Source organism: Streptomyces sp. NPDC051051 (genome assembly GCF_040682975.1).
Classification (GTDB): domain Bacteria; phylum Actinomycetota; class Actinomycetes; order Streptomycetales; family Streptomycetaceae; genus Streptomyces.
The window spans coordinates 57,444-105,307 of sequence record NZ_JBFBCB010000028.1 but is presented as its reverse complement, the minus strand read 5'-3'; the positions used below and the strand labels follow the sequence as shown (position 1 = coordinate 105,307).

Below are 47,864 nucleotides of genomic sequence, written 5' to 3'. Positions count from 1 at the left end.
CCGGCCGGTGCCGCCACCCAGTCGACCGTCGACGAGCTGGGCGAACTGCTGGAGCCGGGTGACGTCGTCGTGGACGGCGGCAACTCCCGCTGGACCGACGACGAGAAGCACGCCGCGGAACTGGGTGCCAAGGGCATCGGGTTCGTCGACGCCGGCGTCTCGGGCGGTGTGTGGGGCCTGGAGAACGGCTACGCCCTGATGGTCGGCGGCGAGAAGGAGCACGTCGACCGGCTCCGGCCGATCTTCGACGCGCTCAAGCCGGAGGGCCCGTACGGCTATGTCCACGCGGGCAAGGTCGGCGCCGGTCACTTCTCGAAGATGGTCCACAACGGCATCGAGTACGCCATGATGCAGGCCTACGCCGAGGGCTGGGAGCTGCTGGAGAAGGTCGACTCGGTCACCGACGTCCGCGAGGTGTTCCGCTCCTGGCAGGAGGGCACGGTCATCCGGTCCTGGCTGCTCGACCTGGCGGTCGACGCCCTCGACGAGGACGAGCACCTGGACAAGCTGCGCGGCTACGCCCAGGACTCCGGCGAGGGCCGCTGGACCGTGGAGGCCGCCATCGACAACGCGGTGCCCCTGCCGGCCATCACGGCCTCGCTGTTCGCGCGGTTCACCTCCCGCCAGGAGGACTCGCCGCAGATGAAGATGATCGCCGCCCTGCGCAACCAGTTCGGCGGCCACGCCGTCGAGTCGGCGAAGCAGTAGGCTCGGCCGGACGGCACTCACGGGAGAAGGCGGGGCGGGCCCGGCCGGTGTCGCCGGCCGGGCCCGCCCCGCCGCTCACCGCGGTGGGCCGAGGGTGTTGACGGTCCGTCGGATCCTGGTTGACACCGTACGGAGGGCCCGCCAGAGTCGCGGCTGATGGAGATCGACGATCTGACACCGGCCGAGCGGCGCGTCTGGCGGGCCTTCGCCACGGCGCGGACCGTGGACTTCCGGACCGCGGGCACCGGGGGCGCCCAGCACGGACCCGAACGGACCCTGCGGGCGGCCGTGTTGCGGGCGCTGCTCCTCAACGGCCCACGGGAGCCGGGGGAAGTGGCGGCCCTCATGGTGGTCGGAGCCCGCGTCACCGGTGTGCTCGACCTGCGGTACGCGACCGTCGACAGTGTCGTCCGCCTCCACCACTGCCGCTTCGACGAGGCACCCCGCCTCTCCGGCGCCCAGCTCGGCTACGTCACCCTGCGCGGCTCCGTGCTGCCCGGCCTGTCGGCGGACCACTGCCGGATCGACGGCGGACTGCGCCTGACCCACTGCCGCATCGACGGTGCGGTGATCCTCAGCAGGGCCCAGATCTCGGGGGCCCTGTACCTCGACGGCGCGGAGGTCGGCGCGGACGGCCCGGCGCGGACCGTGCTCCAGCTCAAGCGGATCTCCGTCGACGACGACCTCTGCGCCCGAGGGTTGCGCACCCGCGGCCTGATCCGGCTGGACGGCGCGAGCGTGGCCGGCTCGATCGACCTGGAGGAAGCCGAACTGAGCAACCCGGGGGCGCACGTCCTGGACGGGGAGTCCCTCGAGGTCGGCGCCCACCTCATCGGTCGCCGCCTGCGCGCCCACGGCCGGATCGACCTGCGCGGCGCGCGCATACCCGGCCGGATCGACCTGCTGCACGCGACGCTCTCCTGCCCCGGCGACACCGCCCTGCGGGCCAGCAGCTGTGCCGTCGGCGAGATGTGGCTGCGCGGCGGCCCGCCGATCCAGGGCGGGCTCAACCTGCGGCGTGCCGAGATCAACCAGCTCCACGTCGAGCCGGAGATGCTGCCCGAGCAGGTGCGTCTGCTCGACCTCACCTACACCTTCCTCACCCCCCACGAGCCCGCCGAGCGCCGGCTGCCCATGCTGGAGCGCGACGACGGCGCGTTCGACCCGCACGCCTACGAGCAGCTCACCGCCGCCTACCGCCACGCCGGTGACGACCGGGCCGCCCGGCTGGTGCAGCTCGCCAAGCTGCGCCGGCACCGGGGCACCCTTCCCTGGTACGGCCGGCTGTGGGGACACCTGCAGGACGCGGCCGTCGGCTACGGCTTCCGCCCACTGCGGGCCGCCGTATGGCTGCTGTCGCTGCTGGCGGCCGGGTCGGTGGCGTTCGCGCTGGAGCACCCGCGGGCGCTCAAGGCGTCCGAGGCCCCCGACTTCGACCCGGTCTTCTACACGCTCGACCTGCTCCTGCCGGTCGTCTCCTTCGGTCAGGAGTCCGCGTTCGCCCCGTCCGGCTGGCACCGGATCCTGTCGTACGTCCTGATCCTGACCGGCTGGCTCCTGGCCTCGACCGTCGTCGCCGGTGTGACGAGGACGGTCAGCCGGCAGTAGACCGGGCCGGTGCCCGCCGGTCAGCGCGCGGAAGTCCTGCGCCCGAGGGGACGGACCGGGACCCGCTACCCGTCGTCGCCCGTCCTGGGGATGCCGTAGGCCCGTTCCACCCGTACGCGCACCACGAGGCGGCGGTCGCGGACCATGGCGGCGCGGTAGTCCTCCCAGTCGGGGTGTTCGCCCAGGACGTCGCGGTAGAGCCGGACGAGTTCCTCGACCGTGTCGTCGTAGGGGTGCTCGGCCACCGGCGAGAGCTCGGCGGTGCCCTCGACGACCGTGTAGGCGCGGTGGTCGGGCGCGGAGACGTGGTAGGAGGCGCGCGGGTCGCGGCGCAGGTTGCGGGTCTTCGCCCGGTCGTCGGTGACGGAGATCCGGATGACGCCCTCCTCCGGGTGGTAGTGGTGGCTGACGTTGGACAACTGCGGGCGCCCGTCCCGCTTGAGGGTGACCAGCACCCCGCCGCGGCTGTCGGAGAGCAGGGCGAGCAGGGCGTGCTGCGGCGAGTCCTGAGTCATGTCGGCACAACCCGTGCGGGACGCGTCCGCATTCCCGGGCGAACGCCCGCACGTCCGAGTAGACAGCGTCTACTGCCACCTGGTAGACACTGTCTATGATCGATGAGGGGAAGCCGGGGGCGGACCTGCGGGTCCGGCTGGTCGACGTCGGGGTGGAACTGCTGGCCCGGGAGGGCGTCGGGGCGCTGACCCTGCGGGAGATCGCCCGCCGGGCGGGCGTCTCGCACGGGGCCCCGCGCCGCTACTTCCCCACCCACCTGGAACTGCTGTCGTCGATCGCCCGCAGGGGCTTCACCGACCTGGCCGGCCGGGTGGCGGCGGCCCGCGGCGACGGCACCGCGCCCGCCCGCGACCAGATCACCGAACTGGGCCGCACCTACCTGGAGTTCGCCCTCGACAACCCCGGCATGTACGAGCTGATGTTCCGTCACGACCTGCTGGAGAGCGGCCACCTGGGGCTCCGCGACACCAGCCTCCCGCTGTTCGGCGTGCTGGTGGACCTGGTCGGCCGGGCGCGGCCCGGCGCCGACGCCCGTGCGGTCACGGCGGCGCTGTGGGCGAACCTGCACGGCATCGCCCAGCTGTGGAGCTGGGGAAGCCTGCAACTCGCCACGGAAACCCAAGAGTTCGAGCCGCTGCTGCGGACGGCGCTCGACGCGCACCTGGGGCCGGAGGCCGGTCGGTGAAACGGCCGCCGATCCTGGTGAGCAGTGTGGCCGGTGCCGTGGTCGTGGCCCTGGACGGCACCGTCCTCACCGTCGCCCAGCCCACCCTGCGACGCGACCTGGACGCCACCTTCGCCCAGGCCCAGTGGACCAGCACCGGGTATCTCGTGGCCGTGGCGAGCCTGTTGGTGTTCGCCGGGCGGCTCGGCGACCGGTACGGCCACCGGCGTACGTTCGCGGTGGGCATGCTCGGCTTCGGGGCGGCCTCCGTCGGTGTCGCGGTGGCGCCGGGCGTGGGCTGGGTGATCGCCCTGCGGGTGGTGCAGGGGGTGTTCGGGGCGTTGTTGCAGCCGGCCACGCTCGGCATGCTGCGCTCGGCGTACCCGGCGGAGCGGCTGCGACGGCCGATCGCCGTGCGGACGGCCGCGATCGGGCTGGCGGCTGCCGCCGGTCCGGTGCTGGGCGGGGCACTGACGACGGGCTTCGGATGGCGGGCCGTGTTCCTGCTGAACGTGGTGCCGGCACTGGCCTTCGGCGCCCTCGCCCTCACCGCCGGTGGACGGGAGCGTGCGGCGCGGACGGCGGCTCCGGCCTCGGCTCCAGCCTCTTCTTCGGTATCCGCGTCCGTACGGGCTCTCGACGTGGCCGGTGCCCTCTGGCTGGCGGTGGCGCTGGCCTGCCTGGTGCACACCCTCGTCGCGCCCGGGGGGCCGGTCGGCGCGACGGGCGCGGTGGCGGCCGTGGTCGCCGGTGCCGTATTCGTCCGCCACGAGCGCCGCGCACCGGCGCCACTGGTGCCCGCGGCCGTCATCGGTTCCCCGCCGGTCCGGGCGGCCCTGACCCTGCTGGTCATCGTGTCGGCGGCCCTCAACGGCGGCCTGTTCGCCTGCGTGTACGTCCTCCAGGACGACCTGGGGCTCACCCCGCTGGGCACGGCCCTCGTCAGCCTCCCGCTGGCCGCGTTCCTGGTGGCCGCGGCGCCGGCGTCGGCCGTCCTGCTGCGCCGGGCCGGCGCCGTTCGAACCGTCGCGGGGGCCGTCGCCGTACTCGCCGCCGGTCTCCTCGTGCTGGCCGCCGCCCCGGGCACGGCCGCCTTCTGCGCCGGGTTCGCGCTGGTGGGCGCCGGGTTCGGGACGGTGATGGTCGCGGCCACCCACGTCGTCGTACGGCAGGCGCCCGCGGAGTCGGCCGGGGTGGCGGGCGGCCTGCAGCAGACGGCCGTGAACATCGGGCCGGTGCTCGGGGTGGCGTCGGCGACCGTGCTCATGGACACGGGCGGGACCAGGTCGCCCCTCGTCGCGCTCGCCGTGGCGGCCGCGGCGGTGCTGCCCCTGTGCCGGGCGCTTCCGGGACGGTCCCGCCCGGCCGCCACCGGGGCTCCCGCCGGCCCCGCGCCGTGCCCCGCCCCCGGCCGTCCACCCGGCCCTCCCCGCTCCGCCGATGTCCTCCCGGTGCCCCCCGCCGCCGGTCCGGGAAACGCGGAGCACCCCGTTCACGCTGTCGAAAGGGGTCCTTTCCCGCCGTCCCTGGGCGACGATGAGGTCTGAGGCCGTTCCGACGGGGTATGCCGGACCGCGCCTTGATCGAACGCACCGGAGGAGAGCGATGGCACAGCTGCGGCAACAGGTCGACCCGAGCGAGGTGGGGCTGGACGGGAAGGCGCTGGACCGCCTCGACCAGTACCTCGACCACCACGTCGACGAGGGGCGGCTGCCCGGTTTCCTCGTGGCCGTCGCCCGCGGCGGCCGGGTCGCGCACCTCACCACCCGCGGCCGGCGCGACATCGCCGCCGGACTCCCCGTCGAGTCCGACACGCTGTGGCGGATCTACTCGATGACCAAGCCGGTCACCTCGGTCGCCGCGCTGATGCTGGTGGAGGAGGGCCGGCTCTCGCTCGACGACCCGGTCGCCGCGCACCTGCCGGCCTTCGCCGACCAGCGCGTGTACGTCCGGGGCTCCGGCGCGGACCTCGAGACCCGCCCGGTCGGGCAGCCGGTGCTCGTACGGCACCTGATGACCCACACCGCGGGCCTGACCTTCGCCTTCTACCACTGCCACCCGGTCGACGCCCTGTACCGCGAGGCCGGGCTGGAGTCGGCGGTGCTGCCGGGCTCGGACCTGGCCGGGACCGTCGAGGCGTACGCGCGTCTGCCGCTCCAGTTCGAGCCCGGCACGCAGTGGAACTACTCGGTGGCCACCAACGTCCTGGGCCGGATCATCGAGGTCGTCTCCGGCCGGCCCCTCGACGTGTTCCTCGCCGAACGGGTCTTCCGTCCCCTCGGCATGCCCGACGCCGGTTTCCAGGTAACCGGCGAACAGGCGGGCCGGCTGGCGGAGTTGTACGGCGACACCGAGGACGGCGGGATCGAGCCGATCCCCGGACTGCCCCTGTCCGGGCGGCCCCGGTTCCTGTCCGGGAGCGGCGGCATGGTGGCGACCGCGTACGACATCCACCGCTTCACGGAGTTGCTGCGCCGCCGCGGCGAACTCGACGGCACACGCCTGCTGAAGCCCGCGACGGTGGACCTGATGACCCGCAACCATCTGCCCGGCGGCGCCGACCTGCGCACGGTCGGCAGCCGCCCCGCCCACGACGAGCCCGGCAACGACGGCGTCGGCTTCGGCCTCGGCGTCTCCGTGGTGATCGACCCGGAGCGCACCCGGGCCCCCTCCGGACTCGGCACCTACGGCTGGAGCGGGGTGGCCACGACGACGTTCTGGGTCGACCCGAGCCGCGACCTCACCGTCCAGTTCCTCACGCAGGTACGGCCGAGGAAGTCGCTGAAGCTCTACCCCGACCTCAAGCGGCTGGTCCACGAAGCGGTCACGGACTGACCGCCGGGCGGTCGTGACCCCGGTCCCTCACACGCCCCGGCCGGCCCGTCGTGTGCCAGGCCCCCGTCATGCGCACTGGCCGCCGCGACCCCTGTGCGTCGCGGCGGCCCGCAGCGCGTGCTCGCTCGGGAGCGGTGATGTGCCCACGACCCGTGCGTCCACGATCCGTACGCTCAGCACCCGTGCGCTCAGGACCAGTGCGCTCAGGACCAGTGCGCGACCGCGTCCAGGTGGGGCAGGCGGTGGTCCAGCCGCTCCCGCTTGGTGCGCAGGTACGTGATGTTGTTCTCGCACGGCTCGATCAGCAGCGGCACCTCCTCGGCGACCTGGACGCCGTTGTCCACCAGCGCCTCCCGCTTGCGCGGGTTGTTCGACATCAGGCGGACGGAGCGCACGCCCAGGTCGCGCAGGATGTCGGCGGCCACCTTGTAGTCCCGTGCGTCCACCGGGAAGCCCAGCGCCACGTTCGCCTCGACGGTGTCCAGACCCTCCGCCTGGAGCGCCATCGCCCGCAGCTTGCCCAGCAGTCCGATGCCCCGGCCCTCGTGCCCGCGCAGGTAGACGACGATGCCCCGGCCCTCGGCGACGACGGCCCGCAGCGCCGACTCGAGCTGGTCGCCGCACTCGCAGTGCTGGGAGCCGAACGCGTCACCGGTGAGGCATTCCGAGTGCAGCCGGGTCAGCACGTTCTCGGTGCCGGGATCGCCGTACACCAGGGCCACCTGCTCGTCGCCGCGGTCGTGGTCGAGGTAACCGATCGCCTGGAATTTGCCGTACACGGTGGGCAGCGGTGCATTCACCACGCGTTCCACACCGGTGCGCTGGGAGGACTTCTTGCCGAGCACGCCGAATTTGTCTGTCATGATCTGGTTCCTAAGCAGAGACGAAAGGCCGGGAAAAGATGAGTGATTCGGGAATGCGGACGGCGCAGGCGTACGGACTCGTGCCGGCGGACACCACCGAGGACGTGCGGTCGCGGGGCGCGGACGTCCCGGTCCAGGTGGCGGTGCTGCCCGTCGGAAGCTTCGAACAGCACGGACCGTACCTGCCGTTGGCCACCGACACGCTCGTCGCGTGCGCGATAGCCGGGGAGGTGGCCGCCGCGTATCCGGTGCACCTCCTCCCTCCGGTGACCATCGCCTGCTCGCACGAGCACGCGGACTGGCCGGGAACCGTCAGCATCTCCGCCGTCACCCTTCACGCGGTGGTACAGGACATCGCGGCCTCACTGCGCCGCTCGGGCGTCGAGGCCCTGGTGCTCGTCAACGGACACGGCGGGAACTACGTCCTGGGCAACGCCGTCCAGGAGTCCTCCGCCCGCGGCGAGCGGATGGCGCTCTTCCCGGCCCCGGAGGACTGGGAGGCGGCCCGGACGGCGGCCGGGGTGTCGACCTCGCTGCTCACCGACATGCACGCCGGGGAGATCGAGACCTCGATCCTGCTGCACACCCGTCCCGAACTCGTCCGGCCCGGTTACGAGTCCGCCGATTTCACCGCGGACGACCGTCGCCATCTGCTCACGCTGGGAATGTCCGCCTATACCGATTCGGGCGTCATCGGCCGTCCCTCCCTGGGGTCCGCGGAAAAGGGGAAGGAACTCCTGGCGAGCCTGACGGATTCCTTCGGAGCGTATTTCTCGATACTGACGTCCGGGACCACGGCGGAGGATTCCGAGGGCGGTCCCGCGTAACGCGCGGCGCCGGACGCCGTCGTACCGGAGGCGGGGCCCCCGTCCCGCAGCTCCGCGTTCCCCGGCCTCCCGCACCAGCGGGCGACGAGGACTGCGAGGCCCGGCAGCGCGGCCGCGAAGCTGAGCACCCCGTACACGACGGCGACGGCGAGCCCGGTGCCCGCGCCGAGGCCGGCGGCGCCGAACGCCCAGGCGGTGACGCCCTCCCGGGGCCCCCAGCCACCGACGTTGAGCGGCACGCCCATCGCGAGCAGCGCGAGGACCGCCAGCGGCAGCAGCGTGAGCACCGGGGCGGCGGAGCCGGCCGCGCGGGCGGCCACGACGAAGGTGGCCAGGTGGCCGGCCAGGACGACCGCCGACGACAGGGCGACGCCCGGTCCGTTGCGCCGGGACAGCAGTCCTTCGCGCGCCTCGGCGAGCGCCCTGCCCGGCCGTCCGCCCCGGCGGGCCGCCGGGGAGTTCATCCGCACGGCGAGGACGACGGCGAGCGCGCCGGCCGCGCCGAGGCCGACGGCCGGCGCGAAGTGCCGTACGTCCGCCATGACGGGGGACGGCAGGGTCAGCAGGATCGTCACTCCGGCGAGGGCCAGCACGAGTTGGCCCGCCGTGCGCTCCAGGACGACGGCCCGCACGCCGCGCCCGACGTCGCCGGTGCTCTGCCCGTGGCGCACGGCGCGGTGCACGTCGCCGAGGATGCCGCCGGGCAGGGCCGCGTTGAGGAACAGCGAGCGGTAGTAGTCGGCGACGGCGGGCCCGAGCGGAAGCCGGATTCGCAGTCCGCGGGCCACCAGCGCCCAACGCCACGCGCTGAACACGGTGGTGACGGCGCCGATCCCGAGCCCGAGGAGCAGGGTGGCGGCGTCGATGCGCCGCAGCCCGTCCACGACGGGGCCGGTGCCCGTCCGCCACAGCAGAACGCCGAGGATCAGGACCCCGGCGAGGGTGCCGCCATGGGTGCGCAGCGCCGCGAACCGGGAACGCGCGCCCGGCCGCGGGGCCGGCTCGGTCACGATCGCCCCGGTACGGTCCTCGGAGACGGCGGGGCCGGCAGGCGCCGGGAACGTCACCGCCGCAGTACCGGCCGGGGGCACGTCCACGGTGGCCGTACGGGACGCGGGCGGGTGCGCGGCCGCCCGCGCGGCGGCGGCGTCGCGCCGGGGCCGTCGTACGGTCGTCCGCTCGCACCGCGTCGGCGGCGCCGGCGCCGGGACGCCCGCGCCCGCCGTCTCCGCGCCCATCAGCGGCCGCCCGTGGGCCGGGCCAGGGCGAGGAGGTCGCTGTGGTGGACGGTGACGTGGAGTTCGCCGGCCGCGCAGGCCGCCAGCCGGGCCGCGAGGTAGGTCTCGGCGCGGGCGGCGAGGTCGGGGCGCTCCTCGACGGCGGCGCCGACCCAGCCGCGCAGCCACTGGGCGGTGAGCGCCGCCTCGTCGGGGCCGAGCCGCCAGGCGCTGGGATGCACCTTCACGGTCGCGCCGTGGTCGGCGAACGCCTCGCAGGCCGCGGTGACCGCGTCGGGGCCGAGGAGGCCGCCGCGCCGCTGGTGGTCGTTGAACGCGGCGGCGATCTCCTCGTCCATCGGGTCGGGGGCGGTCAGTTCGACGCGTCCGGCCACGGAGAGGGTCAGCAGGGCGGGGCAGCCGGCGCCCGCGCAGGCCGCGGCGAGGGTGTCGATCTCCTCGCGGGTGAGGACGTCCAGCAGCGCCGACGCGGTCACCAGCGAGGCGCCGACCAGGGCGTCCGGGGTCAGCCGGGCGACGTCGCCGCGCCGGGTCTCGACGGTGACGCGGCTGCCGTCGGCGGCGGCCCGCGGGGAGCCCACGGCCGCGAAGTGCAGCAGGTAGGGGTCGCGGTCGTGCAGGATCCAGTGCTGGGGGCCGTCCAGGCGGGGGGCGAGCCAGCGGCCCATCGAGCCGGTGCCGCAGCCCAGGTCGTGCACGACGAGTCCGCCGGGGCGGCCGGGCGGGTCGGCCAGCCGGATCCGCAGCGGGTCCAGCAGGTCGGCCGCCCGCGCGGCGGCGTCGGCGGGCTCGCGCAGTCGCAGCCACTCGGGGGCGTAGCGGGGCGGCTCCTGCACCGTGCCGTCCCCGTCCCCGTCCCCCTCCCGCAGCCGTACGGTCGGCCGTTCGCCGGGGCGGGTCACCGGGCCGGCGCCCGCGATGACGCCGGATGTCTGCGTCTCCATGTCCGAGGACACCTCCCGAGGTCCGGGCCGGGCCGGAATCCGCCCGGCCTGCCGTGCCAGGTCGGCCGGGGTCGCCGTGGTCTTCCTCATGCCGCCCTCCGGGGTTCGCCGGGCAGCCGGCCGAGGACGCCGGCGAGGCGCTGGGCGGTGCTCGCCCAGCCGTTGAGGGCCGCCCGCCGGCCCCGTGCGGCCGCCTTCAGCCGGCGCCGCACGTCCGCCTCGCCGAACCAGCCACGCAGCTCGGCGGCGAGGGCGGCCGGGTCCTCCGGCGGCACGAGGATGCCGGGGACGCCGCCGTCGGGGGCGCGGCCGACCGCCTCGGGCACGCCGCCCACGTCGGTGGCGAGGACGGGAATGCCGCGGGCCAGGGCCTCGGTGACCGCCATGCCGTAGGTCTCGGCGTAGGAGGTGAGGACCATCAGGTCGGCGGCGGCGTACGCGGCGTCGAGCTGGGCGCCCGCCTTGGGGCCCGCCAGCTCCAGCCGGTCCTGGAGGCCGTGCCTGCGGATGAGGCCGCGCAGGTGGGCGACGTACTCCGGGTCCTGGCCGAGGCCGCCCACGCAGGAGCAGGTCCACGGCAGGTCGGTCACCGAGGCGAGCGCCTCGATCAGCCGGTGCTGGCCCTTGCGGGGGGTGACCGCGGCCACGCACAGCAGGCGGGAGACGCCGTCGGTGCCGGAGGCGAGGGGGGCGATGTCGGCGCCCGGTGCGGCGTCGTGGACCTTGTCCGGGGCGAGGCCGTGGTGCGAGACGAGGCGGCGGACCGCCCAGTCGCTGGTGGCGATCACCGCGGGGACGGCGCGCAGCACCGCCCTTTCCCTGGTGTCGAGTTCGGCGGCGAGCACCGGGTCGAGACCGGTCTCGTCACCGAGCGGCAGGTGCACCAGGACGGCGAGCCGCAGCCGTTGCACCTCCGGTACGACGATCTCCGGGACGCCGCAGGCCACCAGCCCGTCCAGCAGGACGACCGTGCCGTCGGGCAACTCCCTCAGGGTGCGGGCCAGTTCGGTGCGGGCGGCGGTCCCCGGGCGGGGCCACTCACCGTCGACCCGGTGCTGGTGGACCTGCCAGCCGAAGCCGGGGAGGTCCAGGCAGACGCGGCGGTCGTAGGCGTTGCCGCCGCTGGGGTTCGTCGGGTCGTCGACACCCCCCGGCATGACGAAGTGCACGGAACGCAGGGACATGGGGATGATCCCCCCGGTCTTCGGGGCCGCGGGGACCCCGGTCTTCGGGGCCGCCGGCTGCGCGGGCAGATAGGCGAGCGGGGCCTTTTCCATCGTCACGTCGGTCACAGCGCACGCTCGTAACTCGCCCAGGCGACGTGCGACTCGTGCAGGGTGACGGAGAGGGCGGCGATGCCGCGGGCGCCCTCGCCGAGCGCGCCCTTGTGGATCCGCTCGGCGAGCCGGTCGGCGATCACCTTGGCGAGGAACTCGGTGGAGGTGTTGACACCGGCGAAGTCGGGCTCGTTGTCGAGGTTCCTGTAGTTCAGGTCGCTGACGACGGCGCCCAGTTCCTGGGTCGCCAGGCCGATGTCGACGACGATGTTGTCGTCGTCCAGCTGCTCGCGACGGAAAGTGGCGTCCACGAGGAACGTCGCTCCGTGCAGGCGCTGAGCGGGTCCGAAGACCTCGCCGCGGAAGCTGTGGGCGATCATGATGTGATCGCGGACCGTGACACTGAACAACGGACGACCCTCCAGGTGCGGCGCGTCTGGTCCCCCGGCCATCGGCCGCCGGAGGATGCCGTGTAGTACGGCTCTCGGCCTCCCCCCGTTCAGCCGACTTCCACTCTTTTCTCAGGTCAGGCGCTCTTGTCGTAGCGAACGCGGTGACACAGGGCCGGAATCGCCCCGCTCGTGAGCCGGGGCATCACCTGCGGCAACTCGTCGAAGGCGCTCTCCCCGGTGACGAGGGCGTCGAGCGCGGGGTCGGCGAGGAGTTCCAGGGCGAGGGCGAGCCGGTCGGCGTAGCTGCGGTTCGCGCGGCGCGGGGAGACGGTGCCGACCTGGCTGCTGCGGATCACCAGCCGCCGGGAGTGGAAGGCCTCGCCGAGCGGCAGGGAGACCTTGCGGTCGCCGTACCAGCTCAGTTCGAGGACGGTGCCCTCGGCCCTCAGCAGTTCCAGGGACCGGGCGAGGCCCTGCTCGGTGGCGCTGGCGTGGACGACGAGGTCGCAGCCGCCCAGCGCCTCCTCCGGTGAGGCGAAGCCGACGCCCAGCGCCTCGGCGGTCTGCGCCCGCGCCGGATCGGCGTCCACCAACTGCACGCGCACGCCCGGGAAGCGGCTGAGCAACGCGGCCACCGAGCAGCCGACCATGCCCCCGCCGACCACCGCGATCCGGTCGCCGACCAGCGGCGCCGCGTCCCACAGCGCGTTCACGGCCGTCTCGACGGTGCCGGCCAGGACGGCCCGTCCGGCGGGCACCGGGTCCGGTACGACGGTGACGGCGCCCGCCGGGACGACGAAGCGGGTCTGGTGCGGGAAGAGGGAGAAGACGGTGCGCCCGACGAGCTCCCGGGGCCCCTCCTCCACCACCCCGACATTGAGGTAGCCGTACTTCACGGGCGCCGGGAAGTCGCCCTCCTGGAACGGCGCCCGCATCACCGTGTGCTGGCTCTCCGGGACCCCGCCGCGGAAGACGAGGGTCTCCGTGCCGCGGCTGACCCCGGAGTACAGCGAACGGACGACGACCTCGCCCTCCGCCGGGTCCGGCAGGGTCACGTCACGGATCTCCCCCTGACCCGGCGAACCGATCCAGAACGCACGTGCGGTGCGGTTCATCGGCGTCCTCCTGAACGTTCGGGAACTTGTTCACGTACCGAGGTGTGCACAGGTCGCGCACAGTACGCGGCCTTGATCGACTCTGTCACCTGGCCGGAGGATGTGCGGTGGCCCTGAACAACACTTACGACGCGAGGCCGGTCCAGCAGGAGACCGCTGTGGGAGCGGGCGTGCAGATCCTGGTATTGGCCCTGCTCGGCACGGCGATCGGCATGGGCCCGGCGGGCTGGGTGACCGGCCTCGTCTTCGCCGTGGCCACCTGGGCGGTGCTCTCACGGGCACTGCACCGCTCGGGTCTGCGCACGTTCGGCCCGGCGAACCGGGTCACCCTCGGCCGGGCCACCCTGGTCGGCGGGGTGACGGCCCTGGTGGCGGACTCCTTCGTGAGCGCACCGCCGGTGTCCCTGCTGGTCGGCCTGACGGCCGTGGCCCTGCTGCTGGACGGCGTGGACGGCAAGGTGGCCCGGCGCACGGGCACCTCGACGGCCCTGGGCGCCCGCTTCGACATGGAGGTCGACGCGTTCCTGATCCTGGTGCTCAGCGTGTACGTCTCCATGGAGCTGGGCCCCTGGGTCCTCCTGATCGGCGGCATGCGCTACGCCTTCGTCGCCGCGGCCCGCGTGGCCCCCTGGCTCAACGCCCCGCTGCCCCCGTCCTTCGCCCGCAAGACGGTCGCCGCGCTGCAGGGCGTCTGCCTGCTGGTCGCGGGCGCGGACCTGCTCCCGTACGCCGGCAACTTCGCGGTGGCGCTGCTGGCCCTGGTCCTGCTGCTGTGGTCCTTCGGCCGGGACGTGCTGTGGCTGTGGCGGGAGTCGCGTTCGGTCGTCGCCGAGAAGCCGTTCGCCGAGCCGCTGGTGCTGGAGCTGGCGACGCGCTGAGGGCGTCCGGGACGCCTCCGGCACATCGCATGGCCGACGACCTCGCGGGTGGCCGGGTCCGGTCGGCAGGCTGGATACAGCCACCACTTCTCTGCGAGCGGGCAGGTGATGTCGCCGGCGAGCCGGGTGCCGGGCCGGTCGGCAGTGGAGTCGCGGCCGGTCAGATCCGGGGCCGGCCTCGCCTGCTTGTCGGGGCGGGTCGGCGCCACGGTCACAAGAAGCGGGCCGGAGCTCTCGGCACATGCACACTCCGGACGTCACCGCAACGAATGCGCCACGAGAAGGCGAAAGTGGCGGAATCGACCCGTTGCCACGTCGGAGCCGGAGGCGCAGCCTGTCCAATGGGAGCGCTCCCATGCCATGTGGGCGCCACGGCACCCCGAAGGCAACCCCCACACCAGGAAGGCAACCCCCACACCCGAAAGAAGGACCCCATGATCTGTCGTGATCATGCCACGCAGGTGCGCTTACGTCCGACGCTCATTCTGAGCGTCCTCGCCGCCATGCTCCTCAGCCTGATCCCCTGGAGCGGCACCGCTGTAGCCCACGGTTCGGTCGTCGACCCGGCGTCCCGCAACTACGGCTGCTGGCTTCGCTGGGGCAGCGACTTCCAGAATCCGGCCATGGCACAGGAAGACCCCACGTGCTGGCAGGCCTGGCAGGACAACCCCAACGCCATGTGGAACTGGAACGGCCTGTACCGCAACGGCTCCGCCGGCAACTTCCAGGCTGTCATCCCGGACGGACAACTGTGCAGCGGCGGCCACACCGAGAGCGGCCGTTACAACTCCCTGGATGCCGTGGGTCCGTGGAAGACGACGGACATCTCCAGCGACTTCACCGTGCAGCTGTACGACCAGGCCAGCCACGGCGCGGACTACTTCCTGGTCTACGTCACGCGGCAGGGTTACGACCCCACCACCCAGCCGCTGAAGTGGAGCGACCTCCAATTGGTCGCCCGCACCGGCAAGTACGCGCCCAGCCAGAACTACTCGATCCCCGTGAGCACTTCGGGGTTCAGCGGTCGCCACGTCGTCTACACGATCTGGCAGGCCTCGCACATGGACCAGACCTACTTCCTGTGCAGTGACGTGAACTTCCGCTGACGCGCACGGCCGTGCCCTCCCTGGGCCCGTCGAGTCCGGGGAGGGCACAGGAACGGCCTTTCCTCAGGAGGGACGTCACGTGCCGCATATCAGCTCCGCGTTGACGGCGTCGACACGTGCGTACAAGGGCTCTCCGGTGACGATCCCCTCCCCCGTGCCTCGACGCCACGGATCCACGTCGATCACGGTGACGAGCGCGAGCGTCGCATCCGTACGTGACGGCGTACGCGACCTTGCCCACCCACGCGCACCGGTTCAGCCGCCGTGTTGGAAACGTACGGATTCTTCGAGCACCGCGCGGGCGCCCTCGAAGTCGGCGAGCCGGGCCGCGACCGTGGCGACGGCGAGGCATTCCGGGAGGGCGGCGGAGAACTTCAAGCCGCGTACGGCGCGGTGGTCCACGTCGGGTAGGACCAGGCTCTCGCCGACGCTCTCGCGGGCCGCGCACCAGTCGGCCGGGGTGAGGTCTTCGCGCAGGCGCAGCCAGCAGTCGGTGGGGCGTTGCAAGGGGTCCGTGACCGACTGAAGGGTGGCCCCGAGGGTGGCGTTGGCGCGGTAGCCGGCCCAGGTCCACCAGCGCACGTCGTTGCCGACGCGCGTGATGAGTGCGCCGCCCGGGTGCACCGTGTCGGGGGCGTCGCTCTCGCGCTGTTCCGCGAGGCACGCCTCGGCGCGCCGGGTGAGCGACACGGGCGGGTCAACACCGAGCAGTACCTCGCGCATGGCACGGGTGAGGGCGTAGGACAGCCCGGCGATGCCGCCGTTCATCCACTTGGCGATGCCGCCGCCGTCTGCGGGTTCGACGAAGACCCGTTTGCGCAGCCAGTCGATGTAGGTGACCTGCCAGCTGCGTCCGCCGAGCAGCAGGCGCCGGGGCCCGGGACGTTCCTCGGTGAGCACGCTCGGGTCGGTGCGGCCGATCTCCGTGCGTCCGGACAGCACGGTGAACTGGGGCGGGGCGGTGAAGGACGCGGTGAGTTCGATGAAGTGCCTCCTGCCGAAGCGGCGTTCCGCCTCGGGTCCGACGAACAGCATGCCGCCGTCGTCGTCGAGGAAGCCCTCCTCGGTGAGGTGGCGCAGAATGGGCGCGGCGGACCGGTCGAAGGGGGCGAGTCCGTTCCACTGCCGGTCCCACAGCTGGTCGCCGAGCTTGTGCTGTTGCAGGGTGACGGCGAGGAGTTGCTGGGCGACGAGGTGGCGCGGCTCGGGCGGCGGGAGGACCGGTTCGACCCAGCCGCGCGACCACAGCAGCAGCAGTCCGGCCGCCTGCAGCAGCGTGTCCTTGCGGGTGGTGAGGAACAGGCAGTTGCGTACGGTGCCGGAGCGCCGGCCGGTGCGGCCGATGCGTTGCAGGAACGAGGCGACGGAGGCCGGTGAGTCGATCTGGACGACCCGGTCCAGGTCACCGACGTCGATGCCGAGTTCGAGGGTGGAGGTGGAGACGATGACGCAGTCGCGGGCCTCGGCGAAGGCCTGCTCGGAGCGGGTGCGTTCGTCGACGGAGAGGGAGGCGTGGGACAGGAAGACGGTCACCTCGCGCGCCCGGAGCGCGGCGCCCAGTTGTTCGACCTGGGCGCGCGAGTCGCAGAAGACGAGCCGTTTCTCTCCCCGGTGCAGGGCCGCGATGAGTTTGGCGGCGTTGTCCAGGGAGCCCACGTAGTCCAGCTCCACCCCGCCCGCAGGTCTGGGGAGTTGGCCGGACTGTGCTTTGCCGTCGTGTCCTGCTGTGCCGGGAGCGGGCGGCAGTTGCACGCCGGGGGCGACGACCTGCCCGGTACGGTTTCCGGCGCCCGCACCCTGCAACCAGTGCAGCAACTGCTCCGGGTTGCCGACGGTCGCCGAGAGTCCGATCCGCTGGATGGGGCGGCCGGTGACCCGCTCCAGTCGTTCGAGCACGGCCAGCAGGTGCCAGCCCCGGTCGTCGCCCGCGAAGGCGTGCACCTCGTCGACGACGACGGCCCGTACGCCGCCCAGCAGCCGGGCGTGGTCGGTCTTGACGCCGATCAGCATCGCCTCGAGCGACTCGGGCGTGGTGAGCAGGACGTCCGGCGCCTCGGTACGGATGCGCTGCCGCTGGGACTCCTTGGTGTCGCCGTGCCAGAGCGCAGCACGGCGGCCCAGCCACTGGGCGTACGTGTCGACGCGGCCGACGAGGTTGTTGAGGAGCGCCTTGAGCGGGCACAGGTACAGCACCGAGGTGCCGGTCCACTTCTGCTCGGTCATGGCCGACAGCAGAGGAAAGCAGGCCGCTTCGGTCTTGCCGCCCGCCGTGGGCGCGAGCAGTACGGCGTCCTCGCCGCCCATGAGCGGCGTGATCGCCGCCCGTTGGAGGGGACGCAGGTCGGGCCAGCCGAGGGTGTTGACGATGTGGTGCAGGACGACGGGGTCGAGCCGGTCCAGCACGTCGGCCGGGCCGTCGCCGTTCGCGGTGTCGCCGACCGGGTTGCCGTCCTGCGCCATCACAGCTCCAGGTCGAAGTCGTCGGCCGAGGCGGGACCGCCGGAGACGGAGGCGGCCAGGTTCCTCTCGACGTCGGTGAGTTCGCTGCTCGCGACGGTCAGCCGGTAGTGCCGCCGGGGATCGAAGTCGTCGAACTGGTCCACCCGGTCCAGGACGTCACCGACGAGCTTCTTCAAGAACAGCCGGGGTGCCACCCCGACCTTCCCGCCCAGCGCCCCGCCGACGGCCCGCGCGAGGTCGGCGACGTAGGCGTCGTCGACGACCGTCTTCACGCGCTCGGGTGCTTCGGCGGCATCCGCGTACAGGTCGCGGATGGTGACGCCGAGGCCGACCAGGGAGTCCTGGCTGAAGCCGGGCAGCCGGATCTGCACGGCGCGGGGGTTGTCGAAGCGCGGGTCGGTGGTGAAGTCGGTGGCGAGCCGCTGGGCGAGCGGGGCGAGGCGCTGCACGCCCTGCTGACCGTCGTAGAAGGCCGGCGTGCCGGTGATCACCAGGTACAGGCCAGGGAAGCGCCCCGAGTGGACCTCGTCGATGAGCTGCCGCAGCGCGTTGAGCGCCTTGTCGCGGGCGTCCGACCGGACCCGCTGCAGGGTCTCCACCTCGTCGAGGACGACGACGAGACCGGTGTGCCCGGAGTCGCGGAGCACGGTGAGCAGGCCTTGAAGGAAGCCGAGCGCGCCGAAGTGGTCGAGGTCGCCGCGCACGCCCGCCGACCGGCGTGCGGCGGCGGCCACGTGCGGCTGGCCGCCGAGCCAGGCGAGCACGGCTGCGGCGGTGGCCTCGTCTCCTGCGGCGAGCGCCGTCCGGTAGCCGCGCAACGCGGTGGCGAAGGACGGCGCGTGCCGGGACACCTCGGCGAGCCGGGCGAGGAGGAGCTTCTCCACCTCTCCTGGCAGTTCCTCCTCAGTCGCGCCGGCGGCGAGGGCGTCCTCCTCCAGCGCGTAGAACCAGGCGTCCACGACCGGCCGCAGCGCGCTGGGCGGGAAGCTGGGCGTGGTGAGCCGTTCGGTGAGCCGCCGGTAGACGGTCTCCAGCTTGTGCAGCGGGGTCTCGTTCTCCGAGATCTGGATCTCGGCCACGGCGAAGTTGCGCCGCTTGGCCCGCTCCCCCAGCCACCGGGTGAAGAAGGTCTTGCCGGACCCGTACTCACCGCGCACCGCCTTGAACACGGACCCGCCGGACGCGACGGCGTCCAGTTCCGCGTCCAGAGCCGTCTCGAACCGGTCGAGTCCGGTGGCGAGCAGATCCAACCCGCTCTCGGGCACGGCGCCACGGCGCAGGGCGTCGACGACGGTACGGCGGCGGGCGGCGCTGACCTGAGCGGGGCGCTTCGATCCGGGGGTGCTCACAAGGACCAGTGTTCCATCTCTCCGTGCAGCAGGGCCTCCGCGAGGGGTCACGATGACTGGTGTGGGGGCATGTAAGTTCGAGCTGCAGTGAGCCCACTGTCGCTCTCCTCGAAGCCGTGGGTCCGCGACCTCAGCCGGACGGTGCTCGCGCTGATCTCGTTCTTCTGTGAACAAGTTGACGGTCACCGCAGAGCGCTGCTGGAATCACTCTCCGTACGCGTGGCAGGGTGAGAAGAGAGATACATGGCGGCACTGGACAATCTGAAGCTCAGGGACGTACTCGCGGATGTCGCCTCCGGGGCGTTACAACTGCCCGACTTCCAGAGGAACTGGAAGTGGGACGACGACCGGATCAGGGCGATCATCGCGACGGTGACGCTGGACTACCCGCTCGGTGTGGTGATGACGCTGCAGACCGGCGGTGCCACCCGCTTCCGCTCCCGCACGCTCACCGGGGCCCGCCCCGAGGGCGACCCGAAGGCGGAACTCCTGCTGCTGGACGGACAGCAGCGTCTCACCTCCCTCTTCCAGGCGCTGTGGCTGGACGCCCCGGTGGAGACGTCGGACTCCCGCGGCAAGCCCATCGAGCGCTGGTACTACGTCGACATCGAGAAGGCCGTCGGACCGTCCGCCGACCGCGACGAGGCGATCCTGTCCGTCCCGGCGGACAAGGTGCTCCGCACCGACTTCAACCGCACGGTGGTCCTGGACCTGAGGACCGAGGAGGCCGAGTGCGCGGCGGGCCTCTTCCCGCTGCACCTCGTTTTCGACGCCCAGCGCGTCAACCAGTGGAAGAAGGGCTACATCAAGGCGGACGAGGAGCGGAACTGGGACCGCTGGGGCGAGTTCGACGACCTGGTCCTCCAGCAGGTCCGCGCCTTCCAGGTCCCGATGATCCGGCTGGCCGCCTCCACCTCCATGGACGCCGTCTGCGCGGTGTTCGAGCGCGTCAACACCGGCGGCGTGCCCCTGAACGTCTTCGAACTGCTCACCGCCACCTACGCCGGCGACCCCGAATACGTGGAACGCACCGGCGACTACTACCAGCTTCCCGAGGTGTGGCGGGAGACCAAGCAGGCGCTGGCTTCGAAGTACCCGGTCTTCGGCCGGCTGGAGAGCGGCCTCGAGAACGGCCTGAGCAGCATCGACTTCCTGCAGGCCATCGCCCTGGTACGCACCTGGGAGCGCAAGGAGGCGGGCGTCGGGGCCGCGGTGTCCTGTAAACGGCGCGACCTGCTGGACCTCCCGCTGGCCGACTTCGTCCGCCTCGCGCCCCAACTCGCCGAAGCCTTCGCCTGGGTGGGCGACTTCCTGGAGCGGCAGTGCATCGTCCGTTCCAACGATCTTCCGTACAAGACGCAGCTCGTCCCGCTCGCGGCCGTCCGCGCCATTCTCGGCGACGAGACGGAGGGACTGGGCCCGGAGGAGAAGATCGAGCAGTGGTACTGGTGCGGGGTACTGGGTGAGATGTACGGCGGCTCGACCGAGACGCGCTTCACCCGGGACGTCGAGCAGCTCGTCGGCTGGATCCGGCAGGAGGACCACGCACCCGACACGGTCGCGGACGCCTTCTTCTTCACCGAGCGGCTCGACACCCTCACCACCCGCAACAGCGCCGCCTACAAGGGGATCTACGCCCTGTTGATCAAGCAGGGCGCGGTCGACTGGCACTACACGGACGCCCCGCTCAGCCCGGGCCGGCTCGACGAGTACAGCGTGGACGTCCGGCAGATCTTCCCCAAGGCGTGGTTCCGCCGGGGCAACAGCCAAGGTCTGCCGACGAACTCGATCGTGAACAAGACCCCGCTGTCCTACCGCGCCACGATGGACATGATGGGGGCGCCGTCGTCCTACCTCTCCACCCTGATCGCCGCCTCCGACATGCGCCCCGAGTGGTTCGACGACGTGGTGGCCACCCACCTGATCGATCCGGAGACGCTGCGCGAGAGCGACTACAAGCGCTTCTACACCGACCGCTCCCGGCAGTTGCAGGACCTGGTGCAGTCCGCCATGGGCAAGCGCACCATGCTCCGTGACCTGTCGGAGGGCGACGCCCGATGACCACCAGGCCGAGCGAGAAGGACCTCGCCGCGCTCAAGGGCAGCACCGTGCCCGTGCAGGAGATCCTCGACCTGTTCCAGGTACGGGTCCGCGACCACCGCACGGTGCACCTGATCTCGCAGGCGCTGGCGGACTCGGGACTGACGACGCTGCCGGACTTCGCGGTCTGCGGACTGCGCAGCAGTGTCGACGTGGTCCCCATCGCCTCCATCCCCGCACAGGCGGGCCCCGTCGAGAGCGACGCCGGGGAGGAGGCGGACGAGGCCCTCCCCTCGCTTCCCCAGCGGCTGCTGCTCGGTGACATCCCGTCGGCCAAGCGGGGCGTGCGCGGCGTCACCCTCGGCAACTCCCTGGCACACGCCACCTTCCTGATGCGTACCGAGAGTTTCTCCCAGGTGCCGGTGACCACCGGCATGGCGCAGATCCACGGCGTGGTCACCTGGGGTTCGGTGGCCAGGATGTACGAGGCGGGCAAGGCCGCCACACTGGAGAACGCCATGGAGAAGGACTCCCTGCCGGTCGCGGACGCGCGCCAGGAGCTCTTCGCGGCCCTCCCGGTGGTCAAGGAGCACGGCTACCTGCTCGTGCGCGGCGACGACGGCTGCCTGTCGGGCATCGTCACCGCCGCGGACGTCACGGAGCGTTTCGAGGGGTCGGCGAGGCCCTTCTTCATCGTCGGGGAGATCGAGTCCTTGCTGCGCCGCTGTCTGGGCGCGGCCCTGGACGAGGAGTCCGTGAAAGCGGTCCAGACGAACAAGAAGCCCGAACACCGCACCGGCCAGGTGTCGGACCTGATGTTCGGCGACTACCTGAGGCTCCTGGACGGCGACCAGACGAAGCAGTCGCTCGCCGACCGCGCCGATCTCAACTGGGAGGCCCTGAAGTGGCCGAACATGCCCCGCGAGCAGTTCATCGGCCGCCTGAAGCGGGTGAAGGACATCCGTAACCGGATCGCCCACTTCGACGAGAAGCCGCTCCCGGCCAAGACGGTCGAGGAGTTGACCGCGTTCGCCGCGTTGCTGCGGGCGTTCGTCTCCTGATCGCGCGGTGCCCGCCGGACCGTCCGGCTCACTATGGATGCGTGATCTCCGCCCACACGGTCTTCGTGTGGGCGTCTCGCATGTGGCAGCCCCATGTGTCGGCGTACGCGGCGACGAGGAGCAGGCCCCGGCCCGTCTCCGCCTCCAGCGCGTCGGGGCCGGTGGGCCTGGCCGCCGTCTTCGGGAAGCGTTCCGGGCGGGTGTCCGCGACCTCGATGCGGACTCCGTCCGGGTGCCGTGCCAGCGACAGCAGGAAGTCCCGGCCGGGCAGCCGGCCGTGCGTGATCGCGTTCGCCGCCAGTTCCGCCGTGACGGCCACGGCGGCGTGCGAGGCCTCCGAGTCGTAGGGGATCCCCCAGGCGGCGAGCCGCTCGGCGGTGAGGCGGCGGGCGAGTCGGGCACCACGTCTGGTGCTGCTGAGGCGGACGGTGAACTGCTCGGTGCAGACGGAGGGTTCGGGGGCGGTGTCGGCCGGTCTCATGAGGTGACCGTCTCGTCACAGCCCGCGTCCTTGCCAGGTCGGAGGGTGGTAGCCGGTTACGGGTACGGCTCCGGTACGGGTTTGTACGGCCGTTGTACGGGTCCGCACCGCGCATCGGACGAACCGGGGCGTCGTTGAGCAGGTCGCACCAGGACTGTGGCAGATCAGGGGGCGACATGGGCAGGGCAGCGGAGCGCACGTGCCGGACCACGGGCGGACGCAAGCCGGAGAAGGAACGGCCGGCCGTGTGGAGTGTCTACGGCAAGCTGCTGCGCCTGTTCCGCGAACGGGCGGGGCTGACGCAGCAGGGACTCGCGGACGCGATCGGGTACTCGGTGGAGCAGGTGGCTTCGGTGGAGCAGGGGCGGCGCGCAGCGAAGCTCGTCCTCACCGAGGCCGCAGAACAGGTGCTGGGTGCAGGCGGTGCTCTACGGGTTCTTCAGGATGATGTGGACCAGGCGAAACTGCCCGCGTTCTTCCAGGACTTCGCCTCCATCGAGGTCGAGGCGGTCAGCCGTCTCTCTTACGACCCACTGCTCGTTCCTGGACTCCTGCAGACGGAGGCCTATGCCCGAGCCCTCTTTACTGCTCACTGCCCGGCTCTGGAAGAGGAGGTGATCGACCTGCACACCGAGGCCCGTCTCCATCGCCAGCAGTTGCTCACTCGGACGCCCATCGTCGAGTTGTCGTTCATCATCGGCGAGGTGGCACTCACCAACCCCATCGGTGGTGATGAGGTGATGGCCAAGCAACTTGTGCACCTGGTGGACAGTGCAAAGCTCCGCAACGTGACCATCCAGGTCATGCCTGCCGCATACGGCTTCCACCCCGGCCTCAACGGCGGCTTCGTCGTGTTGGAGACAGCAGAGCACCGTCAGGTCGGCTACGTAGAGTCCCAGGAAGTGGGGACCGTGGTCACCGATCCCATCCAAGTCAGCGCCTTCAGTTCCAGGTATGGCAAGCTGCGCTCGCAGGCGTTGAACCCCGAGGAATCCGTACGCTTCCTCGGGGGACTGGCAGGGGAGACCACAGCATGAACGTTGATACTCACGCCGGGTCCGGCGAAGTCCGACTCAACTGGCGCAAGAGCAGTTACAGCGGCTCGGGCGGCGGCGACTGTGTGGAGGTCGCCACCACCCCCGCCGCCGTTCACGTCCGGGACTCCAAGAAGCCCCAGGCTGCCTCACTCACCTTCTCCGTGGAGCAGTGGGCCGCGTTCGCCGCCTACGCCGGGCAGGCGTAGGCGGCGAACCGCCTCACCTCTACCCCAGCTCGAACTGGTCCCTCAGCAGGGCCGTGTGCAGCCGGAGCGTGCGGCCGTCGGGGAGGGTCTCCAGGACCTGGACCCCGTCGTAGTTGAGGAGCTGCCGCAGGACTGCCGCGAAGCCGTCGCCGCGTGTGGGCGGCAGGCCGACGCGCTGGGCGAGGGCGGTGACGGGGAGGGTGCCCGCGTCGACGAGGGTCGCGAGCGCCTTCCTGATCTGTTCCTGCGGCGGCTTGCGGGCCAGGAGTCCGAGCTGGGCCAGGTAGGTCTCCGAGGCGAGGAGGCCGTTGACCAAGGTCTCGTCCTGGGAGACCAGGGCGGGGGTGACGAGCGTGTCGTCGCCGCCCGCGGTGACGGCCACGTCGAAGAGGGCGTCGTGGGTCTTGGCGAGTTCGGCCTGTTCCTTCTTCGGCTTGGCAGCCGTCCTCTTCGCCGGGACAGCGGCCGGGGCCACTACCGGACGGGCCGCGACAGGGGCGGCGGTCCGGGTGCCGGTGGACCACCAATCCGGCCGCTGCTCTCCCAACTCCCGCCATCCCTGCGGCGGTTCCGCGCCGAAGGGCAGGAAGGCCAGCACCGGGATGGTGAACTCGGCGAGCGACGCGCCGCCGTGGTAGCCGGCCTTGAGTGAGGTGTAGCGGGAGTCTGCGTCCCACAGGGCGACGATGGTCGCGCCTGGCTCGGGCCAGACGACCCGGGGACCGGACAGCGTGATCTCCTGCTCGGCGAGCGGGCCGCCGCCGTCGCCGGGGAGGCGGTGCCGGGCAGACGGCGGTTCCGCCGCCTCCACCCTCACCCCGTGCCGGTCGACGACGTGCCCGTGGTCGCTGGTGAGGACGACCGCCATGCCTTCGAAGGCGGCCGCCCGCAACAAGTCGCGCAACCCGGCGACATGGTCGACGTGCCAGGCGCCGTCGCCGAGCTTCTGCTCCTTGGCGAGGCGGTCGTCGATGGTGTTGAGGACGACCGCGACGTGCGTCTTGCCGTCCGTGAGCGCTTCGGTGAGGGCGGGTCCGAAGGTGTCCCCGGCCTGCTCGGCGCGCAGGTCGTCCTTGTGGAAGACGGCGGCCGGAGCGCCGCCCCACAGCTTGTGTGCGGGGAACAGCCGCTTCTCGTCGGCCTGGGTGCCCTTCATCAGCCGTCCCGCGAACAGGGAGGTGCGGGAGACGGCGGTCAGGGTGGGCAGTGCGGCAGCCATGGCGCGACGCTGCGGCCCACCGTGGGGCAGCGGGTCGAACTCTGCCCAGGTGCCGCGCAGTTCCTCGCCGAGTTCGTTGGCGATGGCGGCGCTCATGCCGTCGAGGACGAGAAGCAGCACGCGCCGCCCCTCGCCGTGGGTGACGACGGGCTTCACGACCTGGTCGAGGAAGGTCTCCACGGTCAGCATCGAGCCGGGCTGGGTGCCGGACCCGGTCCAGACGGCGAGTGCGCGGGCGAAGGAGGCGTCGATCGCGCGGCGCCGTTCCCGGACCCGCGTGCCGAGCGCGTCGTACGCGGTCTTGAGCACCGGGTCGGGGTCGCCGCCGGCCTCGATGTGTTCGAGGGCGAGGTCGACCCAGCCGGTCTCGGTGACGTGCCGCTCTATGGCGGCGGCCACGGTGGGTGACTCGGCGGGCGGTTCGGCGGCCAGCCAGCGGGCGAGCCGCTGTCCCATCCGGGCCCGTTCGATGCGGGCGGACTCCTCCGGGTCACCGGCGAGTTCGTGCTCGGCCAGGTGCCGTACGGCGTCCGCGACCGCGCCTGCGTCCGTGCCTGCGGCAGCGGCGAGGGCGTGTCCCACGGCGGTGAACCGGAACTCCAGGCCGCCCTTCATCACCGGGCTGGACTCGACGGCCTTCTCGGCGCCGAACTGCCGCGCCAGGGCCGTCGCCCGGTCGAGGACGATGCCGGCCAGGCGGCGGGCCTCGCGCGCCCGGTCCGGGTCCGTCGTGCCGGCGGGCCGGTGGCCGGTGGCGAGGAGGGCGACGACGTACTTCTCGGCGGCCCGGCCGAAGACGGCCACCAGCGTGTCGAGCTGGTCGCCGGTGGCCGGGGGCTGCTCGCCGAAGTAGCGTTCGGCCCGGCCGCGGGCCTGGTAGGTCTCGGGGGCGGGCTCTGTGTGCTCCCACAGGGCCGCGCACACCAGGCCGAAGGCGACCGCGTCGGCTCCGCGTTCGGCGTCGACGAGGGCGAGCAGGGCGCGCCCGGCGAGTCCGGCCTGGTCGTCCTCGCCGAGGAAGGCGGCGAGTCCGGTCCGTTCGGGGCCGCGCAGCCCGAGGAGCCGTTCGGGGCCGCCCGCGCGCGTGGACCAGTCCAGCAGGGCCTGCGCGTCGAGCCGTTCGTCACCGGGCCGCTGCGCGGGGGCGACGGCGGTGTCGGTGTCGTAGCGGCCGAGGCGCAGGCGGCGCTGGGCGAGGGCGGTGAGGGCGTACTGCCGGGAGAGCCAGCCGCCGGAGACGGAGGGCCAGCCGCCGGGCGGGGTGGCGTCGAGCAGGGCCTCGGCGGCCCAGTTGGCGTCCTTCAGGCGCGGGTCGATCTGCCGGGCGCCGAAGGCCTCCCGCACCACGTCCCAGCTGTCGACGGTGTCGATGGCCTTCTTGTGGACGCGGGCGAGGATCGCGGGGTCGAGTTCGTGCTGTTCGCGGTCGGTGAGGACGACGAGGACGGCGGGGCCGGGGGTGCGGCCCGCGAGGTGGTCGAGGACCAGCTCGTGGACGGCGAGCGGGGACAGCGCCGCTGTGACGCGCGCGGTGCGGCCCTCGGCCCAGGCGGGCTCGGCGGGGCCGTCCCACTGGGGTGCGGAGCGCAGCAGGACGGCCCGGCGCCGGTCCTCGCCCCCCGGCCGGAGGGAGGCGGCGAGCTGCGGCTGGGAGGAGAGGTACTGGGTGACGGTCGCGGTGTTCAGCCGGACCGCGCCCGGTACGGCGGCGGAGTCGGTGGCGGGAGCGGTGGTGGTCATCGGTCGACGACCCGCCAGGTGATCTCGATGGTGGCTCCCGGGTTCTTCTTCGCCAGTTCGGCCAGCTCCGATTCCAGGGCCTCGGTCGCCTGGCCGACGGTGGTGGTGCGGTGGCCGCTGGACCGCCCCGCCCCGCCGCTGCCCTGGGTGGTGCCGGGCTGCTGGGTGAAGGGGATGCGCGGGTCGCTCGTCGGCGTGTTCAGGGACAGGTCGTCGGCCGTGTCGGCCGGGGCGGTGGCCGTCGCGGGCGCGACGGGGGCGGGCGGCGGGGTGGCCGCCGCCTGGTTGCGCTTGATCAGGGCGAGGATCTCCCGCTCGGTGCGCTTCAGCGCCTCGCGCAGGTCGGCGGTGCGCTGGTCGCCGCGGGCCACGTTGCGCAGCGAGTCGAGCAGGGCCGCGCCCTCCGCACCGAGCCCGGTGGCGAGTTCCAGGGTGTGCCAGGACGCCTCGGTCACGGCGCGGGCGACGCTGCCGGCCTGCTTGAGGGAGGTGCCGTACCGGTCGGCGCTGACCTCTCCCAGGTCGAAGGCGGCCAGTGCCTCCACGGTCTTCTTGGCCCCGGCTCCGCCCTGCGCACCACCACCGGTGAGCGTCTCCAGGAACTGGAGGGAGCGCCGGGCGAGGGCGAGGCGGCCGGTGTCGTCGGTCTCGTCGAGGCCGAGGAAGGTGGCGTGCTCCTCCAGCCGCCGTACGAGCTCGGCGGCGTCCTCCTTGAGGGAGCGGGCGGACTCGACGATCTGGCGGGCGAACTGGTTGACCATGCGCCCGCGGCGCAGGGTGGGCGCCTTCTGCCCGAAGACCGTCTCGTAGCGCTGCCGTGCCGTGGTCCAGTCGTCCTCGCTCGGCAGGGGCTGGCTGCGCAGGGCGTCGTGGTCCTTGATCGCGGAGAGTTCCGGCGCGGGGTCCAGGACGGTGCCGCCGCGCACCCACACCCGGTCGTCCATCTCGGCGAACGAGGCGACGACGAGCCGGGTGAGGAAGTCGGGCAGGCCGCGCGGCTCGGGCTGGTCGGTCCAGTCGGTGAGCCTGATCAGCGTGTGGTCGCCGGTGGCGCCCTGGGCGCTGGCGAGCTGCCGGAAGTGGTCGGCCCAGTAGCGGGACAGCTCGAAGTACGCCTCCTTCTGCTGTCCGAGGCGCAGCGGCCCGGCGACGCGCTGCATCAGCTTGCGGTCGCCCGCCGGGACCTCGACGCGTCCGTCGCGGGCCTCGGCGGCGGCCCGTACGTGGGTGAACACCTTGCGCGCGTCGACGGGCTTGACGGCGGTGCCGGTGGCGTCGGGGTCGAGGTTGGGGTGGGCCGGGTACTGGTGGGCGAGCAGCTTGCCCGCCACGTGCCGGATGCCGTCGTGCAGGGACTGCCCGAAGGACAGGGTGAGGTCGTCGACGTCGGGCAGCGCCACCAGGTGGTCGTCGAAGTCGATGACCACGTCGGCGGCCTGCTTCTGCGCGAGCCCGTACGCCTGCTTGAACGCGCCCTTGACCTGCTTGAGCAGGGCGTCCCGCTGGGTCTCCAGGAGGCCCTTGGCGCGGCTGCGGTTGTCGGCGTTGAGGTGGCCGGCGTACTGAGTGTCGAAGCGGTGCTCGTCGGCGAGGGCCTTGTCGATGACGACGAGCCGTCGGAAGTCGGCGAGGCGCTGCGCGGACAGGTGCGCGGGCAGCCAGGCGATGGAGCGGGACCGCTCGCCCTGCTGGCGTTCGCGCAGCCGCTGCATGCGGTTGGCGTCCTCGACGGGCCCCCACTCGCCCTCGTCGAAGGGGAGGTCTATGGCGATCCGCCAGCGGCCGTCCTGCTGCGGCATCAGGTCGTGGTCGGGCAGCTCGTCCTCGTCGGCGACGTTGCCGAAGACGACCTCGGCGGTGCGGGCGGTGCCGCGCCAGGTGAAGTTCAGCTCGTCGGCGAACTGGCCGTGCTCGACGCCGAGTTCCTCCGACAGCAGCCGCCGGGCGAGGGCGACGCGGTTGCCGGGGTTGTCGTTGACCTGCGCGTTGGCGATGACGGAGTCGACGTCGACGCCGGACAGTTCCAGCCGGACACCGGGGTTGGTGTCGGTGCCGGTCTCCTTGATCTCAGGGAACCGGGCCGCCCATTCGGCGACCTTGTTCTTGATGATGCCGACCTCGCTGCCCGGGATCGGCGCCATGACCGACCCGTGGTTCAGCGCGCCGAGCCGGCGGATCGTCAGCTCGGACAGGGCGGGCACGCTGGGCGCGAGCGCGGAGAGCAGGAGCGTGCACACGAGCCGGTTGTCACCGACGAACAGGCGGCAGCGGTTGGCCAGTTGCGGATCGGCGGCGAGGGTGTCGGGCCGGTGCAGGTACTGCTCGACGTCGTCCTCGGTGATGTCGTACGAGCTGAGCAGGTACGGCCGGAGCTTCGTCTTGTACAGCTTGTCGGCGGCCTCGAAGACCACCTTGAGGCTGTCGGTGAACGGCTTGTCGCCGCCCTCCGCGATCACCGGGTAGAGGTCGCCGACCGGGATGAGCTGGCCGAGCCGGATCTCGTCGCGGTGGTCGGCGAGGAGCTGGCCCATCAGCTTCAGACCGGTGCGGGAGCGCTGCAGCGCGGACGAGATGTGGACGAGGGTGTCCATGAAGGCGGGCGAGAAGGGGTACGTCAGCCGGAACGACTCCGCGTCCGCGCCGGTCGTCCCCTTGTCGGAGCCGAGCAGGGTGTCCCACACCTGGGTGCCGACCCGCTTGGTCTGCTCGAAGGCCGCGTCGACGAGGCGCTCCGCCTCGGCGTTCTTCGGCTTGAGGAGGCGCGCGTGGGCGATCTGCGGGAGGTTGCGGTCCTCAAGGGTGATCTTGTCGAAGCGGCCGGAGGCCAGGTTGAGGGTGTCCTGGATGGACGACTCGGCCGCCCCGGACACCTCCTCGCCGACCAGTTCGCGCAGGTCGCGCTGGCGGGCGATGAACGACACGATCGGGATGGCGCGGCGGGCGTCGCCGCCCTCCACGAAGTTCGTGATCTTGCTGGCCTCACGGGCGACGAACTTCTGGTCGTGGATAAGGGTGGCGAGCCACAGGATCAGCTCGTCCATGAAGAGGATCAGCCCGTCGTAGCCGAGCGACTTGGCGTGCTCGGCGATGACGGAGAGTCCGGCGTCGAGGGAGATGAAACCGTGCTCGTCCTCGGCGGCGTTCTTGGCGAAGCCGGGGAGGAGGTTGGCGCTGGCGTCACTGACCAGCTTGGCCCGCAGCTCGATCGGGGTGGAGGGGTTGCGGAGGTCGAGCGGGACGGCGGCCTCGTGGTTCTCCGCCGCGGCGAGGGCGGCGTCCAGGAGGGCGGGGGTCCAGGCGAAGCCCTCCCCCCACTCGTCCTCCTCGTCGTCGGTGACGCCGAGCCCGCGGATGACGGCCTCGTCGCCCATGTTGGCGCGCATGGCGCGGATGTCCGCGAAGAGGGAGTCGGTACGGTAGACCTGCGGGGTCGGCGCCTCGGGGCGCAGCTTCTTGACGTGGCTGACGTAACCGCCGAGCACGCGCTGTTCGAGGGCCTTGGCGCCGAGCATGTGGTACGGCACGAGCAGGAACTTCTTGCCGTCCGTGCCCAGCCACTCGTGCTTGGTCAGCACCGGGTCGAACTCGGTGCGGGCGCGAGCTGCCGGGTCACCGCTGAGCAGCGCGTACAGCACGGCCATGAAGTGCGACTTACCGGAACCGAAGGAGCCGTGGAGGTACGCGGCCTTGGAGCGGTGCCCGTCGAGGGAGGCCTTGATGAGGTCCAGTGCCTCGTCGAAGTTCTCCAGCAGTCGCTCCGTGACGACGTAGTCCTTGAGCGCGTGTTCGGCGCCCTCGGGCGTCGTCGCCTCGGCGAGGGACAGCACGAAGTCCGAGGTGGAGATGGACTCCTTGATGTCGATGACATCGCGGAGGAGCGGCTGCTGGGCCATGAGGTGTCTCGCTCTCCTTCAGGTGGAGGTTTTCTGCGGCGCACTCGATCGTGTGAAGCCGCGCTGTCCAGGGTGGCTGCCTCTGCGGGGCGTCGGTATGGTCGGCGGTATGGCAACCAAGAAGTACACCGTGACGCTCCCCGAAGAGCTGGCCGAGGCCATCCGCGCCGAGGTCGGCCCCGGCGGATTCAGCCGCTACGTCACGCACGCCATAGAGCGCCAGCGGGAGCAGGATCGGTTGGGGGAACTCGTCGACTGGATGGAGACGGAGTACGGCCCCGTCACCGATGAGGAACTGGCCGCCGCCGAGGCCGAACGCCGCGAGATCGAACGCGCCCATGCGGAACGAGCACGCGCGGAACGAGCAGCCGAGCAGCAGGAAGCCGGGCAGGCGGCGTCTCGACACCACCGGGAAGCCGCATGAGGGGCGACGCCGTCTACCTGCTCGACTGCGAGGGACTGTCGCAGACCGTGCGCGGGGCAGCCGCCATGAAGGGCAGGCTCAAGGCTGCCCATGCGGTCGGCATCCGCGTCATGACCACCTCCATGACACTCATCGAGGCGTACGACATGCGCACCTACCTCCCGGCGTGGCATTGGGCACTCTCCCGCATCCACGTCGAGGCGGTGACCGAGGAGATCGCCAAGGAGGCGATCGACCTGCTGAAGGAGGCCGGTCTCCACGGCCACAAGTACGCCATCGACGCGGCCCTGGCCGCCGTCGCACTGCGACAGCCGGGGCCGGTCACCGTCTTCACCTCCGACGAGGACGACCTGCGCAAGCTGTGCGGTGACCGCGTGGTGGTCATGGGCCTGTGACGGCCGCCGCGACCACTGTGGGCTGAGCATGTGCTGTCCTCCTCGTCGGGTGTCCGGTGGCGGGTGGGACGGGGTGGGGGATGGGCGGGCGCGGGCTACTTGTTCGCGGCCGCCCGTCGTCCCCGGGTGGCGGCCGGGGGACGCCAGGCACGCAGGTCGTCGTCGGTGAGACCGTGCTCGCCCTGCAACTGCTGGCGGTAACCGGCGAAGAAGTCCGCCGGGGAGCCGCTGTAGAGCATGTCGAACTCGTTGTGCCACTGGTACAGCCACGGCTGCAGCTCCAGCAGGCCGGCGAGGAACGGGGTGATCTCCTCCGAGGTCAGCGCGGTGTTGGTGAAGTACGTCGCCAGGGCTTGGGCCTGCTCGCGGTGATCCCAGCCGGCCCAGCCGTACAGCTCAGGGGTGGCGGCGTTGGTCTGCCCGTAGGAGATGAACCGCTCCTTGGGCACGTCCAGCTTGCCGCGCGCCTTCCAGTAGGAGGGGCGCAGGAAATCGGCCGGGGTGTACTTCGGCGGTACAGGAATGGAGTCCCGGATCTTCCGCTTGGCCGGCTCGTCCGGTGCGGCGTCCTCCTTGCGCTGGAGGTCCCACACCTCCTCCCAGTCGGCGCGCTTCTTCAGCCCGGCGGGCTTGTAGCGCAGGGCGGAGAGGAACGGCACGTGCTCGTCGGTGATCAGCTCGGCGACGACCTTGGGGAGATCCTTACGGGGCGCATAGAGCTTGGCAACGGAGACGAAGTCCTCGTCGCGCGAGAGGGCGTCGGTGAGGCGGGAGAGCGTGAGGATGGTCGGCTGACCGTTCTCGTCGAACCAGTGGTCGCGGTTCTCCATACGGTCGAGCAGCCAGGAGCGGAGAGCTTTCTCCTGGAGTGCGTCCCAGCCTTCGGTGGCCCAGCGGCGCTTGTACTCGGGCCGCTCGACCATGCCGATGGCACGGTTCGACTCGATGGCATTGATCCGCTTCTGGACGACTTCCCTGTAGGCGGTGGGCCAGTGAGCGGGGATCTCCGTAATGGGATCGAACTGGTGGTTGTGGTGATGGAACCACGAGGTGTTGACCTCGCCGCGTTCCCTCTTGCGAGCCAAGACGATGGCAAAGGCACGTTCAGCCGAGGCGATCACAGGGGTGTCAGCAGCGGAAGCAGCGATCTCGCGGTCGAGGAGGCCGTACAGGGCGTACACCTGCCAGTCTAGTTCTTCCTGAGTGGCAATCATCCGACCACGAATGGACTCCCACTTCCCTCGACCCTCACGCAGTGTCGCCGCTGTAGGGACAGCGGTCGATACAATGACAGAAGGGCTAGTAGCAACCAGCTCCTGAGCGAGATATTCCATGGCAGAAGCGAGCGTCGTGGGGAAATAGGAAGGAATCGGGAATTCTTCCAGCTTGGTTCCAGTGAACTCGAATCGATGCTCCCAAGGTTCATCGGCTCCTGCGACGTCCGCGCCAGGTCGGCCCTTGTCGTGGCTGACCTGCCGAAGCCAGAATCCAGCAGTGGAGCTATTTAGCAGGCCGAGCAACCGCAGATGCTCTTCCTCGCTCGCCCCCTCTCGCAGCTTGATCACCGGCGCAGAACGGTTGAAAACCTTCCCGCCCCGATCCAGCACGAAGTGGTTGTGCGTCGCCACGAACGCGAACGTCAGCGACAACGGGGTTCGGTAGCGCTCAGAGACCCATCGGTACCATGCCCACCACGGCTTCCCTTGGTCCTGCTGCGTCTTTCCATCAAAATCCGTGGTTGATCGCAAGTGACCACGCACTTTCCACAACCACCGTCCCCAAGGGCTACTTTCGTCATACGGCAGTGCTTTGAGGTCAGCGCTGTACGGAGCAATTGCACTCTCGACGGCATCCACACTCCAGTCGCGTACAGCTTCTCCGATAATCAGGGGGCGTGCAATCGCAGCATCAACACCCTGACGCCGCAGCGCATAGGGGTCGCTAATAAAGGCATCGTCCTGGCCCGGGAAGCTGGCGAAACCGATGTCGCGCGAGAGCTCTGAACGCAACTGCCCGACGGCACCCTTCTCGATGGACGAGTTCAATTCCAGACCGCCGTCGGCCAGGATCCAAGGCTGCTTACCGAAGTAATTTGCTCGTGACAGATCATCCACAGACACCCACTGGCTCACCGAGCCAGGCTTGTCGATCTGCTCGACGATCGCCTGCCATACCAAGCCCTCCTCGGCGTTCTTCGGCGCGGAGGGCTCACCCTGCACACTGCGAACGGTCCGGATGACTGGCGAGCGCCCGTCCCCACCCCGCTGCCTGCCCACGAGAATGACCGTCGGCGTTCCGTGCCCTGGAATGTAGGCACCCGACGTGTCGATAACCTCAGTGAGCTCCACCGTGTGCCCGAAGTACCCTTCGATGAGCTTCGCCCCGAACTCCCGCTTCATGAACGAGTTCGCGGTGATCTGCCCGACCATTCCGTAGCCGCGCCCCTGGGCGTCGCCGCGCTTGGCCAGTTCGAAGAACCGCTGAGCGAACGGCACCGACAGCGCATACTTGCCGGAACACGCCGGGTACAACTCCCGGTAAAGAACGTTGAGCTTCTTGTCCTTCACCGTGATGTAGGGCGGGTTCCCCACCACCACGTGATACCGCCCTGGCCGCAAGATGTCTGGGTGCTCTTGCACGTCCTCCGTGGCGTACTTGAACTCAGCCAGCTCGTTCGCGAGGTCCTCGTCTATACCGCCGAACAGGTTCTCCTGCTGGGAACGGCGGGACTTGATGAGCGAGTCCCCCACTGCCAGGTTGATCGGCCACTCGTACTTGGCCGCCTCCGCCAGCGTCTTTACCCCGCTCACCGCCATAGCCGCAACCAGCAGCCGGAACCGAGCAATAGCCACAGCGAACGGGTTGACGTCCACCCCGTGCACCGAGTCCAGCGCTTCCCGCACCCGCTCGTGCACATCATGCCCAGGCTGCCCCTCCCCCCACAGCCGCACCAACCGCCGAAACGCCCCCAGCACAAAGTGCCCCGACCCGCACGTGGGGTCGATCATCTTCAGGCCCTCGTAGCCGAACTCTCGGACCGCCGGGTTCATCGTCCGGTCGAGGATGAACTCCTCCACGAACTCCGGCGTCTGGAGCAGCGCGTACGTCTTCCGCGCCACCTCGCTCAGGTCCTGGTACAGGTCACCCAGGAACCGCGTGTCCCAGCCCTCCGTGCCGTCCTCGTTCAGCGGGTCCGTGAAGTCGTGGACGAGGACGCCCGCCTCGTCCCTCCCCCGCCAGAACTCGACCAACTCCCGCGCACCGTCATGCGACAGCGGGATCTGGTACAGCGGGTTGTGCCGCTTGTCGAACAGCAGCCTGCCCGCCTGGCCCGCGCCCAGTTCGTCGAACGCCTTCTCCAGCCAGCCGCGGTAGGTCGGGTCGTCCTCCGCCTCCACGTACGCGTCGTACCGCGCCTCCGCCAGCTCCCGCCGGTCGCCGTCCGCGCCCGTCAGGTACGGCTCCGGGATCAGCCGGTTGTCCTCGCAGAACCGCACGAAGACAGTCCCCAGCACCCACGCCACCGCGACCTGCGTGACCCGCTCATCGAGCCACGAGTTCCACGTCGCCGCCGTACGCCCCAGCTTGCGCGCCTGGTCGTACTCGGCGCGCAGCCGCGCCCCGACGTCACCCAGGGCCTTCACCTGCTTGCCGAGGTCGGTCTCGACCGCCTTGACCTGCTGCTTCAGGTCGTCCAACAGAGCCTTGCGGTCGATCACTTCACGTCTCCCTCGACACCACGAACCACTACCTTGCCGGACCCCCGGTGGACGTTGTCCACCCACATGTCCGGAAGCTGAATCCACTCCCCCAGGCCGGCCTGGTACGGCACGGCCACCTGCCCGAGCCTCGGCTCACGCGCCGGGTCGCTCTGGGGGACGAGCAACCACAGTCCGCGGCCGCCCCGCCGGGCCGCCGAGGCGAGCCGGTGCAGGACGCCCATCGCGTCGTAGCGGGCGAACACCCCGGCCTCCGTCAGCAGCACCGGGCCGGTTCCGGACCCGGACCCGGCTCCGAGCCGTTCCTCGATGCGCGGCGCGACAGCACCCCACGCCGTCTGGGCGTAGTCGGCGAACCGCAGCGCGCCCGTCGAGCCCGGCTTGGCGACGTCCGCCTTGAGCAGCGTCTCCCACGTCGGTTTGGTGCCCGGCGTGACCTGGGCGTGCAGGGCCTCGATGAACAGCTCGGTCACCGAGACGGCCTCGGCGCCCAGCCGCTCCGCGCCCAGTTCGCGTACGGCGTCCCGCACGAGCCGCTGGCTCACGGTCAGCACCCGGTAGCCGTCCCGCCGCGCGGACGCGACCAGCCGCTCCTCCGCGCGCACCGCGCTCGCGAGCAGCGGATCGTCGGCGTACCGCGTCACCGCGCCCGTACGCGTGGACTGCCGCCAGGCACCCGTCGTGAGGTAGCTGGACGCGTCGTCCACCCGCGTCGGCAGGTAGCGGAGCGTCTTCGTGTCCTCGCGCGTCCCGAGCGACAGCTCGAAGCCGGCCTCGCGCAGCGCCTTGGTCAGCGGGCCGGCGGTCGGCAGGTCGTGGGTCAGCCCGCCGCGGCCGTCGGGCACCGCCAGCTCGGGGAAGCGGGCCCGCAGCCGCTCGTGGACGTCCTCGCCGGTCAGGCCGGGCTGGCGGCCCTCCGGGACGCCCGGGATCCAGCGCACCAGACCGGCCTGCGTGAGCCGCAGCGCCCGTACCAGCGACAGGTCGCGCGGGTAGATCTCCAGGCGCGGGGTCGCCGCCGCGTTCACGGAGGCCGCGGCGGCCAGTTCGACCATGCGGCGCTCGTCCCAGTCGACAGTGCCGGGTGGCATCTGCACTGCGCCCAGCTCCGCGAGGACGGTCGCTGCCGTCGGCAGGGTCTCCAGCCCAGCGAGCCGGTCTGCCGCGCGGCCGAGCTTCGTCGCGTAGTCGAGCAGTCCCGGCGCCGTTGGAGTGTCCGGACCGTCGTCCTCGCGGACATCCAGGGCCAGCAGGCCCGCCCCCAACGACTCCTCCGTCGCCTTACGGTTCGGCTGGTGCTGGAACTCGGCCTCGTCCGGGACGAGTTGCTCGACCTCGACGACGGCCCGTACCGCCGCCAGCGCCAGCGCCCGGCGCTGCTCACGCCCGGCGAGCTGGCTGCCGCGCCGGACGGCGAGGGCGTCCGCGATCTCCACCGCCGACGCGACCCGGCCCATGCCCGCGAGCAGTTCGAGGATCTCGGAGCGCAGGGCCTGGACCGCCCGGTCGGCCTTCCAGCGCTTGCGCTCCTCCTTGAGCATCTGCGGGATGCGGCCCGCGCTCAGGTGCAGCGCCGCGGCGACGTCCTTCTGCTTCGGCCAGACGCCGATCTCCGGCAGCAGGCCGTGCTCGTCGGGCAGGCGCAGCAGCAGCCGGACCATCTCGGCCTTGTTGCGGTTGGAGCCGTTGTTGTTGACGACCGGGACGAAGATCGTGGCGAGGGCGTCGAGGCTGATGGAGCGCAGGGCGCGCGCCGACAGGCCGCCGGCCGCGTCGCTCGTCGCCAGGGTGTCGGCGAGGGCGGACTCGGCGGCGGAGAGCTGGTCCAGTTCCTCCCGGGCCTCGGCCCGGCCCTCGGGCGTGAGCGGCGAGGCGGGCGTCTCGCGCAGCTTCTCGCCCCACTCGCGCTGGCGCTTCTGCACCTCGTTGCGGGTCTTGGCGCCCAGGCCGGGAGCGTTGACGAGCTTGCGGCGGCTGTAGTCCAGGAGCCCGCCGACGGTGGTGATGCCGAGGCCGTAGAGGAAGGACTGGGCGGCGCCCGTGAGGCCGGAGACGGTCAGCGGGGTGTCGAGGGCGACCTCGGCGGCGAGGCGGTCGCGCTGCTGCTCGGCGGTCTCCGGCTCGGCGTCCGCGATGACACCGCGCTGCACCGCCTCGCCGTCGGCCCCCGCCTCGGAGGTCGTCGTCGTGTGGCGTGTGCGGTGGCTGGAGGGGACGGCCTGCGAGGCGTCGAGGAAGATCTTGCGCCAGGCGTCCCGCATGGGCTTCAGCTCGGGGAACCGCTTGCTCGCGTCGCGGTGCAGGGTCTTCTGGAAGAAGGCGACGAGCCCGTCCCGTACGGCCGGGTCGAACGCCTCGGCGGCGATCGTCGGGTACGGCCACTCCTTCGGGTCCGTCATCCGGGGCAGCACGCTGCCGTCGCCCCACTTGGGCAGCTCGCGGCTGGCCATCTGGTGCAGGGTGACGGCCACGGCGTACCGCTCGGCGTGGGAGTCGTAGGAGCCGCGGGTGATGACGTCGACGAACGGGTCGAGGTAGCCCTCGGTGCCCGCGTCGGTGCTCCTGGCGGGGTAGCCGGCGAGCGAGAAGTCGATCAGGACCAGTTCGCGGGTGCGGTTGGGGCGGACGCGGATGGCGATGTTGTCCGGCTTGATGTCGCGGTGCCAGACGCCCTCGCCCTCCAGGAAGTCGACGGCGCCGAAGAGGTAGTCGCCGTACGCCTCCAGCTGGTCGACGGGGAGCCGGCCGTCGTCGCGGAGCTGGCGGGCCACCGTCTCCTCGCGGCGGCGCGGGACCTTCCGCTCGCCCGCCGCGTCCGCGCCGTCGTCGCGCTCGTCGCCGACGTACTCCAGCGCGAGGACGGTACGGCCCGCGATGCTCAGCGGTTCCGGTTCGGCGAGGCGGATGATGCCCGAGTGGGGGCGCAGGCGGCCCATCACGTCGGCCTCGCGGATGAGGATGTCGCCGCGGTTGTCGGACAGGGCGACCTTCAGCACGGCCAGCGGGCGCGTCCTGCGCGCCTCCGCCTCCAGGTCGCGGACGAGGAAGGCGCGGCTGGTGGAGCCGGTGCCGAGGCGGCGGCGGACCTCCCAGCGGCCGGCGAGCACGTCGCCGGGGACGGCGTCCAGCGGGTCCTTCTCCGGGGCGTCGGCCGCCTCGGCGGCGGTCTCGGCGGCCGGGGCGGTGAGGGAGTCCTCGACGACCTCCAGCATCTCCAGGAAGTCGTCGACGCTGTGCAGGCGCTGGTCCGGGTTGTAGGCGGTGGCGGCCTGCACCAGCTCGTCGACGTCCTCGGACAGGCCGTCCACCAGGGAGCTGGGGCGCAGGCCCTCCCCCGCCTCCAGGCGGGCGCGCAGTTCGGCCTGGCTGGCGGCCGGGGCCTTGCCGGTGGCCAGCAGGTAGGTGAGGACACCGAGGCCGTAGACGTCGAGGGAGACCGGGTCGGGGCGCAGGGCGGTCAGCTCGGGGGCGAGGTAGGGGTCCTCGTCGTCGGCGAGGTGCATCGCGGACAGCGCGGTCGGCGCGAGCCGTGTCGCGCCCTGCCCCTGCGAGGAGTCGCCGGTGCGCTGGGTGGCGATCTGCCAGTCGGAGATCTTCAGCCGGGGGCTGAGCCAGGCGGCCTCCTCGCCGACGGCCCTGCCGGGGCCGCCGTCGGGGCGGGGCAGGACGTGGATGGAGCGGGCGGCCAGGGCCCGGTGGTGGATGCGGCGGGCGTGCGCGGAGCGCATGGTCTCGGCGAGCTGGCGGACCAGGGCCATCCGACCGAGGATGTCGAGCTTCTCCCCGTACTGGACCAGGTACTCGTCCAGCTTCATGGTGCGGTCGTCGTAGTCGAAGACGAGGGCGGGGCCCGAGGGGTGACCGGTCGGGAAGTACTGCCGGTAGGAGACGACGCCGGGGTGGCGGAAGCGCTGCAGGACGGCCGCCTCGCGGCGGGCGGCGTTCTCCACGGACTGGCGCAGGGAGGCGTCCGAGCCGCGCTCGCTGAGGTAGACGCGGACGCGGGCGCGCTCGGGCAGCTCGGTGTGGGCCGCCTTGTAGTCGGCCCACGTCTGGCCGGAGTCGAAGGGCGTGCGCTCCAGCTCGTAGGGGCCGACCTTGTACTGGGCCTCGCTGCGGCGGATGCCGATGCGGTCCAGCGCGGTCTTGATCTCGCGGGAGTCGATCGCGGTGATGCGGCGCCGCTCGTCGCGCGGGGGCTGCCCCAGCATGTCGACCAGCTCGGCGACGGTGTGGACGCCGTTCTGGTCGTGGGCGGGCAGCCGTACGCGCAGGGCGTCGTCGGTGAAGCAGACGGCCTCACCGACCCACACCCGGCGGGCGCCGTGGCCCTGGCCGAGCAGGCCCGCCAGCTCCTTGGCCTTCTTGTTGACCAGGTGCAGAGGGTTGCCGTGGGTGCGCCGACGGCCGCCGGGGGTGGTCTGCACCCAGGTGCCGTTCTCGGAGGTGACCGAGCCGTGCCAGTCCTTCAGCTCGATCATGTAGACGCCGCCGGGCGCGACGACCAGCAGGTCGACCTCGCGGACATGCCCGGTGTTCGCGGTGAACGTGAAGTTCGACCAGGCCCGCCAGGGGTCGGAGTCCGGCAACTGCTCGCGGATCGCCTCCAGGCCGCGGTGTTCGTGATCGAACTCGGACTCGGTGACCGTGACCCACCGGCCTTCCCGCATGCCTGTCCCCACTCGTTCCGTTCCTCTCAGGCCCGCCGTTCCCCGGGGTCGGGCCTGCCGCTGATCCTAATGGTTGCCTGATACATGGGAAGAGTCCGTGAAGGACGGGACTATAGGACATTCGACCCAAACGAAAGAAACGGCCCGTTCCGCCTCCCGTCGACGCGGGCGACAGGAGCCGCCCGGTCAACGACCTGTACGGGCAAACCGTCCGTCACGTCGCGCTGTAGGCGAGTTCGGCCAGGGCGAGCGCCTGCTTCAGGGTCTTCTCGTCGCGGATCTGGATGCTCACCCTGTACCGGCGATGGCCGGTGGTGAGCCGATAGGCGTCCGGTGCCGGCTCCGCGATCTCGTCGCTGTGCTGCAGACGGAAGTTGATCAAGCCTGTGGACGCGAAGGCGTAGGCGAAACCGCCGTACTGGCTGCCCTTGCGGCGGAGGCGGAGGTAGCCGGAATAGTCGAGGGGATCGCCCTCCTGCCACGTCTTGCGCTTGATGCCGTGCGCTCCGACGCTCTCCCAGGAGCCGGCTTCCGCCATGAAGTCGATGAACTGCTGCGCGGCGGGGTTGAAGGCGAGCTGCGTCTTCACCGTCTCCTGCCCCTCGTCCGCGACCCCCGGCACGTCACCCTCGACGTGCCATCCGAAGTCCGCGAAGTCGTCGCTGTCGGGGTCGGCGACCACCCGGGGCGTGCGGCGCGCGGTGTCGGCCGTGTCCGGCTGCTGCTGGAGGAGTTCGCGGACCACCTCGGACGCGTCGAGTTCCTGCGGCGTGCCCTCGAAGCGGAAGTAGGTGAGCTTCACGGGTCCCCTCCCGTTATACGAACCGTGTCCGAGCGGACACACTACGCCCGACGGCGAGCGCATCAACACCGGTCGCCGGTACGCGTACGGATCAGACCTCGATCGTGAACGTCACGAACCGGGTGCGGCAATCCCCCCGCTCCCCGAACCGGCCCCGGCTCAGCCCCGCGTACTCGCGCAGCGCCTGTCGGGTCGGGCGGGCGCTTGCTGTTCTGGCGTCGTCGACAGGGTCCGCCCGTGACGTACATAGTGACTCTCACCTCGATCCAGATGGCCGAGAACGAATCCGACTGGCTCCTCACGGAACGCTTCACGAAAGGGCTGCCTACAGGCCTCGACACGTCAGACACCGGTACCCGGTTAGCGTTTCTGGTGTGCGACAACCGGACGCATCCCACGAACAACAGCCGTGGGGAGTTCTCCGAACACGGCCGCTTCATCACCTGGGTCGGATCGGTTCAGCGCTTCAACACCGTGGGGCCGGTCGACAGCAGCATCACCATCGAGCCCATGCGCAGATGTCCGCGGCCGGTGCCTCTGGACGGTCCCGACGGGATCTTGGCCGCCCTTTCACCGACGCACCGAGCGCACGTGGAACAGGCCCTATCCGGAAGCGCGGGACACTGCGGCATGACAACCTGGCAGGCTCTCCAGGAAGCGCTCCTGAGGAGTCACCCCGAGCTGGCCCGGTACATCGAATGGCTGCTGGCCAATCTCGACCCGGTCCGCTTCGACGTCGAGGACGCTGCGGACCGTGCGTGGCAGGAACAGAGGGACGCGGCTCAGTCCCTCACCCGGGTGACCGATTTCCCTCACTCCGCGCTGTCGGCCTGGGGGCGCCCCGCCTCACGGGACGCGCCGTACCCCGCGGGGCTCATCCCGTGACCCCGTGGAGAACAGCCTGATCGACCACGACGTACGGGCCGGCCTGGGCGGCGAGGCTCCCCTTTTCGACGACTGGCGACGCCTCAGTGACGTGCGATGTGACATTCACGTGCTGGAGGACTCCACCGGACGCCGCCTCGAGGTCGTCAACGTCAATGCCACTCCGGTCGAGAGCCGGCTGGGCACGGACATGATCTACTACCACCACCCCACCCACAGTTTCGTCCTCGTCCAGTACAAACGCCTGGGCTCCCGGAACAAGGAATACCGGGTGAACAAGCAACTCCTGGACCAGATGGACCGTTTGGAGCAGGTTGCAGAGCTCAGTTCGAAACCTGCACGCTCCCACGAGTGGCGCCTCTCCCAGGACGCGTGCTTCCTGAAGTTCGCACACTGGCGGGACGCGGCAGTTCCCACCTCAGGGCTGGCCCACGGCATGTACATCCCCCCTCTCGTACGCCCGCGTTCTCCTGAACGACGACTGCACGCTCGGAAGTAGAGGTGGGCGCATCTTCAGCTACGAAAGGGTGGGCCGCTACCTCGTCGGCTCGGAGTTCGCGGAGTTGGTGAAGCACGGCCTGGTCGGAACCGTGGGAACCAGTGTCGAGCAGTTGCGGGACTTCGGGCTGCAGCGTGCCCGCGAGGGGTACAGCGTCGTGCTGGGGTTCGAGACAAGCGAGGAGACGCCCCGTGCACGGGCCACACGCGCCCGCAACCGCAGCACGAAGAAGAGACCGAAGGTGAACTCCTGCTCCCCGCCCGCCTCGCAGTAGTCGTAGACCGACTCGCCAACGCTCCCGCCGCCCATTGGGGCAAACAAGGACGAGGAACTGGCCCGGCCCGTGTTCTTCCCTGCCGACGAAGTCCCCGCGGCTGTCCAGTGGGACATAGCGAGGGCCGCCCGCGCCCTTGAGCTCTACTCGCCGTTCCTCGACCGTCGGCCGGTCCGCACCTGGTCGGCGCACCTCGCGAAGCAAGTGGTGGACGGCGTTCAGGTGACGGTCAGGATCCGCGATCGGCAGGAGCAGATGACCAATGGGGCGGCGGAACGCGTCCAGGGACTGGTCACCGAACTGCGTTCGGTGACCGGCGGGTCGAGTTCCGGGAAGGAGAAGGCGGCGTGGAACCCGCGAACGACGGGCGCGGGGACGACCGGCGGAGCGGGCCGTACCGACAAGGAGCGCCTCTATCCCGAAGTCCCCTACGCGGACAAGGACGAAGCGAAGAAGCGGTTCGGCGCGCGGTGGGATCCCGGCCGCCGGAAGTGGTACGTGGACGCCGCCAAGGTCAGCCGCGAGCAGGCCGCACGCTGGCTGCCGCCGACGTCCTGACGTCCGCCGGAGTGCCGCACGCACGGCTGGATCGAGCGTGCCCGTCGTCCGTCGTCCGTCGTCCGTTGAGGGCAGACGTGCCACCGACACCCACCGACACGGTTGCTCACTCAAGCGACTCCGCAACTGTGTCTGCAGTAAGGTGACTTGTGCTGCGCATCCTCCCGGAGGGGTACGAGTGCGGAGTTCATGCGCCGCTCGGCGGCATGTGAGCAGTGGTGGTGAATCGCCGTGCGCATGCGCACGGCGTGTGAGTGGATGCCCGGTGGGCCGTCCCCCCACCATTCCTGCTCACCGCCGAGGAGTGGTCACGTATGGACCCTGTCGAGTACCAGCCTGCACGTTTCGCCCGGTTCCGTAAGGTTCTGGCGGACGTCGCCGTCAATGTCGTCGCCAACCTGTTGGTGACCGCCATGACGTCGGCAGCGCACCTGCTCTTCTGAGGCAGGCGAGTGGCGGGCGCCGGGGCCCGCCACCCCACCTCACGCAGACGGCTCAGAACAACATCATTTCGTTCTTCAGTTTGGCCTTGCTCTGTGCCCGCCGGGCCCTGCGGCTCCGCGTGGCCCCACTGTGCCGCGCGATCCTCAGCTCTGGCGGGATGGTCGACTGAGTCGGCCGGAGCCCGTGCACGTCGGTCTCTCCGACCAGTTTCCTGAGGTGTCGCCGGGTCTCCTCGTCGGTGGAGTAGAGCACGGTTGCCCGGCTCGCCCTGGTCAGCAGGACGTGGTAGGCGTGACGGACACAGCGGGCGAACTCGTCGTCGTCGAGCGTGCTCGTCCGCACCTTCGGGTCGAGCGATCCCGGTTTCGCCACCCGCATCACGTCTGCTTGCGGGTCCTTGCGCTGCTTTCCCCGCCGGAAGACCCAGCGGTCGGTACGCCAGACCATGTCATCGCCCATGATCACCCCGCACCAGTCCCACTCGAGCCCCTGTGCCGTGTAGACACAGCCGATCTGCCCGATGCCAGCATCGTGTACGGGCCAGATCCTCGACGGCGGCTCGCCGTTGGCGCAGAAGGACTCACTGGACGCGTTCCACGGGCGATGCCAGCCACCGATGCGCACGTCCTTCTCGAGGTTCTTGTTCTCGTCCGGTTTGCTCCAGGGCCAGCAGTACCCGGCCACCATCCGGGCGGTCGCGCCGGCCTCGAACTCGGTGCGGACGATGTGCTCCATCTCGTCGGGAGTATCGACGACCTCGATGTGCATGAGTCCGTCCGGGACCCACTCGTGTGCCTGCTGCGTCGACACACCGAGCAACGCTCGGACCCAGCGGACGTAGGCGTCACTGCCTCCGCACCTGTACTGCTCCACCAGACGGTAGTGGCGAAAGACCGCATGGTGGCGTCGCGCGGCGTCCTCGATGAGTTCCGCCGTACCCACCTCGTACGGGCGCACGGTCTGGCCCGCGTCGAGGAAGAAGACGGTCAGACGTGATGCGTCGAGCAGTTCGTCCACCTGCGGCTTGGTGCCCTGCTTCTCGGCGGGAAGACGCCAGTTGGTGGACCTGTCTCGCAGCCGGTGCGCCTCGTCGCAGATCAACACGTCCAGCGGCGGCTTCGGCGTTTGCACGAAACTGCTGAAGTACGCGAAGCGCTCCCGGAACTCGGCCTCGGTGTACCCGACGTTCTCCTTGATCGCGGCGTTGAAGGCCCGCGATCCGCTCGCGTACTTCACCGTTCGGCCGGCGGCTTCGAGATCGGCCCGTAATTGAAGACCGATGGCGCTTTTTCCGGTGCCGGCTCCCCCGGTGACCAGGAAGACGGCACGTTGGGGACGGGGGACGAGTGCCTCTCGGTCCGGGCGGTCAAGAATCAGGTCCGCGGCCTCGAGCACGTCGTCCGCCACCTTCCTCTGCCGTCCCCGCAAGGTGAAGACCGTGTCCTCGCCGGACGAGTTGACCATGGCGTCGAGAAGCGGCGTGTTCCGGAGGTTCATCCGGTGCAGGATGTACTCGGCCGCCGAGTAGTCGTCCTCGGCAGTGAAGTGACGCTGAAGGTCGAGCAGAAGCCTGGCCCGGGTGTCACTCGTGTACGTATGGGCGTAGGGGCCCGTGGGTGCGTCGACGCCGAGCAGTGGACGGACGGATTCGTCCGTGGCGTTGTGGAGATACGCGAAACCACCGCACTCGAACTGCAGCCCGTTCAGCGGACCTGTGGGCCCGGTGAACAGCGCGTGGTACTCACTGAGCTGAAGGGCGGGGTGTTTGACAGGATCATCGATCCCCGCCACGTAGACGAGATCAGCCGTGGCGGCCTCGACCCTCGTCACCGAGGACCACTGCTTCAACTCGACGAGCTGCACGGAAAGGGTGCCTTCCGTGGGGTGCCTTCCCACGAGCACCACGTCGATCTGCTTGTCCTCTCGCGGTCCTTCGGATTCGTCCACGGTCGGCGAGCATTCGACGATCATCTCGACGTTGCCGCGCCCGGCTGTCACCAGATCCTCTGCCAGTGAGACAAGGCTCTGGGCCCAGGCGGAGCGCTCTCCTTCGGAGGACTCACCTCGTCGGAAGTGCACCCAGCGGGCAGCCAGGTGCGGCACCAGACGACGGCGTGCGTTCAGAGCAAGCAAGTCCCGTGCCGACAAGCGCAGCAGGAGCATGGACACGAGGAGGTTCCCCCAGGGCACGAGTAACTCGTGCGGGTGGGGGCGTGTCCATGCAGGAAGCCCGTCGGGCCGCGACCGGTATCGGTGATCTTAGACAGGCTCCGACTCGTCCCGGGAACGACGAGCGCCTTTCGGCCTGTCCACGGGAACGGCATGGCCGAATGACGACAAACGCGATTGCCTTGTCGTCATTCGGAGGAGTCGTCACACCAGAGCCGACTTCCGCTCTGCGTCTCCCGCCAGTTCACGTAGCTTCGCCCGTGTCTCCGGGTCCGTCGCATACACGACCGTGCCGACCATGCCGCGGGTCAGCAGCACTTTGTAGGTGTTGCGAATCAGGCGGTCGACATCGTCGTCCGGGGTGGACCTCTTGAAGACCGGGTCCTTGGACGCCGTACGGTCCGTGATCCAGCGGTCGCCGCGCCAGACCAGGTCCGGGCCGATGATCACGCCGGACCAGTCGTACTCGAATCCCTGCGCGGTGTAGACGCAGCCGACCTGGCCGAAACCGGCCGGGTCGGTGGCCCACAGGGCGGACGGCGGTGCGCCGGAGACGGAGCGCTCGCCGCGCAGGTTCCAGGGGCGAGTCCAGTCGCCGATGACGACGTCGGCGGGGAGCGGGTCGCCCGGCTTGGGTTCGGGGGACCACGGCCAGCAGTAACCGGCGGACATGCGAGCGCCGTAGCCCTGATCCCGGCGGGCCTGGAGAAACTCCTCCATCTCCTCGGGGCTGTCGGCGACCAGCAGGTGCATGCGGTCGTCGGGTTCCCAGACCACCGGACCGCCGGACTGCAGGCCGAGGAGGCGAACCACCCAGCGCAGGTAGGCATCACTGCCGCCGCAGCGGAACTGGCTCTCCAGCGGTACGACGTGGCAGTCGAGACCCTGGGCCGCCGCGGCCGCCTTGATGTCCTCCACGGTGCCCATCTCACCGGGGCGCACCACCTGGTGCTCGTCGAGGAGGAAGACGGGGACGCGGGCGACGTCGATGAGTTCGTCGATCTGTCGTCTGCCGGTGCGGTGGGCGGCCGGGGTGTACCGGTTGGCGGAGGTCTCGCGGATGCGGTGGGCCTCGTCGCAGATGAGGACGTCGAGGGAATTCTGCTCGGCCGTCATGAAACTGTTGAAGTACTTGAAGAGGTCCTGGACCTCGCGCTTGCGCGTGCCGGCGACCTTGCGCATCGTCTTGGTGAACGACTGCGATCCGGTGGCGTGCAGGGCCGGGACGCCCTGCCGGTACAGCTCGCCGAGCAGGGAGAGCGCGATGACGCTCTTGCCGGTACCGGGTCCGCCGGTGACGACCACGACCTCCTTGTGGTTGGACCGCTTGGCCTTGCGTACGGCGTTGAGCACCATGCGGTACGCGACCTGCTGCTCGTCCAGAAGCACGAACTGCTCGCGCTCGCGCACCTCCTGGGCAGCGACCGACATCAGTTGCTTCGACGGCACGGTCCTGCCCGCCCGGAGTTCGTCGGCCGCGCGGGCGCCGGGGACCTTGTCACTGAACTTGGCGCGAAGGTGGTCGATGAACTCGCCGCGCCGCTCACCGGTGAACATCTGACCGCTGTCGTCGACTTCGATCGCCCGTAGACCACCTATGCCGAACTCCGTGGCGTTGTGCAGGTAGGCCACGCCGCTGACCCGGTCCGGGTGCTCGGCCACCGCTCCGTTGAAGTTGACGAGGTACTCGCAGTAGCGGCGCACTTGCTCGATGGGGTTGAGGACCGGGTGCGCGTAGGCGTCGATCCGGCACAGTGCCGGGTCGTCCTCGTCCGGCTCGGCCTGGCTCCACTGCTTCAGCTCGACGACGAGGTATGACGGTTCGCCCGTGGCGGGGTGTACTCCGGCAAGCACCGCGTCGGCGCGCTTGCTGTTCAGCGGGAGGGCGTACTCCAGCATGACCTCGACCTCACCGAGGCCCGCGTCGTTGAGCGCGGCAGCCAGGGCGGGGATGCTTCGCTCCCAGGAGCGGGCCTCCGCGGCACTGGGGCGGTGACCGTGCATATGGACGAACTGCTCGGTGAGGTGGAGGTAGAGCGAACTGTCGAGGGCTCGCGCGGCAATCGTTTTCGCGGACTCGCGGAACAGCAAGGACTTCCCCCAGGCAGCACGAAATGACTCGTGCGGGTGGGGGCGTGTCCTTCGAAACTCCACCGGAGTGGAGCGGAAGCCCGTCGGGCCGCGATGACGACGGAACAGAGATTACCCGGCGGTGCCGACAGTGACGCTGGTGGCTACCGGCCGAAGCCGAGGATCAGTACGAGTGATCACCAGCAACGAGCGGGCGACCGTCGGTGTCACCGAATGGACAGGAGACACGGGAGCGGAGCCCCTGAACCGGTCGGGCAGTCTCCGCGCTCCTCTACCCCCGCCGCGGCAGCAACAGCACCGCCCCGGCCGGCACCGCCGCCAGCACGACCCACGGCACGGCCGCCGGCAGGCCCCCGTCGAGCAGGACGCCCGTCCCCGCGCTGCCGGCCAGCACGATCACGCCGGAGACGGACGACAACGCGCCGGTGTACAGGCCGAGCCGCCCCTCCTCCGCGAGGTCGGGAAGCCAGGCGCGCG

Annotated in this window: 36 protein-coding genes and 1 pseudogene (1 of these 37 only partly in view); 19 read left to right on the top strand and 18 right to left on the bottom strand. The window is 71.0% G+C overall.

All coding sequences use genetic code 11. The features are described 5' to 3' along the window. The coding region (locus tag AB0N31_RS21865) for a decarboxylating 6-phosphogluconate dehydrogenase (RefSeq protein WP_366060050.1) at positions 1-708 on the top strand (708 nt) is incomplete at its 5' end. A gap of 156 nt (positions 709-864) precedes the next feature. After that, positions 865-2,316, top strand: coding sequence for a membrane-associated oxidoreductase (locus AB0N31_RS21860; protein ID WP_366060049.1), 1,452 nt, complete (start codon positions 865-867; stop codon positions 2,314-2,316). 65 nt (positions 2,317-2,381) lie between these two features. Here the strand turns inward: AB0N31_RS21860 and AB0N31_RS21855 are convergent, their stop codons facing one another. Then, positions 2,382-2,831: a PPOX class F420-dependent oxidoreductase gene (locus tag AB0N31_RS21855; protein WP_366060048.1), complete on the bottom strand. Its 450-nt coding sequence runs from the start codon at positions 2,829-2,831 to the stop codon at positions 2,382-2,384. Between the two features lie 95 nt (positions 2,832-2,926). On the opposite strand from AB0N31_RS21855, the gene AB0N31_RS21850 reads away from it, so the two are divergent. Genes AB0N31_RS21850 through AB0N31_RS21840 form a run of 3 tightly spaced genes read left to right on the top strand, consistent with a single transcriptional unit; the run spans position 2,927 to position 6,331 of the window. Continuing rightward, complete coding sequence (locus tag AB0N31_RS21850) at positions 2,927-3,517, top strand: TetR/AcrR family transcriptional regulator (protein ID WP_366060047.1); 591 nt, start codon at positions 2,927-2,929, stop codon at positions 3,515-3,517. Beyond that, positions 3,514-5,043 (top strand): MFS transporter, encoded by a 1,530-nt coding sequence (locus AB0N31_RS21845; protein WP_366060046.1) that lies wholly within the window; start codon positions 3,514-3,516, stop codon positions 5,041-5,043. The genes AB0N31_RS21850 and AB0N31_RS21845 overlap by 4 nt, the downstream gene beginning before the upstream one ends. Before the next feature lie 58 nt (positions 5,044-5,101). Further along, a complete protein-coding gene (locus tag AB0N31_RS21840; protein WP_366060045.1) occupies positions 5,102-6,331 on the top strand; it encodes a serine hydrolase domain-containing protein in 1,230 nt (409 codons plus the stop codon). A 203-nt stretch (positions 6,332-6,534) separates the two neighbouring features. On the opposite strand, the gene ribA is transcribed toward AB0N31_RS21840, so the two are convergent. Then, complete coding sequence (gene ribA / locus AB0N31_RS21835; RefSeq protein WP_366060044.1) at positions 6,535-7,194, bottom strand: GTP cyclohydrolase II; 660 nt, start codon at positions 7,192-7,194, stop codon at positions 6,535-6,537. A 38-nt stretch (positions 7,195-7,232) separates the two neighbouring features. Between ribA and AB0N31_RS21830 the strand changes: the two genes are divergently transcribed. Then, positions 7,233-8,021 carry a creatininase family protein gene (locus AB0N31_RS21830; protein WP_366060043.1) on the top strand — a complete coding sequence of 263 codons (789 nt, stop codon included), beginning with the start codon at positions 7,233-7,235 and terminating at the stop codon, positions 8,019-8,021. A gap of 164 nt (positions 8,022-8,185) precedes the next feature. On the opposite strand, the pseudogene AB0N31_RS21825 reads toward AB0N31_RS21830, so the two are convergent. The 5 genes and pseudogenes from AB0N31_RS21825 to AB0N31_RS21805 form a co-directional block, all read right to left on the bottom strand. Beyond that, positions 8,186-9,259: pseudogene (locus tag AB0N31_RS21825) on the bottom strand (lysylphosphatidylglycerol synthase transmembrane domain-containing protein); the annotation flags it as partial. Next, positions 9,259-10,293, bottom strand: coding sequence for a class I SAM-dependent methyltransferase (locus AB0N31_RS21820; RefSeq protein ID WP_366060042.1), 1,035 nt, complete (start codon positions 10,291-10,293; stop codon positions 9,259-9,261). The pseudogene AB0N31_RS21825 and the gene AB0N31_RS21820, both read right to left, overlap by 1 nt. Further along, complete coding sequence (locus tag AB0N31_RS21815; RefSeq protein WP_366060040.1) at positions 10,290-11,495, bottom strand: glycosyltransferase family 4 protein; 1,206 nt, start codon at positions 11,493-11,495, stop codon at positions 10,290-10,292. The genes AB0N31_RS21820 and AB0N31_RS21815 overlap by 4 nt, the downstream gene beginning before the upstream one ends. Further along, positions 11,492-11,890, bottom strand: coding sequence for a 6-carboxytetrahydropterin synthase (locus AB0N31_RS21810; protein ID WP_366060039.1), 399 nt, complete (start codon positions 11,888-11,890; stop codon positions 11,492-11,494). Before AB0N31_RS21810 ends, AB0N31_RS21815 begins: the two co-directional genes overlap by 4 nt. A 116-nt stretch (positions 11,891-12,006) precedes the next feature. After that, positions 12,007-12,987, bottom strand: a complete 981-nt coding sequence (locus AB0N31_RS21805; RefSeq protein ID WP_366060038.1) for a zinc-binding alcohol dehydrogenase — start codon at positions 12,985-12,987, stop codon at positions 12,007-12,009. 107 nt (positions 12,988-13,094) lie between these two features. Here AB0N31_RS21805 and AB0N31_RS21800 point away from each other — a divergent pair, with 107 nt between their 5' ends. After that, complete coding sequence (locus AB0N31_RS21800; protein WP_366060037.1) at positions 13,095-13,865, top strand: CDP-alcohol phosphatidyltransferase family protein; 771 nt, start codon at positions 13,095-13,097, stop codon at positions 13,863-13,865. Between the two features lie 434 nt (positions 13,866-14,299). Then, positions 14,300-14,971: a lytic polysaccharide monooxygenase auxiliary activity family 9 protein gene (locus AB0N31_RS21795; protein ID WP_366060036.1), complete on the top strand. Its 672-nt coding sequence runs from the start codon at positions 14,300-14,302 to the stop codon at positions 14,969-14,971. 255 nt (positions 14,972-15,226) lie between these two features. Here AB0N31_RS21795 and AB0N31_RS21790 read toward each other — a convergent pair whose 3' ends face one another. Next, positions 15,227-17,431: a DEAD/DEAH box helicase gene (locus AB0N31_RS21790; protein ID WP_366060035.1), complete on the bottom strand. Its 2,205-nt coding sequence runs from the start codon at positions 17,429-17,431 to the stop codon at positions 15,227-15,229. Next, entirely contained in the window at positions 17,431-18,780 is a 1,350-nt protein-coding gene (gene brxD / locus AB0N31_RS21785) for a BREX system ATP-binding protein BrxD (RefSeq protein ID WP_366060034.1), read from the bottom strand. Before brxD ends, AB0N31_RS21790 begins: the two co-directional genes overlap by 1 nt. 243 nt (positions 18,781-19,023) lie before the next feature. On the opposite strand from brxD, the gene AB0N31_RS21780 reads away from it, so the two are divergent. Together AB0N31_RS21780 and AB0N31_RS21775 are read left to right on the top strand one after the other, a co-directional pair. Next, entirely contained in the window at positions 19,024-20,841 is a 1,818-nt protein-coding gene (locus tag AB0N31_RS21780) for a DUF262 domain-containing protein (RefSeq protein ID WP_366060033.1), read from the top strand. After that, the gene (locus tag AB0N31_RS21775) at positions 20,838-21,881 is read left to right on the top strand and encodes a CBS domain-containing protein (protein ID WP_366060032.1); all 1,044 of its coding nucleotides are present in this window, start codon (positions 20,838-20,840) and stop codon (positions 21,879-21,881) included. The genes AB0N31_RS21780 and AB0N31_RS21775 overlap by 4 nt, the downstream gene beginning before the upstream one ends. A gap of 31 nt (positions 21,882-21,912) precedes the next feature. Here the strand turns inward: AB0N31_RS21775 and AB0N31_RS21770 are convergent, their stop codons facing one another. Beyond that, positions 21,913-22,362: an ATP-binding protein gene (locus AB0N31_RS21770; protein WP_366060031.1), complete on the bottom strand. Its 450-nt coding sequence runs from the start codon at positions 22,360-22,362 to the stop codon at positions 21,913-21,915. 245 nt (positions 22,363-22,607) lie between these two features. Between AB0N31_RS21770 and AB0N31_RS21765 the strand changes: the two genes are divergently transcribed. Then, positions 22,608-23,399 (top strand): helix-turn-helix transcriptional regulator, encoded by a 792-nt coding sequence (locus tag AB0N31_RS21765; RefSeq protein WP_366060030.1) that lies wholly within the window; start codon positions 22,608-22,610, stop codon positions 23,397-23,399. Further along, positions 23,396-23,605, top strand: coding sequence for a DUF397 domain-containing protein (locus AB0N31_RS21760; RefSeq protein WP_366060029.1), 210 nt, complete (start codon positions 23,396-23,398; stop codon positions 23,603-23,605). Before AB0N31_RS21765 ends, AB0N31_RS21760 begins: the two co-directional genes overlap by 4 nt. 19 nt (positions 23,606-23,624) lie before the next feature. Here the strand turns inward: AB0N31_RS21760 and pglZ are convergent, their stop codons facing one another. Beyond that, positions 23,625-26,564 carry a BREX-2 system phosphatase PglZ gene (gene pglZ / locus AB0N31_RS21755; RefSeq protein ID WP_366060028.1) on the bottom strand — a complete coding sequence of 980 codons (2,940 nt, stop codon included), beginning with the start codon at positions 26,562-26,564 and terminating at the stop codon, positions 23,625-23,627. Then, entirely contained in the window at positions 26,561-30,457 is a 3,897-nt protein-coding gene (locus tag AB0N31_RS21750; protein WP_366060026.1) for a phage resistance protein, read from the bottom strand. Before AB0N31_RS21750 ends, pglZ begins: the two co-directional genes overlap by 4 nt. A 109-nt stretch (positions 30,458-30,566) precedes the next feature. On the opposite strand from AB0N31_RS21750, the gene AB0N31_RS21745 reads away from it, so the two are divergent. Further along, positions 30,567-30,881, top strand: coding sequence for a hypothetical protein (locus tag AB0N31_RS21745; protein WP_366060025.1), 315 nt, complete (start codon positions 30,567-30,569; stop codon positions 30,879-30,881). Further along, on the top strand, positions 30,878-31,276 hold the full coding sequence (locus tag AB0N31_RS21740; RefSeq protein ID WP_366060024.1) for a hypothetical protein: 399 nt from the start codon (positions 30,878-30,880) through the stop codon (positions 31,274-31,276). The genes AB0N31_RS21745 and AB0N31_RS21740 overlap by 4 nt, the downstream gene beginning before the upstream one ends. 95 nt (positions 31,277-31,371) lie before the next feature. Here the strand turns inward: AB0N31_RS21740 and pglX are convergent, their stop codons facing one another. The 3 genes from pglX to AB0N31_RS21725 all read right to left on the bottom strand — a co-directional run bounded on the left by pglX (position 31,372) and on the right by AB0N31_RS21725 (position 40,467). Beyond that, a complete protein-coding gene (gene pglX, locus AB0N31_RS21735; protein WP_366060023.1) occupies positions 31,372-34,995 on the bottom strand; it encodes a BREX-2 system adenine-specific DNA-methyltransferase PglX in 3,624 nt (1,207 codons plus the stop codon). Next, positions 34,992-39,665, bottom strand: coding sequence for a BREX system serine/threonine kinase PglW (gene pglW / locus AB0N31_RS21730; protein WP_366060055.1), 4,674 nt, complete (start codon positions 39,663-39,665; stop codon positions 34,992-34,994). The genes pglX and pglW overlap by 4 nt, the downstream gene beginning before the upstream one ends. 214 nt (positions 39,666-39,879) lie before the next feature. Then, positions 39,880-40,467, bottom strand: a complete 588-nt coding sequence (locus AB0N31_RS21725) for a hypothetical protein (RefSeq protein WP_366060022.1) — start codon at positions 40,465-40,467, stop codon at positions 39,880-39,882. 270 nt (positions 40,468-40,737) lie between these two features. On the opposite strand from AB0N31_RS21725, the gene AB0N31_RS21720 reads away from it, so the two are divergent. The 5 genes from AB0N31_RS21720 to AB0N31_RS21700 all read left to right on the top strand — a co-directional run bounded on the left by AB0N31_RS21720 (position 40,738) and on the right by AB0N31_RS21700 (position 43,126). After that, entirely contained in the window at positions 40,738-41,352 is a 615-nt protein-coding gene (locus AB0N31_RS21720) for a hypothetical protein (protein WP_366060021.1), read from the top strand. Between the two features lie 4 nt (positions 41,353-41,356). Continuing rightward, complete coding sequence (locus tag AB0N31_RS21715; protein ID WP_366060020.1) at positions 41,357-41,851, top strand: hypothetical protein; 495 nt, start codon at positions 41,357-41,359, stop codon at positions 41,849-41,851. Between the two features lie 28 nt (positions 41,852-41,879). Beyond that, the gene (locus AB0N31_RS21710) at positions 41,880-42,125 is read left to right on the top strand and encodes a hypothetical protein (protein ID WP_366060019.1); all 246 of its coding nucleotides are present in this window, start codon (positions 41,880-41,882) and stop codon (positions 42,123-42,125) included. A 69-nt stretch (positions 42,126-42,194) separates the two neighbouring features. Then, the gene (locus AB0N31_RS21705) at positions 42,195-42,683 is read left to right on the top strand and encodes a DUF5710 domain-containing protein (RefSeq protein ID WP_366060018.1); all 489 of its coding nucleotides are present in this window, start codon (positions 42,195-42,197) and stop codon (positions 42,681-42,683) included. A gap of 314 nt (positions 42,684-42,997) precedes the next feature. Then, positions 42,998-43,126 (top strand): DUF6408 family protein, encoded by a 129-nt coding sequence (locus AB0N31_RS21700; RefSeq protein WP_366060017.1) that lies wholly within the window; start codon positions 42,998-43,000, stop codon positions 43,124-43,126. Between the two features lie 52 nt (positions 43,127-43,178). On the opposite strand, the gene AB0N31_RS21695 is transcribed toward AB0N31_RS21700, so the two are convergent. The 3 genes from AB0N31_RS21695 to AB0N31_RS21685 all read right to left on the bottom strand — a co-directional run. Then, positions 43,179-45,290: a DUF2075 domain-containing protein gene (locus AB0N31_RS21695; RefSeq protein WP_366060054.1), complete on the bottom strand. Its 2,112-nt coding sequence runs from the start codon at positions 45,288-45,290 to the stop codon at positions 43,179-43,181. 210 nt (positions 45,291-45,500) lie between these two features. Next, complete coding sequence (locus AB0N31_RS21690) at positions 45,501-47,387, bottom strand: DUF2075 domain-containing protein (RefSeq protein ID WP_366060015.1); 1,887 nt, start codon at positions 47,385-47,387, stop codon at positions 45,501-45,503. Positions 47,388-47,658: 271 nt separating this feature from the next. Next, positions 47,659-47,864, bottom strand: the end of a protein-coding gene (locus tag AB0N31_RS21685) for an MFS transporter (RefSeq protein WP_366060014.1). 1,018 nt of this gene lie beyond the right edge of the window; the window shows 206 of its 1,224 coding nt (coding positions 1,019-1,224); its start codon lies off the right edge, out of view — the gene reads right to left on this strand; the stop codon is at positions 47,659-47,661.

Coding starts and splice junctions, on each gene's coding strand:
- ribA (WP_366060044.1), bottom strand. CDS start 7,194: ATGACAGACAAATTCGGCGTGCTCGGCAAGAAGTCCTCCCAGCGCACC.
- AB0N31_RS21830 (WP_366060043.1), top strand. CDS start 7,233: ATGAGTGATTCGGGAATGCGGACGGCGCAGGCGTACGGACTCGTGCCG.
- AB0N31_RS21820 (WP_366060042.1), bottom strand. CDS start 10,293: ATGAGGAAGACCACGGCGACCCCGGCCGACCTGGCACGGCAGGCCGGG.
- AB0N31_RS21795 (WP_366060036.1), top strand. CDS start 14,300: ATGATCTGTCGTGATCATGCCACGCAGGTGCGCTTACGTCCGACGCTC.
- AB0N31_RS21780 (WP_366060033.1), top strand. CDS start 19,024: ATGGCGGCACTGGACAATCTGAAGCTCAGGGACGTACTCGCGGATGTC.
- AB0N31_RS21750 (WP_366060026.1), bottom strand. CDS start 30,457: ATGGCCCAGCAGCCGCTCCTCCGCGATGTCATCGACATCAAGGAGTCC.
- AB0N31_RS21850 (WP_366060047.1), top strand. CDS start 2,927: ATGATCGATGAGGGGAAGCCGGGGGCGGACCTGCGGGTCCGGCTGGTC.
- AB0N31_RS21840 (WP_366060045.1), top strand. CDS start 5,102: ATGGCACAGCTGCGGCAACAGGTCGACCCGAGCGAGGTGGGGCTGGAC.
- AB0N31_RS21770 (WP_366060031.1), bottom strand. CDS start 22,362: ATGAGACCGGCCGACACCGCCCCCGAACCCTCCGTCTGCACCGAGCAG.
- AB0N31_RS21745 (WP_366060025.1), top strand. CDS start 30,567: ATGGCAACCAAGAAGTACACCGTGACGCTCCCCGAAGAGCTGGCCGAG.
- AB0N31_RS21790 (WP_366060035.1), bottom strand. CDS start 17,431: ATGGCGCAGGACGGCAACCCGGTCGGCGACACCGCGAACGGCGACGGC.
- AB0N31_RS21775 (WP_366060032.1), top strand. CDS start 20,838: ATGACCACCAGGCCGAGCGAGAAGGACCTCGCCGCGCTCAAGGGCAGC.
- AB0N31_RS21720 (WP_366060021.1), top strand. CDS start 40,738: ATGGCCGAGAACGAATCCGACTGGCTCCTCACGGAACGCTTCACGAAA.
- AB0N31_RS21805 (WP_366060038.1), bottom strand. CDS start 12,987: ATGAACCGCACCGCACGTGCGTTCTGGATCGGTTCGCCGGGTCAGGGG.
- AB0N31_RS21740 (WP_366060024.1), top strand. CDS start 30,878: ATGAGGGGCGACGCCGTCTACCTGCTCGACTGCGAGGGACTGTCGCAG.
- AB0N31_RS21760 (WP_366060029.1), top strand. CDS start 23,396: ATGAACGTTGATACTCACGCCGGGTCCGGCGAAGTCCGACTCAACTGG.
- AB0N31_RS21700 (WP_366060017.1), top strand. CDS start 42,998: ATGGACCCTGTCGAGTACCAGCCTGCACGTTTCGCCCGGTTCCGTAAG.
- AB0N31_RS21860 (WP_366060049.1), top strand. CDS start 865: ATGGAGATCGACGATCTGACACCGGCCGAGCGGCGCGTCTGGCGGGCC.
- pglZ (WP_366060028.1), bottom strand. CDS start 26,564: ATGACCACCACCGCTCCCGCCACCGACTCCGCCGCCGTACCGGGCGCG.
- AB0N31_RS21695 (WP_366060054.1), bottom strand. CDS start 45,290: ATGCTCCTGCTGCGCTTGTCGGCACGGGACTTGCTTGCTCTGAACGCA.
- pglW (WP_366060055.1), bottom strand. CDS start 39,665: ATGCGGGAAGGCCGGTGGGTCACGGTCACCGAGTCCGAGTTCGATCAC.
- AB0N31_RS21855 (WP_366060048.1), bottom strand. CDS start 2,831: ATGACTCAGGACTCGCCGCAGCACGCCCTGCTCGCCCTGCTCTCCGAC.